This window comes from Flammeovirga sp. AWQ4_249, assembly GCF_056161045.1.
This window is the reverse complement of sequence record NZ_JBSWYJ010000034.1, coordinates 1-56,118: the sequence shown is the minus strand read 5'-3', so window position 1 is coordinate 56,118 and position 56,118 is coordinate 1. Positions and strand designations below refer to the sequence as shown.

Below are 56,118 nucleotides of genomic sequence, written 5' to 3'. Positions count from 1 at the left end.
CATCAACGTGATCGATTAGTTCTTGTAACCAGTTTTCTAAAAATTTTTGATCTGATGAAAGCCATTTACCTACTCGATAATTTGTTGTGTTATTTTGCATGATTATAATTGTTTTTTTGTGTTTGGGATCTATTTGTTTGTCTAGATTCCGCTATTGATATGTTACAAATGTACGGGAGATAGAAGAGCTTGGTTTGTAAATTATTTAGTAGAATTAGTAAATTATTCAATATTTAAATGTAAAAACTAAACTTTAGTCAAAATATAAAATGGGGTAGTCTAATATTGATAGTCAAAACTTATCCAAAGTAGATGGAATGTATAAAAAAAACCGTTTAAGAAAATTGCTTCATATTCTTAAACGGTTTATCAATCTATAGAAATTTTCAAATACTATTGCACATTGTTGTCTGCATTAGTCATGTTTTGTATTGAATCTAATTTCCCTTGTAATAACGATACAATTTCAGGATGCTGATCAGCAACATTATTTAATTCTTGAAGATCATTTTCGAGATTAAATAATTGAGGTTTCTTGGAAAGGCCACCTTTTATATTCTTTGTTCTTTCCATAAAATTAGGTACTCTCTTTTTCTTTGGAATAGGTTGAATGTACTTCCAATTACCATGACGCATTGCAATTGAGAAACTTTCTTCTACCATAAAGTCTCGCCCTTCTTGAGATTCACCTAATAATGCTGGTAACATACTTTTCGAATCAATAGCGACGTCTTTTGGTAATTCTGTTCCTAATAATTCTGCAAATGATGCATAAAAATCTATATGTGAGAATGTAGCATCATTTGTTTGCCCTGCCTTAATTTTATTTGGCCAATAAGCAATCATTGGAACTCTAGTACCACCTTCTAGAGCAGAGTATTTACCACCACTGTAAGGACCTGACGGTTTATGATCACCAAGTAATTCAATTGCTTTATCATCATAGCCATCTGTAAGGACAGCCCCGTTATCAGAAGTAAAGATGACTAAAGTATTGTCTTCAATTCCTAAATCTTTTAATGTTTTCATCACTAAACCAGTAGTGTAGTCCATCTGAAGAATTACATCACCTCTGACACCCATCTCAGATTTTCCTTTGAATTGATCAGAAGGTAGTCGAGGTACGTGAATATCATGGAAAGCAAAGTATAAGAAGAACGGATCATCTTTATGTTGCTTGATAAACTCAGAAGCTTTACCCGCTAATTTTTCAGGGAAGTCTTCATCTGTCCAAAGTGCTTTTTCACCACCTTTCATATAGCCAATTCTAGAAATACCATTAATAATCGTATTTCCATGTTGTTTGTCTGCACCTTGACGTAATAATTCAGGATGCTCATTTCCTGTTGGACGATCAGAAATATTCTTTTTGTAACTCACTGTAATTGGATCATTAGGATCCAAGTTGACTACATGATGATTTTCAAGATAAACAGAAGGAACACGGTCACCTGTTGAAGGTAATAAGAAGGAGTAATCGAATCCAATTTCCAATGGACCTGGCTTCACTGCTGTATTCCAATCCACATTTCCATTCCCTAGTCCAAGATGCCATTTACCAACTACTGCTGTAGCATACCCTTCCTCCTTCAACATATCAGGAAGTGTTTTTTTGTTAGGATTGATCAATAGGGGCGCATCGCCTGGAAGAATCTGAGCTTTCTTTCTAAAGGCATATTCTCCTGTCAACATTGAATATCGAGAAGGAGTACACGTAGCATGTGGAGAGTGTACATCTGTAAATAGAATTCCACCATTGGCTAATTTATCAATCTCAGGAGTTTGTGCTCCTTTTAAACCATTAACTCCAATATCACCATATCCTAAGTCATCCACATAAAAGATGATAATATTTGGTTTGTCTGTATTTTTAGTAACGTCTGCTTTTTGTGCGGGCTTTTGGCATGCTACCATACCAGCAAAAGCAAGACAGGTTAATAATTTTTTCATTTTATTGCTCGTTTAGTTTTTCAATTTTCCATAAAGAATAATTGTCATTTGTAGAACTGATCACAATAGAAGCATCATCAGCATTAGATGTCGCTCTTAAGTAACGACCTGTCTCTTTATTTTTGATTAAATAATAACCATCATTTTGGTCAATAAAATCCCATTGTGTCCAGCTTCCAACATTATCAAGAGGTTTCGTATATAATAATGCTCCATCGACATTTTCTACTGCTCTGATAAATTTGTCAGTACCTTCATTTTTGATATGATAATACCCATTATTCTCTACCAACTTCCAATATGTCCAATCACCTGTACGATTGTTATATGTTTGTTTTACTTCCTGATTATCTCCTTCACCTACAACTCTGAAGTAATAGTTTGATGCTTTATTTCGAATACGAACAGTATCAACAGTATTAGGAAGACCAACATTGGGATCTCTTTCCCACACTCTAACATAATCTACTTCAGCTGTTGATAAATCTCCGATAGGTTGTGAGACAAAATCACCATCTGCAAAACTAGCACCTACGGATAACCATAACCATTCTTCAACCTGTGGAACCCATGCTCCAGCATAAGATACTTTTAATTCTCCATCATAATAGATTTCCATTTTGTCTTCTTCCCATAAAAGACCATAAACATGAAATCCATCATGAATGTTAGGCGTATCATATTTCTTAGTATTTGCCTTGTGGTCGGCACCGTAGCCATCAATGTGTACTACTGCTTTTGTCGTTTCACTAAGCCAAGCTGATTCAAAAATATCAACTTCAGCACCATCATTGGCAGTTCCGTCTACATTGCCTTGATGATGACCTTGTAACCAGAAAGCAGTATGATTGCCTTTTGATGTATCAGCAATTTTTATTCTTGCTTCTAGGTATCCGTATTTAGGTTGATATTTATTTCTAGAATCTACAGAACCGCAATACATCTTATTTGAAGTTACTTTAGAACTTTTCAACATAAGTTGCCCATTGCCATTTAACCAAGCGTGATCTTCTACCCAAAACCATGAACTAATGCCTAAATCAGGTCTCGGTGCTCTACTTTTTTCACTGACCGTTTTGGTCCATTTGGCAGTATCTAAATTTGTTCCTTCAAATTCATCAGACCAAACTTCAATCCATCCTTCAGAAGTATTAATTCTTCCGTTTGAAGAAGTGAGAAAAGGTTGATGCTGTTTCGTTTCTTCTTTTGTATCTAATTCATTAAATGTTGAACAGCTAATGAATTGAACAAATAATAATATGTAGAGTAATTTATTGGTCATATTTAAATAAAGTTTGTGGTGATTTAAAAGAAAGTAAATAGAAAATTTCCTTCTATTTACAATCTTCTTTTATTAGATATTCTGATTTGTATTGACTACTGAAGATGCACTTTCAAGTCCTTTTGCAGATGCTTTTACAGTAATACTACCTTTTTCTTTTGATGTTTGAAGAATTGCCATACACTTACCATTGAAGGCTTTTCTATGCTTTTCAACAAACGATTCTAATGAGGTAGGATCACCATTCCCAACTGCTTTTAAAATACCTTGTCCTTCTACTTCAAAGTTGACTAAGTTATTGGCTCTCGGGCAAAGATTTCCTTCTTTATCTAAAATAGAGATGGTTGCGTAAACAATTTCTTCACCATTGGCATTTGCTTCAGTTCTATCGAGATCAATTTGAATATGATGTGGTTTACCTGCAGTACGTTTTATAACTTCTTCAATAGCTTCACCATTTTCATCTAAAGCAACAACCTTAATTTCTCCTGCATGATAAGTAATATCATCCCATCTTAAACGGTAAGTATCGTATAGGTTTTTAGTATCTTTTGATTTAATACCCATGCTTTCACCGTTTACAAAAAGTTCCGCTGTAGTATAGTTTGTGTAAGCATGAACACTTACTTTTTGTCCTTCTTTCCAATTCCAGTGAGGAAGAACATGTAATACTTTTTCATTAGACCATTTACTCTTGTACAAATAGAAACGGTCTTTTGGAATTCCAGCTAAATCAATAATTCCGAAATATGAACTTTTCGTAGGCCACTCTTCATTGTAAGGAGTTGGCTCACCCAAATAGTCATAACCAGTCCATACAAATTCACCCATGATGAATTTATTTTGATCTTGCGCTCTAAATTCTCTGTCTGGAGTTTGTGCCCAGTTAGGGAAGTCCATATCAAAAGAATTAGAATGCAGGCTCGGTCTGATTTTATGTTTTCCCTCTTTGGCAGGGAAGAAGTATTCACCTCTTGAACTTACCGTAGAAGCTGTTTCACTACCATACATTTTCCATTCAGGGTGTTCTTTATGGAATTTTTGGTACTTGTTAGGTTTATAATTCCAACCAGGAATATCAACTGCGTCAGCTAAACCATTTTTGATGGCACCTTTCCAGTTGTTGAAACCAGCAGTAGAAGGTCTTGTAGGATCTTCTCTATGCACAATATCCGTTAAGAATTGGGCATTTTTGTAACCGTCTTCTTTCGTTTGCTCGCGGATTTCATTACCAATAGACCACATAATCAATGAAGGGTGATTTCTATCTCTATGCATTAAAGCAACAAGATCTTTTTCAGCCCATTCATCCCAAAGTTGGTTGTAACCATTTTCTGTTTTTGGCACTTCCCACTCATCAAACGCTTCAGCTACGAATAAAAAGCCCATTTTGTCCGCTAATCTAGCTAAATCTGGATCTGATGGATTATGGGTAGAACGGATAGCATTAGCACCCATTTCTTTCAATTTCTTTAATCTATGAATTAAAGCGGATTCATTGTGTGTAGCTCCCAAAGGACCTAAATCATGATGTAGACAAACACCTTTGAATTTCAACTCTTCACCATTCAAAAAGAAACCGTCATTATTAGTGAATTCAATTGTTCTGAAACCAAACTCACTATTATAAGTATCCACAATTTCATTATTGATCGCTACTTGAGTAATTACTTGATACAAGTTAGGAGTATCAGGAGACCATAATTGAGGAGTGTCAACTTCAATCTCAGCTGTATTTTTTGTTTCCCCTTTTGTAACTTTTACCTCTTTAGAAAATGAACCAACGCGTTGATTTTTAAATAAAATTGTGTGGATCAGTTCTACATTTTGGTTTTGAGTAGAAGCATTTGTAATAGATGTTTCTACTTTCACCATTCCATTTTCTTTGGTAATTGAAGGTGTTGTAATGAACGTTCCCCAATTTTTAATATGAATAGGATTTGTCTTTACTATACGTACATTTCTGTAAATACCAGCACCAGGATACCATCTTGATGATAATGGTTTATTTTCAAGGTGAACTTCTAAAAGATTATCTTTTTCAAATTGTACGAATTCAGTTAAATCAAATTCGAATGATGAGTAACCATAAGGCCATGTACCTATAAATTGTTTATTCAAATAAACTTTTGCGTTACTCATAGCTCCATCAAATTGAATAAAAATACGCTTGTCTTTATCCTGGTTTGTGAAGTGAAGTATTTTTTTGTAGAAACCTTTACCAATATGTGGTAAGGCACCTGTTCTACCTGTTCTTAGTTTAGGTACTTTGTCACCATCTTCTAATACCACTACTTCTTGCATATCAATGGTTTTGTCAAATTCCATTGAAATTGCCCAATCGTGAGGTACAGAAACTGTGCTCCAGTTATTGTCTAAAGTATCTTGATATTGAAATTGCCAGTTATCAGTTAGTCTGATTACTTCTCTATATTCTCTATCTACTTTTTCAATCTTCTGGCAGCCATATATAGAGAGTAGGAGTAATCCTAAAATCGTTATTAAGTAATGCTTTTTCATATAGTAGTGTAAAGCAGAAGGGGAGAAGCTTAACATTCTCCCCTTTTACATTTATATTATTTTTCAATCACTGAAACATTGTCGATAAGGAAATAACCTGAGTTATTATCTTTACCTTTATAAACATTGAAAGTCAATGAAGAATGACCTTCAGGAACAGTGTATTCAAAAGTTGTCAGTGCCCAATCATCACTTCCCGCAATCACTTCTTGAGTTTTGAAGTTATTGTCATTTGATGCTTTGATTGTGAATTTTAAATCTTTTGCAGAACCATCTTCCCATTTAGTATACATAGAGAAAACGTATGTTTTACCCGCTTCAACAGTGATAGTTTGGCTAATAGATGCCTCATCTTTCTTTAATCTACCACATTGAGTTCCTTCATAAGGAGCAGTAAACTCTGAATCTACGATATCTGCAGTACCACTGTTATATCCTTTCCAAGGTTCTGTATTTGTGCCTAAAGCACCTGTAGCTAAACCTTCGAAATCACCATTAGCAACAACTTCTACTTTTTCAACTGGAGGTTCAGGTTGTTCAACATCGCCAGTCTCAACTAAGATCACATCGTCAATCATGACAGTATTGTCTTTTTCACCACCTGGCTTCACAATAGTAATTCTAATTGTAGCCGTCGTTTCTGCAGTTTCGAAAGTGAAGTTTGCATTTGTCCATTCAGTAGCTGAAGCAAAGTTTTCGTTTAATAATTCAACTTTTCCACCATCAGTTACATCAAATACTCTGATGATACCTGCTGTTGTTGGAGCCTCGCCCCATTTAGAATGCATATCTAAAGCGTAAACTTTATTAGCTGAAACAGAAATTACTTGGTTGATAAAAGCACCGTCCCCATTGTTGTCAGTGGCTAATATAGCATATTGTGAACCAGTATGTGCCATTGATACATCGTTCATAAAGCTACCGTCAAATCCATACCAAGAAGATTCAGAAGAACTTGGGAATGTACCCGCAGTTAAATCTTCAAAACCACCGTCAGTGATTAAACCAGAATCAGGAACTGGATTAGGAGTCGGGTCTGGCTCAGTTACTTCACCTGTTTTGAATAATGATACTTCGTCAATAAATAATTCTGTTAAACCAGCGTTAGTATCATCATTTGTACCTCCTTTGTAGAATACTAAAGTAATTTTTGAAGTATTTTCAAGTGTTTGGAAAGATGCTGTAACATCAGCCCAATCAGTACTTGTAGATATTTCTTCTACATAAAGTTGAGGCCATCCACCTTCTGGCTTCTTATCAGCAGATCTATCTTGAACTTGTACTTTAATAGTACCGTCAGGCGTTGAAGCCCATTTTGTAGAGTAAGAGAATTGATAAATTGCATTTGCTTCAGCTTCAATATGTTGTAACATAGAACCACCATCTCCATTTTTATCTGGTTGGATTCTACCTGAAACGATACCTGCTTTTGCTGTTGTTGCATCAGTGAAGCCATTGTCATAACCACCCCATGCACCTTCTTCATTTCTGAATTCAAATCCACCATCAACTACTAAACCGTAGTCACCAGCTTCAGGAATAGTAGAGTTACCACTACCTGTTTCTAAGTTAGCATCATGCTCAGCGTAGATGATACCAAGATCCGTTAAGATGTCAGAATCTGTTTCGTAAATCGCTGAAATATGTAAAGCCGCTTGGTTTTTCGCACGACCACCATCAAACCATGCATATCTTTGGATATAATCCGCTTGGTCCATCATAGGAAGTAATTCTTTCATTAAATCCTGAGCTTGCTCTTCAGATCTTTTGTTGTTTTCAGGAGTTGTAGCATTCCAGTCTGCTAAGCCCATCTCAGTAATCCAAACAGGTCTTCCACCAAAGCTAGTACTCGCATTTTGGAAAGCTTCCATCCATTTCAATGGATCAATAGAATCTGTGTAACGATGCATACAGATGAAGTCAACTCTTAAACCATTTGCATCCGCTTTTGACATAAACTCTTGTAACCATCCACTATTCATTGCTGCAGGAGCAGGAGAACCTAATGGTACACCAACTGATTCTAATAAAGGCCATAATGCAATCGCTTCATCAACAGTCATGTGTGATTGATCTTCTTTATCTGGCTCATTAAAACCTAATAAATATTTGATTTGTCCTTGATCAGCAAGCTCTTTTAACTTTTCAATTTTTTCCTCAACATTATTACGACCCCAAATCATTGGAACGAATTCTACATTGTCTGGAATATCTGCAGGGTAATCAGATCCCCATGAATAATGCCAGTAAGGTTGAGATAAAGAGACACAGTTACTCCAAACATAACTTTTAGTTGTTTGTCCAAATCCTTTTTTACCGTATACGATTACTTCTTCCTCAACTTCTTCACCTGGAACAGGTCTGTGGTTGATCATATCATCCATATCACAGCTAGTAAATAATGTTGCTATGAAAGGAATTAATACAGATAATTTTAAAAATCTATTTTTCATTGTAGTATTTTTTTAGCGTAGATACTAGGGGATTGTTTCCCCTAGTATAAATTTTTGAAAGAATTACCAACCTGGGTTTTGTGTCAGGTTAGGGTTTCTATCCAATTCCGTTTGAGGAATTGGCCACCAGTAATGCTTACTTTCGTTGAATGATCTGTCGTGGAAGATTACCTTATTTTCGAAGTCATCTTTCGCTGTTTCCCATCTCAATTCGTCGAAGTATCTTAAACCTTCAAATGCTAATTCTACTCTTCTTTCGTGTCTGATTTCATTTCTTAATTCATCTTGAGATAATGATGAATCAAAGTCAGGCATTCTTACTCTTCTTCTTAGTTGATTTAATGCATTAAATACATCTCCAGAAGGACCACTTAATTCATTTTTCGCTTCAGCATACATTAATAAAACATCAGCATAACGAAGGATCATAAAGTTTCTATCGCCATCTTCATATAAACCAACTTCTTCACGGATATACTTTTGGATACCGTATCTAGTTGCTTTTACATTGTTATCCCACTTGTCAGCATCTACCCAAGGCTCACCACCTCTAAGGATTGACATATCTAAACGAGGGTCTCTGTTTTCAAATTCAGCCCAATAGTCATAGATACTTAAACCTTCAGCCTCTAATTGTGCTTTTGTTTTTGGTAAACCATTTTCATCTGACCATGTAGAGAAAGGAGTTGCCTCAGGATCATCTTCAGGTCTTAAACCATTTTTAGTATAATAATCAAATACTAAGTTAGGTAGCACACCAAAGTGAGATTGAGGTTGTTTTTTGTAAGTACCAGAGAATTTCTCACCTGACTTCATGTTTGAAGCAAATTGTACAGAGAAGATTGACTCTGGGCTATTTTCACCTTCCGCAGAGAATAATAAGTCATAATCTGCAAGTAAGCTATGTTTACCAGAGTTCATTACTGCTTGACAATCTTCAACTGCAGCTTCATAAAACTTATTGTATAAGTTTACTCTTGCTCTTAAAGCCAAGGCAGCGTACTTCGTGATTCTACCTTCTGACTCACCATTATCAGGAAGTAAGTCGATAGCTGTTGTTAAATCTTCAAGGATTTGCGCTACTACTTCTTCATTTGATGATTTCTCAATCTTTGCTTCATCTGGAGAAACTACTGTTAAAATCAATGGTACATTTTTATATAACATTGATAAGTTGTTGTAGAATAAAGCTCTTAAGAATAAAGCCTCACCAATAGAAGTTTCTTTCAACGTTCTATCAATATTCATTGAAGGGGCGTTGTCTAAGATTTCGTTGGCTCTTCTGATACCTTTATAGTTATCGTTCCATACCCAGTTGATACGGTCAGTGGCAGGGTTATGCTGTCCTACACTGATATCCCAATAACGCATCCAAGTCCATTCGTTGTAACCATTGTCACTGATACAATCCAAATCTCTGTATCCTCTAGCATAAAGCTCTTCAGGAGTAAGACTCTCGTATGCCGCAGTAACTGCTAATTCCAAATGCTCTTCTGTTTGCCAGTAAGAATCTTGGTTTAATTTATTATTATCTTGTAAATCTAGGAAGTTGCTGCAAGATGTAAGAGTTGCGGCACTTAATAGAGTGATTATTGCTTTTTTCATGGTTAATACGATTAGAATGTGATGTTAGTACCAAAAGTTAATGTTGTAGTTTGAGGATATGCCTCATTTCTCGATTGGTTAGCATAACGCTCTGGATCCCAGTGGTCCAATTGTGACCAAGTGATTGGGTTCGTAGAGTTTACATAAAGTCTAAAAGTTTGAACTCTAAGTTTTCTACAGATATTCTCATTGAAAGTATAACCGATCTCAATGTTCTTTAATCTGAAGTAAGAAGCATCTTCTACCCAGAATGATGATACTTGCTCGTTGTTTGTGTTACCCAAACGTGGCTTAGAAGCATCAGGATTATCAGGAGTCCAACGATCCATCCAATCTGTTGTCCAGTTCATTAAGTTGTTACCAGAACCAGAGTGGTTACCAGTTGAACTAGAGTAGATATCTACATTTTGTACACCTTGGAAGAACATTTTCAAATCCCATCCTTTGTAAGCAACACCTAAGTTGATACCGTACATATATTCAGGGTTAGGATTACCAATGATCGTTCTATCTTGATCGTTAATTACACCATCACCGTTGATATCTTCATAAATCAAGTCACCTAGTTGAGGTGTTTGACCATCGATGTAAGGATACGTTTCTAAATCTTCTTCAGTTCTGTAAATACCTGTATTATTGTATCCATAGAATGAACCGATTGGTGCTCCTTCCATATTTACAGTTCTGTTGTTAGGATATTGTGTTTCACCTTGCATATCAATGATTTCGTTTTTAATCTTAGTGATGTTGAAACCAATGTTATATTCAATACCAGTATTACCAATTGAATTGTAATGATTTACTGCCAATTCCCAACCTGTGTTTTTCACACGACCAGCGTTTTGGTAAGCAGGGTTTGAAACACCTGTAGCACCTGGGATAGGTAATTTTAATAAGATATCATCCGTATCTTTCACGAAGTAATCACCTGTTAAAGTTAATTTATCATCCCAGAATCCTAAGTCAGCACCAATACCATAAGAAGTAGTCGTTTCCCACTTGATATCTTCATTCGCTAAATCAGTTACTGCTAAACCACCATTGTAGATATTATTGCCATCAAATGGATAGCCATCAGTAGGAGTGTATGACTGAGAGTAAGGATAGTAACCAATTTTATCGTTACCTAACTGACCCCAGTTTGCTCTAATTTTACCAAATGAAAGGAAGCTTTCAGTAGCATCTTCTAAGAAGGCCTCGTTAGAGAAGATCCAACCTGCTGACACTGCTGGGAATACTGCATAACGGTTATCAGAAGGGAATTTAGAAGAACCATCCGTTCTTAAGTTGGCCTCTAATAAATATCTATCATCGTAGTTGTATTGTACTCTACCGAATACTGATAATAATCTTGATTCGTTAAATGTACCATCAACTGTTGGGTTACTACCACCACCAATTTCTGTCAAGTCATTTGAAGGAAGGTCAGTTACTTTAACCTTTGTCCATCTGTGCTTGTAAGTGTTCATTGTAGTACCTGCTAAAACATTGATACCGTGCTTACCAAATTTCTTGTCATAATTTACAGTGTTCTCCCATTGGATAGTTTCATAAGAGTTTGAAATATCTTGTAATGAGTTTTGAACTCTTGTAATATCAGAATCGTTACCATCAGCATCTGTCATTTGGAAAGTATACTTATGCGCTTTGTTTAAAGCTTCTGTATATGAGTAACTGAAGTTTGTTCTGAAAGTAAGACCTTCGATTGGTTTGAACTCTAAATAAGGGTTGATTGTGTTCTTATTAGAAGTTGCATATTGTCTAGAAGCCTCAGTTGCGTAGAAAAGAGGGTTCTTTGTATTAATCTCGTAAGGGTTTCCTGAAGCTGAACCAAATGAACCGTCAGGGTTGTAAACTGGAACAAGTGGAGAAGAGTTTGCAATTAATCTCATTACACCTTGATCATCTGTATCTGCTGATTCTTCAGAAGATTTGATCGCACCAAAGAAGTTTGTACCGAAAGTAAATCCTTTACCTAAATCACTTTTTAAGTTTACTCTATAATTTAAACGTTCAGCAGATGTACCGTACATGATACCGTCTTGGTCTAAGTAACCTAAAGATGCTAAGTATTGTGTTTTACCTACTTTTTGAGATAATGATACTTGGTGATTTTGGAAGAATGCACCGTCTTTGAAAACTTCATCAGCCCAATCAGTATTTGCATAATGATATGGATCGATACCTGACTTTGCAATTGCAATTTCTTCGTCTGTATAAATTGGTGCTCTACCTGCATTTACACTAGCTTCATTTTTTAAAGTCATGTAATCCCATGAATCTAACATATCAGGAAGTACAGTTGCTTTTTGAAAACCAGCATAACCGTTGTATGATACTTTAAGTTTCTCTGTTGTTCCACCTTTCTTTGTAGTTACTAAGATTACACCGTTAGCGGCACGCGTACCATAGATAGAAGCAGATGCAGCATCTTTTAATACGGATACACTTTCAATATCTGAAGGTAAAATGTCTTGCATACTACCTGGAACACCATCAATTAATACTAATGGACTTGAATCATTCAAAGTACCATTACCACGAATTGTGATTTGTGCACCAGCACCTGGCTTACCACCTGATTGTGTTAACTGAACACCTGCAATTCTACCTTGTAATAAGGCTTCAGTATTGGTCACCGCTTGGTTTCCTATATCTTTTTCAGGAGTTACAACACCAACAGAACCTGTTAAGTTTTCTTTCTTTTGTGTACCATAACCAACAACGACAATTTCTGAAAGCAATTCTGTTGCTTCCTGCATCACTATTTGCATGTTTTGTTGAGTACCTACTTGAATTTCTTGTGCTTCAAAACCCATGAAGCTAAAAATTAAGTAATCTTCAGAAGAAACACCTAATATATCAAACTCACCATCAAAGTTAGAAATTGTTCCTTTAGTAGTATTTTTGATCTTAATACTAACTCCTGGAATTGGTTGACCTGCGTCGTCTTTTACAACTCCAGAAACTCTTTTGTCTTGTGCTTGTGCTGTTAATCCAGTAAGGATTAAACCAAGCATCATTAATAAGCGGAAAGAATGCTTAAACTTTTCTAGATAGAAAATTTTCATAAAAAAATGCTTTAAGATAATATCAAGTTTCTAATTCAATAAAGAATAAAAAAGCTCGATGATTCATTTCATTTAAAAGTGTTTTTGCAACGTTTATACAAATATGAACCGGGCTTGAGAATTAAGTTTGTCTGTTTTCGTCAAACTGTGATGAAAATGTTATTATTTAGTTAAGTATATGATAATGTGTAATTTATAAAATTAGCGATGGAAATTTTGATCAACCTTAATGCCGAAAATGGACGATATATTGATGAAAATATCCAGGGGCAAAGATAATTTTCCCCCTACATTTGTTGCGTATTTGTGACGTTTATTTTGTTAATCACTTTATAATGTTTGTCAATGAAATTGATATCAAAACGGTTCTTTACTGTAATCATACTATGGTCACTCTTTTCTTGTAAGAGTGGACAAAATAAGCATAGTGTGACTTCAGACAAGGCACCCAACATCCTATTTATTATAGCAGATGACTTAGGTGCACATGATTTGTCGACAACAGACTCTAAATATTATGAGACGCCCAACATCGATGGTTTAGCAGCACAAGGGTTGCAATTTGATCAAGGATATGCTTCTTGTCAGGTATGTAGTCCATCTCGTGCGAGTATTATGACGGGTAAGTCTCCAGCAAGACATGGTATCACCGATTGGATTGGTGCTCCTGAAGGAGAAAAGTGGCGTAAACAAAAAAGGCATAATAAACTTTTGCCTGCTTATTATGAGCATAAATTAGATACTGCTTATATAACAATGCCAGAAGCATTCAAGGAAAATGGGTATACAACTTTTTTTGCAGGTAAGTGGCATGTAGGTGGTGAAGGTTCACTTCCAGAAGATCATGGTTTCGATATCAATGTAGGTGGTTTCCATGCAGGAAGCCCTAAAGGAGGCTATTTTTCTCCTTATAAGAACCCTAAAATGGAAGATGGTCCAAAAGGAGAAAACTTATCTATGCGTTTAGCAAATGAAACAGTAGATTTTATACAAGAACACAAGGATGATGAAAAACCTTTCTTTGCTTGTCTATCTTTTTATGCTGTGCATGGACCTATTCAGACTACTGAAGAAAAGTGGAGAAAGTATAGAAATAAGGCTGTGGAGCAAGGTGTTGATTCTACAGGTTATAAAATGGGTAAATTTTTACCGATCAGACAACATCAGGACAATCCTGTTTATGGAGGATTAGTTGAAACTATGGACGATGCTGTTGGTGTAGTGTTAAACTCATTACAAGAAATGGGCTTAGAGAAAAACACTATTATTGTCTTTACAGGGGATAACGGTGGCGTATCTGCTGGTGATAATTTCTCTACTTCTAACCTACCATTAAAAGGTGGAAAAGGATACCAATTTGAAGGTGGATTGAGAACGCCTTATATCATAAAGGTTCCTGGAATGAAAAATAAAGGGAGTCATAGTAATGTACCAGTTACTGGCACAGATTTTTATCCAACATTATTAGAATTAGCTGGTTTACCCCAATATCCAGATCAGCATGTAGATGGAATTAGTTTAGCACCAATTTTCAAAGGCGAGCAAACAGAAGATAGAGCCATTGTGTGGCATTACCCACATTATGGCAACCAAGGCGGTGAACCTTCTTCAGTAATTCGTTCAGGAAAATGGAAACTTATCCATTATTATGAAGACAATAGAGAAGAGTTATACAACTTGGAAGTAGATAATACAGAATCTAAAAACATTGCGTCGGATTATCCTTCTATCGTTAAAAATCTTAGCGATAATTTGTTTACTTACTTGAATGAAGTAGGAGCAAAATATCCTGAAAAAGACAATACTTGGACGCAAGAAGCTGAAGCGAAACACCTTCAGAAAATTAGAACTAAGAAAATGAAATCTCTGGAAAAGCATAGATTACAAATGCTTGGAGATGAATATCAACCGAATAAAGATTGGTGGGGTTCTCAAAGAATCGTTGACTAATTTTTAAAGCATGGCTAATAGTTTCACTTGTTAATAACTATTAGCCATTTTTTTACTCTATTTCTAATCGTGTATTTTTGACGCTATTACCATTGTTGTACTTATGAACAGACTTATTCTATTTATTTCGCTAATTTTCTTTACCCAAAATTCTTTTGCACAAACGAAAGAAGATTACCTCATCGAATACTTAAATGTGTCTAATGGATTATCGAATAATTCTGTAACAAGAGTTGTGAAAGATAATCTAGGACAATTGTGGTTTGGAAGTAGTGAAGGTATTGTAAAATTGGATGCACAAGGTTTTGAGTATTTGAAGCCTTCTAAACGTTATAATCAATTTTATAGTGAGGATATAGAGACACTTACTTTAGGGCATGATAATATCCTTTGGGTTGGTACTAAAAGTGGAGGTCTTTCCAGTTATAACATTGCTAAAGATCAGTTTGTAAGCTATAATCATCTATTTGAAAGTTACATTAAAGAAAATACTTTTCTGAGAGTAACAGCTTTAGCAGAAACTCAGTCGGGGCTGCTTTGTATTGGTACTTGGGCTAATGGCTTTTTTGTAATTGATCCAAAATCAAAGAAAATCGTTTTTCATCAGAAGCAAAAACGAGTGATTCAAACGATTCAAGAAATTAAAAAGGGAAATATCTGGTATGCATCCGCTGGAAGTTTATTTGAATTCAAAGAGGAAGAAAATAAATCTATAAGACATCCAATACAAGGACTCAATTGGATATCAAAAATCATATTTGATTCAAGTAGAAATGCATTCTATTTTGGAGTACCTAAAGGGATTTATGTTTATGATATTTCTAAGAAAAAGACCGAAAAATTAATCGTTAAGAATCAAGGAAAGATACGTCTGATCAATTCAATTATCTCTGATAAACAAGGTCGTTTATGGGTAGGTACCTGGAAAAATGGACTTTTTAGAAGTAACTCTGAGAAAACGGAATTTAAGAAAATCGACCTACTTCCAGAAAATGAGATCAATAAAAATTACGAGGGCATTACAGATATCTTTATTGATGACAATGGTGTAATATGGATTACAACGACTCATGGAGGTGTAGTTAAACTAATTGAAAACAGAGGGATTTATAAAATTGCAAATACCCTAAAACAGAACATCGGTTTCTCTGATAATAATATCAATAGTCTATATGTCGACTCCAAAGGGAATCAATGGATAGGGACTAAAAATGGTGGATTAAATTATAAAAAAGCAAAAGATAAAACATATCGTAAAGTAAAATCAGCCCAGAATATTGTCATTTCTTTTTTCAAAGAAATCAAAGGAGAGATGTACGTAGCGACTTCAAAAGGACTTTTTATTTTTCCTCTAGATAACCCTAATGCAAAACATCAATTTTTTGGATCTACGAAATTTAGAAAGCTAAAATCTATTTACTTTGATGAAGAGAAACATAAAATCTGGTTTGGATTGCAACAGTCAGGTTTAGCGGTTGTAGATAGTGAAAAAGCACTGAATATAGATCAAATTCATTATTTTTCTCCAGAAGAAAAGAAGAGTAATTATTTTACAGCAGATAGAGTTGAACATATCATTAAAGGTAAAAATAATCATCTATGGATTGGTACTTTTCAAGGATTATATAATTGGGATACAGATTCTAATACAGGGGAATTTATTGATTTAAAAACACAATTTGATTTTCCTTCAAATATCATTCTTTCCATAAAAACAACCCCACAACAGGATACGCTTTTTGTAGGTTCAGCTAATGGACTTTTAGTATTAGATAATACAACGGATGAATTAAAAAAGATAGCCTTCTATGATAAAAAATCTGGGCTGGAAAACAAATGTATTAACGCTATTATTTTAGATGATCATCAAAATGTATGGTTGGGTTTATCGAAAGGTATCAGTAGCTTAAATTTGAAAACGGGGGCCATCAATAACTTTACTAAGGAAGATGGAGTAAATGTATCTTCGATCAATTTAGATGCTGTTTATTATCATAAAGACTTAATCTATTTTGGTGGACAAAAAGGAATGTTAGTTTTTTCTCCTGAATTTATCTCTGCTCAAAAAACAACACCCAATGCCTATTTTTCAAAAATGTTTGTAGATAATAAATACATTCAAGTTGGAGATTCTCTCAATCATAAAATCGTATTAGACAATATCTTACCTTTTACAAAGGAAGTACAACTTTCTTACAAGGATAAAGTTATTCGATTGGATATCAATACTACGGATTATATCGATCAAAAGAATATCAATTTCTATTACAGAGTCAGTACAATTTCTGAACAATGGATTGAAAATCAACATGCTTCAAGTATTACACTAACACAATTACCGGCAGGTGAAAATATAATTGAAATCAAAGCTTGTAAAGCTGGAGAATGTGGTATTATTAATCAATTGATTATCAATGTAAGTCCTTCTCCTTGGAAAACGACTACCGCTTATATCATCTATTTGAGTATATTCTTGTTACTTCTTTTCGGCGTTTTCTCTTTCTTTATCAGAAAAGAAAAACTTGAAAATAAAGTGAGATTAGCCAATTTAGAAAAGGAAAAAGAACATGAAATTACGGAGGCTAAAGTACGTTTCTTTACAAATATTTCTCACGAAATTAGAACTCCTCTTACCTTAATCCATTCTCCTTTAGAAGAACTTTTAGATGAAAAAGATTTGCCTCAGAAGTATAAGTCAAAACTTAAAATCATCAATAAAAATGCGAGTGGATTATTAGTACTTGTAAATCAATTATTGGATTTTAGAAAAATTGAAAACAATAAAATAACCCTGTCTTATCAATATGTCTCATTAAAGAAATTGATAGAAAATAAATGTTGGGAATTCAAAGCTTTAGTACAATCTTCTGGTCTACAATTACATTTTAATACGGAGATTTCTGATCAGCAATTATATAAATTAGATCAAGAGAAAATAGAAATAGTTATCAATAATTTAATTTCGAATGCGATCAAATTTACACCGAATGGCAAAAATATCTGGATCAAATTAGAGGTTGATAAGAAAATTAAAATCCAAGTGAAAGATGAAGGAGTAGGCATTCCGAAGAAGGATATAAAATCTATTTTCCAAAGATATTATCAAGGGGAAAAGAAAACAGCTCATGAACAAAAAGGGACGGGAATTGGATTATCACTTTCGCAAAATATTGTAGAGCTGCATAGTGGAACAATTGCAGTGGAAAGCACAGAAGGAAAAGGGAGTACATTTACAATCGAATTACCTATCATTGAATCGGTAATGGAAATGACTACTTCTGAAGTCCACTTTAATGAAGAAGAAAAAAATACATTACTATTAGTAGATGATAACTTGGACATCTTAGAATACCTAGAATCTATTTTCCAAGATCAATATCATATTTTGAAAAGTGTAAATGGCCAAGAAGCCTTAGAAGTCCTTGAAAAAGAGAAAGTAGATATCATAATTTCTGATGTGATGATGCCCGTGATGGATGGTTTGACTTTCTGTAAAGAAGTAAAACAGAAACCTGAACTTTCAAGTATTCCATTATTATTATTAACAGCAAATGCAACAACTGAAAATGAATTACAAGGTTTAGAGTTTGGAGCCAATGATTTCTTGAGAAAGCCTTTTGTAAGTAAAGTGATTAAGGAAAAAGTAAGAAATCTCTTGGCTTACAAACAACAACTTTTAGACTTTTATCAATCACAATTAATTCCAAAAGGAAAGGAACTTCCGAAAAGTGAAAAAGTAGAAGTGATTGAAAAACCATTGACTGAGGATCAATTACTGATACAAAAGGCAGTCCAATATATTGAAGAAAATATTGATAATGACGACCTAAATGTAGAGCAATTAGCCAGTCATATGTGTATGAGTCAATCTACACTCTACCGTAAAATCAAAGCATTAACCAACAAAACAATTGTCGCTTTTATTCGCTCTGTCCGATTAAAAAGAGCAGCTCAAATGATCTTGGACACCAATTATAGTCTGAAAGAGATTGCTGAAAATGTAGGTATAAATGATTCCCGCTATTTTAAACGTGAATTCAAAAAGCAATACGGTGTAGAGCCTGACGAATACAAAGAACAGGCAGTAGTTTAAGTTGAAATTTTAATGAGAAACTCCATTCTAAAAGTGGAGTTTTTTTGTTTTTACAAGACTCCTTCCTAACTTCATTGCTCATCTTACTTTTTAATCGAAATTACTTTTTACACTTATGACTGATTACCAACAAACTAATATAGAAAAGCTAACGAGTGAATTTATTGAACTGACATTACCTCGCGAGCAATGGACACATGAAGCACATTTAATAGTGGCTTTTTGGCATAATATAAAATATCCCGCAACAGATGCATTAACGCTTATCAGAGAACGAATCAAGGCCTACAATGTTAGTATTGGCAATGAAAATACAGTGACCTCTGGATACCATGAAACATTAACGGTGTATTGGATGAAGCTTACTCGTAAATATATTCATGATCACCCTGATTTAAATTTGTCTGAATTAATTACATCTTTCTTAAAAAACGAATTGTCTTATAAAAGCAGTGCTTTTGAATATTATTCACGATACATCCTCTTCTCTCAGAAAGCACGTCAAGAATTTGTGGATGGAGATATTTGTTCATTGTCAACATTAGATCTTCAACCAACTAACTAATCATGACTAAAAAAGAGAATTTATCAGTCACATTTGGTTTATTTATCGCTTTAATGTGTATGTATTTTTATTTACACCATACTCCAAAACTAAAAAGTGAAGGAAAAGTAATTGTAACATTAGATAATGAGCAAAAAATAGTGGTTTTAAATGCGGATAAAAATGCAATAAACACTACACATTTAAGATATTCAATTAAAGGTAATATTGAAGGGGAAGCAATACTTCAAAGTCATAAAAAGTATACAATTCATGATGGTTTTGAATTGAAATATGACAATGATTGGTATACTGAAGAAGTAAAATTCGAAGTGATTCCTATCCAAATGTCAAGTGGAAATTTTGAAATAGAATATTGTTTTTATTCAGAGAAATTAAGCTTGTGGAGTCAATTCAAAAAAGAAATTTTAGAAGAAAAACTTTTATCAAATCATTAGTATTATTTAATGTAGTATGAAATTTATAGTCTTATTGTGTTTCTTATTTATTAAAAGAGGTTGGAATCGTTTACTTAGGATGTGATGATGAAAGAAAGTTATTAAAATAAATGTAATCTTGAATATTTAAATTAACTTTAGTAAAATTTCAACAACTACTTTTTAATCAACTAGCAACTATTGTCATGAAATCTTTCGTCACGAACTTGGTTTCTCCTTCTAAAATTGTCTCTAATTTAGAAGACGAGGAAACATCAATTAATACTTTTTCAATACTAGTTATATTCTCAGTATTCTTATCATTGATTTATACACAAAGAAATGTTGCATTTGACCTTCAAAATGAAGTTTCATTTTTTAGTGTATTGATTTATACGGTAGTTAGTTTTCTAGGAACTGCACTATACGTTGTCATGTATTCCCAATTATTATTTTGGTCTTTTGAAGCCAAAACATCGAATGTATCAACAACTTCTATTGTAAAAGTTATTTGTAATAGCTTGATTCCTTATGTAGTGGCTTTCCCAGTTTTGTACTATTTAATAGGTACTCCAAATGGATGGCTTTTACTTTTAGTTGCAATTTTTTGGTCAAAGTATCTTCAAGTAAGAATGCTTAAAAATTTGTTGGAAACCTCATATATAAGATCATTTTCTTTGGTTCTTCTCAGTACTTTTGTTGTGAATCTACCTTCAATAATGATCATTATCTATTTATTTTAATAAAGTTTTTTTTGCTTTAATATATATATACAATAGAAATAAAGCGTCATCAAAATTCCTAAAAAATTGATGACGCTTTTTGTCATACATTTATTACGCCCTTTTTAGAAGCAAGTATTTTTATTCCATTCTTCCATATCGTCAAGTAATTGTTTCTTTAAAGACGGTAAAACGGTTGTACATTGGGATGTTATTGGTTCTGTGGAAAGTTCCTTTTCAGAATATTCATAAGGAAAACAAGAAACAAATTCAGACACAAATGTATAATGATGTTTTCTTTGAGAAGTTGGTGTCATTTCAATTGACTGATCATCTATTGAGTTATAAGTGCCAGTTGTAATAATGATGGTAGCTTCCTCCTTGGATTCATCAATTGAATAAGCCTCGTAAGTACCGTTTTGATACAAAAGTAATTCAGTTTGATTTTCGCCTTCCGATAGAATAACTGCATCAACAAAATTTGAATTTTCACCTTCTTTACAAGCTAAAAGTGAAGTAAGTGCTAAGAATAATATGATTTTTTTCATAATTAAATAGTGATTGTGGATAAAAGAGTAACATTAGATTGAAACTAAAAAATGATAATTAGCTAAGTGATTTTATCCAGTTTAAAAAAAATGTAAAAGGTTATTTGGTAAAGTACAGAAATAAAAAATGTATGACGGTGTAAATGTATGACAATTTAATTTCAATTAATATATTTTGAGTTTTAATAAATGTAAATACTCATTTAATCAAAAGCGTTAAAATGAAAAGAAAACCTTGAGAATTGAATTTCCTGCTCTATCTTTGAGAAAATTGGTGTATATACTAAATACAGATGAATCTATTTATCAAAGCAAAACATTGGCAAATTTTTATTATTACGATTTGCATTCCTTACCTATTTAAAAATTACCTATTTGATTATATGATCATTCCAAATGAACCTTTTGAAGCTTCACTTAAATTTATTGCAGTGACATTTCTTCATACTTTTGGACTTTGGTTTTGGTTTTGGGCAAGTGGTATCGAATTACAAAAATCTTTACCAAATAAGAATAGACTAAAAATATGGAAGTTTAAAACCTCTTATTTCTCACTTTTATTTCTTTTGGGAAGTACTTTTATTGCTACCACTTATATGATTGATGGAGATGTAGGGTTGACAGAGGTTGAAGGTTCTGATCACTTGTTGTTGGGAGGTGTTATAGACTTACATTTATTGGTCATTTCTTTATCTCTGACAGTGAAAATACTTCTTTTCTATTGCATCTATTTTATTGCCAAAACTATTCAAAACGGAACTGAAAAACCAAAAAAGGGAGGGACATTTCTCAACTTTTTATGGATTACATTTTATCCTTTAGGAATATGGTTTATTCAACCTAAAATAAATAGGCTAGTACAAGAGAAATTTACACCTTTAAACTCAAATAATGAAAATATAGAAACAATATCATCTGAAGTATTAAAATAAATTATGATTGAAAAATCTATAAAGTATTACCTTTTTTTTATATGCATCTTTTTTCACGCTTGTCAAATTGAAAAACAAGAGGAAACAAATGCTATCTACGAAGATGAATTAGCAGACTATTATGAAGGAGGTTGTGATGTATTGATTCAAGATGTATCGAAGAATTTTGATCAACATGCTGACAATATTTTCATTGGTAACCTTACAAAAATTCAGAATTACAAAAATTACCAGCTTAGTACTTTTCAAATTACTGAGAATTTAAAAGGAAAGCATATTGGGGAAGTACAATTACTCCAGCTGACGACAACAAAGGTTAAGCTAATTGAGGGGAATACCTATTTAGTTTATGGAACACCTATAAGTTATTTAAAAAATAATCATCCAGTTTTAGAGGGAAATCGTCAAAAAGTGATTTCGGATCAAGAAATTATCATTCCAGTCACCCATATTTTACCACCATTGTCATTTTATCAAGATACTTTAAATGTAGCAAACAGGTTAACAGCTAAAAACACAGTAGAACTTAATGCACTTACATCAAGCCCTATTTTTTATGTTTATAGCGCGAATATTTTATCTCTTGATGCACTAAATGCTCAAACAATTTTGGAGTATTACAAAAAAAAGTGACCAATCCAATTAAGGTTTGATCACTTGTAACAATTATCTATTCCAATATGAAATCAAGAAACTTAACCTTACTAAACATTTAACCACTTCTTCATCAATAAACTTGGAAATTTTTATCACATTTAATTTACAATGTGAATATTATAAAGTGTTTGTTTAATTCTTTCGAAGCAATATTTCATTGGCAATTAATTTAAAGTAAACTAAGCAAGCAATGAAAGTGATCTTTTCCTAAATGGAACTTTACGAGATGTTCCTACTTCAGTCACTAAAACAGTAAAGTATACTTATGATGAGAGTGGTGATCGTATCGCAAAAGCTGTTCTAAAAGAAGTGCCAATTTATGGATCAAGTAGACTAGGTAGTTACAATGGCGAAGGAAAACAACATCAATTGGCCTCTTTCAAGAGAATTTATGAATATGCCAATCACTTAGGGAATGTTCTTGCAACCACACATGATAATGGTGAGATCAATACTTTATCTGATTATTTCCCGTTTGGCTTGGCAATGGAAGATCGTTCATTCCAAGAACCTAAGTATAGATATGGGTTTAATGGAAAAGAAAACGATACGGATTTAAGCAGTTCTCAGCTGATTCAAGATTATGGCTTTAGGGTGTATAATCCAGTGATTGGTAGATTTTTATCAATCGATCCATTGACTTCAACTTACCCTTGGTTAACACCCTATCAGTTTGCTAGCAATAATCCGATATTTGCTATCGACTTAGATGGTTTAGAGGCAATAAAAGCTTCTGATGCAAATTATCAGAAAACTAAATCAGTTTTAGAAAAACATGGTGCTGATCAAGTTAAAAGATTTAATGAAAACTATTACCTCCAAACTGTAGAAAGATCGAAATCAGGAATTAATGGTTTATGGAGAGCATCTAAAAATATAAATAAAGGTGAATTTTCTTCTGTTCTTGGTGCTGTAGTAGAAGCAATTGCAGCAGAAGAACTTACTTCATATTTTAAAGAAGGACTTAGTATTGTCCCATTTGCAAATAAGCCTGATTCACATGACGTTGAAACTTATATAAATCCAGATGGAGCTGATCAATATGATGTATTACTAACTGTTGCACCACACTCTCATACTTATACTACTGAGTACATGTATACCGGTGCTGATTTGAATCCTACAAGTTTAGAAACTGAAAGAATGAGAGGTCTATTTTTTTTTGGTTTTGTACCCCAATCAAGAACTTATAATTTATTTTTTGAAGTAAAACTTAGAAAACCTGAAAATTTAAAATTTACCCTTGATGGTTTTAATGATGGTATCAAACAACTACAAAAATCTCATAAAAGACATGGAGAATCATCTTACACAAAAAGAGGTGGAATTGCTGCAACAAATAGATATCTATTGTTAATGGATGAAGTTGGTTTTTATAAAATGTTGAAGAAATATGGACCAAAGGTTAAAGAAGGACTTGAAAAACTTGATGCTATTGGTGGTGGTTTAATCTTATGGCGAAATCTATATAGTGGATCATTTGATAAAACAAAGAAAATTGTTGGTGATGTTTATAAAGCTACTGATAAAAAATCCAAAGATTAAGTTATATATTTCAGATATGAAAAAAGTATCCTATTTAATATTAATATTTTTTATTAATCAAACTTATTGTATGGCACAAACAAAATTGAGTGAAGATTCTAGTTATTCTATAACAATTTTTGATAAAGATAAATTTAATACTGATTATTTACATCATATAAAAGAAGTAATAAAAGGTAATGGATTATCAGAAATATCAAAAATGCAAGATGCATTAGATAGTAGTGACAATGATTATATTTCTTTTTTAAATCACTTTTATAGTATCTCACATAATAGTGAGAGAAAATCTTTTTTGGCTAGCTATAAAGCTATAAAGTATAATGCCCAACAATCAGGTTGGGTTATTTCAAAACCCAAAGATTCAGATTTATTTTGGTCTATTGTTGAATATGGTCGATACTATTATGCTTCTTATTTTCAAGAAAGTTGGTATTGTCAACCTACAATACATTTTTCAAAAGATTTTTTAGAAAAAATATTTACTGAAGATCAAGCTGAGGTGTACTTTCAAAATCCAGCATGTTGTCAAAAAGATTACACCGGTTTGTATCATGGTTATATGGATTTTGATGTAGGAGGTTTTATGACTTTTATTTATCAACTAACACCAGAAATGGTATTGGAATTAAAAGGGCAAATACAAAAGAATAAACATAAAGTAGATGAAAGATTAACTTTTGAAGTTGAAATGCTTGAAAAAATATTAGATCTAACTATTGAAGACAAAAGTATTATCTTGGTGAATCAATACTTTGATTAATGAGATTATTTAATGGTTAGTCTTGTTAAGTGAAAGTATCATTACGAACACTGCTGATCACAACTGTTTTAAGTATTAAGGCATAGGTGTTACTTAGAACAATGCGCTTGATTAAGTTTTCAACTTATCACAAAATTACAAGCCAATATATCTAGAGGTAGATTGGCTTGCAATAAAATCTTAAAACACACTTCATGAAGAAATACAATAGAGAATCAAACCTCTGACTTTAGCTAAAGAAATGAAAACTGTCATTGCTCTACATAGGAGTGAAAGGGAAACTTACATTACAGCATCGCACTTCAGTCTGATATATAAAGAAAGGCATCCTTCAGCAAAATGCATTGTATACACAAGATTATTGAGGTGTCATGCATACAAATAGAATACAGTGGTATTCATTCTTTCTTAAAAATTGAGGATGAAATTTTTTACATTAGGTTTAAAAAAAAGTGACCAATCCAATTAAGGTTTGATCACTTGTAACAATTATCTATTCCAATAGGAAATAGTTAGAAATTAATCCACTTTTTCTTTTTAAATATATAGAGCATAGATGTGGTAATAAATATCATGATGCCCCACATGTAGAAATAGCCATATTTGAGAGTTAATTCAGGTATCAATTGGAAATTGGTACCATACAAACTTGTGATAAACGTAAGAGGAATAAAGATCACAGAGAATATCGTCAAAGTCATCATCACATTATTTAGTTTAGATGAAATTGTGGTATGATAAATATTCAATTGATCAGAAAGCATTTCTTTGAATGCATCCGTCATTTCCATGGCTTGTTTCAAATCATTGACCAACTCGCCATAAAAGTATTCAGAGCGCTCTAAAACAATTTCAGAGTCAAATTTGAATAGTTTATTGGCAGCTTCTAAGGCTGGTTTTAAATATCTCTTGAGTTCGTTAACTAACTTTTTATAAGTTATAATTTGATCAAGAATTTCTATTTCTTCTTCATCTGAAAGAATTAAATCTTCCAAATCATCGATTTCATCTTCTAACGTTCTCAATAAGATCTGATAATTATTGGTAATCAAATCCAATACACGGTAGACAAGATAATCAATGTTATTACTAACGATTTTCTTTTTCTTTCTTTTTATTTCTTGGATCAATGGCTTAAATATCGCAGTACTTTTCTCATTAAAAGTATACATGCAATTGTCCACAATGATCAAACAAAAATGCTCAGGGGTAATCTCACTTTTTATTGGATTATAATTTAATATTTTCATTGAAACAAAGAAAATATCATCTTCCTCGTGAAATTTAGGTCTGAGCGTGGTATCTAAAATATCCGATAGGAAATGTGTATTGATTTTTTCATGTTGTAATTGACGTATCAAGTCAACATTGTGTAAACCATTATACATAATCCATGTCAGTGAATCTCGATCAGCAAATTGATCAACATTTTTGATGTCTTTGATCTTTTTTTCTTCATAATGATCAGGACCAAAGTCGATCACATTAATCGAAGCATGACTTTTCTTCTGATCTCCATTATAAATTAATTCTTCAGGAGATACATATACATCCTCATTATGTTTATTCTTAGCGATCATAAGACTAGATTCAGGTGACTTGAGATTTTTGAGTTAGAAATTTATTTATCGTTTTACATCCTATAATCACGCTATTTTTGTGATTTCGTTTTATAAATTTCTGTTTGAAAAATATAAAATCAAGTTTTTTATAATTGAATCTGTTCAAAACAAAGTGGGTAATTTTGTTAAAATAAAGGGGATATTTTTTGTTAAAAGGAGGATATTTCGTTCAAAAAACAATCCTATATTGTCCATTTCAAGAATTTTAGGATTAAATAAAGAAGAATATCAAAAAAAATATTCAATTTTAACCCTAAATCGAAATGAATATTAGATTGTGAAGTTGACTTTTTAAACCCTTAAAAGGTTTTGTTTTTTTAAGCTTTTACTTCCTCTTAAAACGTTTTAATAATGAAGAAATTAAACTACTTATTTCTTGCATGCCTAGCCGTAATCGGGTGGAGCTGCCAGAAAAGTACTTCCTCAGCATCTTCTGAAGAAGAATTAACGAAAAAGCCAAACATCATTTTTGTTTACCTTGATGATTTAGGATATGGAGATATTGGTGTCAATGGTGCCAAAGGTGTGAAAACACCTAATATTGATGCACTAGCCAATGGTGGTGTAAACTTCAGAAATGGTTATGCTTCATCAGCTACTTGTACTCCTTCAAGATATGCTGCTTTTACAGGGCAATATCCATGGAGAAAAAATGCTAAAATTTTACCAGGTTCAGCACCAATGTTAATTGATACAACACAAGTAACAGTAGCTGGAATGTTAAAAGAAGCAGGTTATAATACAGCTATTATTGGTAAGTGGCACTTAGGTTTAGGTACACACGATAAAGACTGGAACGAGCATATCTACCCAGGTCCAAATGATGTTGGATTTGATCATTCTTATATTATGGCGGCAACACAAGACCGTGTACCTACTGTATATATTGAAAATGGTGATGTAGTAGGTTTAGATCCTAACGACCCAATCGAAATCAATTATAACGTAAACTTCCCAGGTCAACCTACAGGTAAAGACAATCCTGAATTATTGACAATGAAATGGCACCATGGTCACAACAGTACGATTATCAACGGTATTCCAAGAATCGGATACATGAAAGGTGGTAAATCGGCACTTTGGAATGACACTGATATGGCTGATCATTTCTTAGGAAAAGTACAAAAATATATTGAAGAAAAAGCAAAAGAAGATAAGCCATTCTTCTTAACTTATACAATGCAACAGCCTCACGTTCCAAGAACTCCACACCCACGTTTTGTTGGTAAATCAGAGTTAGGACCAAGAGGTGACGTAATCGTAGAAGCGGATTGGGCAGTTGGTGAGTTGATGAAAACATTACGTAAAGCAGGTATTGAAGAAAATACACTAATTGTTTTCTCATCTGATAACGGTCCTGTTCTAAACGACGGTTACTATGATGATGCAGTTGAAAAATTAGGAGAGCATGATCCTGCAGGTGGATTAAGAGGTGGTAAATACTCTTTATACGAAGCAGGTGCACACGTTCCTTTCATTACATATTGGAAAGGAAAAATCCAACCTTCTACTTCAGATGCTTTAGTTTGTCAAATGGACTTATTTGCTTCATTTGCTTCTTTAGTAGGTAGCGAGATGAAATCTCAAGATTCAGAGAACGTTTTAGGTGCTTTGATGGGTGAAACAAAAGAAGGAAGAGAGTCATTAGTATTAGAAGCGACTACACGTACTTCTTACAGAAAAGGTGATTTCGTTTTACTTCCAGCTTATGAAGGTCCTAAGGTAAATACAATGGTGAATATTGAGTTAGGTAATGAAGACAAAATTGCTCTTTATAACTTAAAAGAAGATCCAAAACAGATCAACAATATCGCAGAACAAAATCCTGAATTAGTAGCTTCATTATTAAAAGAATTTGAGGCAATCAGAGGAACTGACTATAAAAAGACTTCTAAGTTAGAATTGAAATAGACCTAGCTTATTGGTAAATAATAAATAGTAGCAAGTTAAAAGGCTTACGATTATTGGATTTTTCCTGTACATCGTAAGCCTTTTTTTGTTTTATAGTAGTGTGCACCACGAAGATGATCTCTATTAAGAAAAAAACATTTCGATTTAATTTGATTGGTCTCTTTCAAGGTTTATTTTTGCATGTTTTAAAATTAACATCAACAAAATTTAAAAAAGAGAATGAGTGTTCAATTATCTTTTCCAAGTAACGCTTTATTTGTAGGGCATAAAAACCCTGATACAGATTGTACTTGTTCAGCAATCGCTGCTGCCAACCTATGGGGTGGTACTCCAATTGTACAAGGTGAAATCAACCCTGAAACTGAATTTGTATTAAATCATTTTAATGTTGAAACACCAGCGTTTGAAGATAATTTTGCAGGAAAAGACGTTGTGATCGTTGATCATAACCAAACAACTCAATCTGCAGCTTCAGTAGTTGAAGCAAATATCTTATCTATTATCGATCACCATGCCGTACAGGATAACTTCTTCTTCCAAAAAGGACCTATCCATATCGATATGCGTACTACAGCTTCATGCTGTACAATCATTGCTGATTACTATGCAGATATGAACGTAGCAATCTCAAAAGAGATGGCAGGTGTGATGTTAGGAGGAATTTTATCGGATACATTAGGATTAACGGTACCTCATACTACTGACATTGATAGAGAAGTAGCAGCTATGTTAGCTGAAATCGCAGACGTAGCAGATATCGCTGCTTTCGCTCAAGAAATGTTGATTGCAAAATCAGATTTATCAAAGTATACTCCAGCAGAGATTTTAAACTTAGACTATAAAGATTTCATCTTTGGTGATATCAAAATTGGTTTCGGTGTTTGTGAGAGTTTATTAATTGATAAAGTTATCGCAAAACACGATGAGATTGTAGCAGCAATGCAAGAAAATAAAAAGAATGGTGGTTACAATGCTATCTTCTTTGCATATGTTGATCTTACAACAAACAACTCTGTTGTGATTGGTGCTGATGATGCTGATTTCAAAGTATTAGAAGAAGCTTATGGCGTAACGAAAGGTGACCTTGGTGTTGCTTTAGAAGGAAAAATCTCTCGTAAAAAAGATTTCATTCCTCCAGTTTCTGCTTACTATACTAAATAATTTTTGAGGGTGAAAGGTTAAGCTTTTCACCCTTTATTATCCTCCCCATTATTAAATATGCATTCAAAAAATCTACATAAAGAAGGTTATCACTTTCCAAAATTACTGGATGCATATCCTCCATTATCTACTTTTGTGATCAAAAACAAAGTAGGGAAGGAGACCATTAATTTTTCCGATCCTAAAGCGGTAATTGCATTGAATAAGGCATTATTGAAAGCCTATTACCATCTGAAATTTTGGGATATTCCAGAAGGTTATCTATGTCCTCCAGTTCCAGGCAGGGCGGATTATATATTAGCGATTCATGATTTGATTCATGCTACAACACAATTAAATGATCATCAAATCAAAGGTTTAGATATTGGTACTGGAGCCAATTTAATTTATCCTTTAGTAGGGAGAGGACTTTTTCAATGGCAATTTATCGCCTCCGAAATTGAAGACCAATCCATCAACAATGCTGTGGATATTTTAAAGAAAAATAAAATTAAACCTAAAGAAATAGCGGTTCGAAAACAATCTAATATCCATCACTTCTTTAAAGGTATAATCAGAGAAAACGATCGATTAGCCTTTAGTATGTGCAATCCTCCTTTCCATAAAAATAAAGAAGAGGCACTTAAAGGGAGTCAACGAAAAATTAAAAACCTTACAGGGAAGACAGCAATAAAACTAAACTTCGGAGGTCATAGTAATGAACTATGGTGTGAAGGTGGTGAGTTTCAATTTATCAAATCCATGATGAAAGAAAGCATCGAATTCAAAAACAATGTGGTTTGGTTTACTTCTCTTGTATCTAAACAAGAAAATGTACGTCCTTTGACAAAATTCTTAAAATCTCTAAAACCAAAAGAGGTAAAAGTTGTTGACATGGGACAAGGTCAAAAGAAAAGCAGGTTCATTGCCTGGAAATTTATTTAATAAATGAACAAACAAGAATTACAAGAATATCTACTAACGGATCAACTAAGGAACATAAGTAATGCGTTGTTTAATATGTATACACGTACTAAAGCATTTTACTTTCAGGTAACTACAACATTTACAGTAGCCAAAGATGGAAGATATGAAGTTTCTACACCTGAAAATTTCCCTGTTTTTACCCCAAAAGGACAAGGCTTTTTAGAAGACGGTGGAGATTATTATAGAGGTGAATTGCAATTAAGAAACTTAGAAGAAGAATCTGCAGAAGAAATGGCAAGAGAATTAATACATAAAACTTTCACTGCCGAATAAAATCTTCTATATTAGTACAAATTAAAATTGAGTAAATCCTATTCCTAGAACATTCAAAATGTTCAACTAAATAATATCAGGACAAGTCAAATTGATTCTGCTAATGATTTCAACAATTAACTAGCTACAACAAAATGATAAATTTTAAATTTATTTCGAAACTATCGGAGGATGAAGTGATACATAATTTAACTCGTAAAAAAGAGTTGAAAAAGTGTTTAAAACAACTTTACAAAGAAAATTTTAAGACCATAGAAGATATGGTGTCTAACTTATACGGCTCAAAAAAAGATGCCGAAGAAGTGTTCCAATATTCCCTTTCAAAGATCATTTGGTTATTAGAATCTGAGAATTATGATTTTAATTATCCATTGTCTACATATATTTATTCTTTATCAAGACAACTTTGGATTAATTCATTTAAAGCTTTTAATAACTTTACTTACTTTTCTTCATTGGCTTGTCATGAAGATTTTTCAGAAGAGCTATTAGAAAAATTACCTTTTCAAGATGATGATTTGTTGATGCATCGTGAATTAGCTTTAAGGTATACAAAACAGAGTAATAGCTCTTTTATTTTTAGTCCTTCTTCTATCAATACTGTAACAATTGATTTAAAAAGAAGAATTTCAAGTCTTCTTTAAAAACTTTTTATTCTTGAAATGAATGAAACTACAAGAATTACAAAATAGAATTAGTATTGAGGAGAATAAAGCTATTATTGCTATTGTTCAACAGAATATTAGAAGAAAAAAACGATTCAAAACGATAGGGAAATATTTACTTTATTTTTCTCTTGTCATCCTTTGTTGTGCTTCAATTTACTTTCCCTTAAAAGCCAATAAATACGTATTTATAGATACAAGTTTAGAGAGTTGTACTGATTTAAACAAAATCAAGAGACCTGGATTTGTTTCTTATACTATTGAAAGTGCTTTTTTCGAAATAAAAGACCATGATTTTAAAGAAGCTAAAGAGATACTATTGTACTTACCTAAAAGTGAAAACCGTGATTGGTTGTTAGCACTATCTTATGTTGGATTAAATAAGTTTGATCAAGCTGAACATACTTTTAGAGAAATAAAAAGAAATCAAAACCATCAATATAATTCAAATTTAACGGATCAGTTTTGTTTGAAGTTCTATACTTTAAAATTGAAACAATTCTATGTTAGATGGTTAGAGTAATGTTGCCTTCTTTATCAATTATTAATGATTTCCGTCATTATTTTTATTCAATACTATTGGTGTTTCTAAATCTCTTAAGTAGATTTGCAGCGTAACAAACTTAAATGTGTTGAAAACAGAACGCTTACATTACGTCTTACACTTGATCTGTGCAGGAGTGATCCTATTCAATGCATTTTCTGTGTCTTTATTAAAACTCGATTTAGAGATGCAAAGAGATTTCATCGCTGAAGTCTTTTGTATTAATAAAGACAAACCTGAAATGTCTTGTCACGGACAGTGTTTTATTGACAAAGAACTCCAAAAGGAGTCCAAAAAGCAACAAGAATCTTCTGAGACAACACACAAAGAAATTGTACTTTCTTTTGCGTACAATGAATCTTATGTTATTCCAGAATTCTTTAATCTTGTAGAAGAAGCTTCGTCCTCTTTTGTTCTAAAAGAGCGATTTATCCCTTCAGATGATGCTTCAAAAGTTTTTCGTCCCCCAATAGTTTAGACTTACTTTTTTTGAAATGTATCTAGCTTATTTTTATAAGCCTGCTACTTAACACCCTTTTTTTGGTTTTATCCCTAGATTCATAGGATTAAAAACCAGCTTAAATCATTATGTCTAAATTTTTATACAATGAAAAACTTACTTTTAACAATTTCATTAATCGCTTTTTTATGCTCATGTAATTCAAATGAGGAAAGTATTACACCTAATGACACCACTTTAGAATATACTATTGCAACTGCAGTAGACGCATCAAACAATTTTACATTAGCACTTCAGTCCACAAAAGAATCTCTAAGTGAAGGAGTCAATACCGTAGCATTTGTATTAAAAGATTCTTCTATTATCGAGCCAAATGGGCAATGGAAAATAACACCAATAATGACAATGATGCATGGTGAAATGTACCATATGCATTCTACGCCAACGTTAGGTTTTGATGAGCAAACAACAGGTGGTTCGGGTATCGGTCAGATCTTATTTATGATGCCTACAGTAGAAATGGGAAATTGGAAGTTAGAAGTTTCTTATACTAAAGATGATACAGAAATTGCCACTTGGGAAATGGAGATTACCGTTAATGCAGTAGAATTCTTAACGAATGATGCAGCCTTTAAAACAGTGATCAATACTGGGTATGGAGAAGGAGATGAATCATTGATCTTAGGCTATAATTTCTTAGAAGGTCAGCCTTCAATGGGAAGTAATGCCTATGAAATATTAGCTTTCAAGAGAATGCCTAGTCATGATCATATGAGCTTGGAAACTTATATTCCATTAAATAATTTAGAAATAGTTGTAACACCATGGATGCCTTCACCTTCAATGAATCATGGGTCTTCGAATAATACTGATCCTGTATTTATTTCTGAAGGGAAATATGAAGGAATAGCCAACTTCACAATGACAGGTGGATGGCAATTAAAATTAAACATCGAAGAAGAGGGAAATACTATTCTCGATGAGGAAGGTCAAACATTCTACTTTGAATTTTAATCCATGTCAAAACAACTAATTTTCAGTATACAAGTCCTCGTGGTTTGTATGCTGAATCCTTTTATTAGTTTCAGTCAGGACGCTTTAAAAACGATTTTTCTTGAAGAAGTTGAGATTGAAATGGACACAATTCCTGCGGACAACTATTTGCTAAGTGTAGACCAATACATGCAACAAAGGAATGATATTCAGTTAATCAAAAGAGGAAATTTTGCCTATGAACCGATTGTAGAAGGTTTTACTGATGGTCAAATTACAGTTGCCATAGATGGGATGCGTGTTTTTGGAGCATGCACGGATAAAATGGATCCTGCAACTTCCTATTTAGAGCCTGTTAACCTAAAAAAATTAACGGTTTTAAAAGAAAATGAATCGCAAATGTATGGTACTTCATTGGGGGGTACAGTGACGGCTGAAATGAAATACCCTGAATTGAAAAATGGTTTTCATGCTGGTACTCAAACGGCTTACAGTTCAAATACAAATGGATTTGATGGTAACATTTTCATTGAAGAGTCAACGGAAAAATGGGGGATTCGTTATTCAGGTGCCTACAGAAATCATCAAAGTTATAAAGATGGTCATGGAGAGATCGTAGATTATACACAATATAAAAAGCAAAATCATACGTTGACATCACGTTATTCATTTACAAAAAGTGATGAATTAACTATGTTGTTTATGTATGATCATGGCCAAGATATTGGATATCCTGCATTGAATATGGATGTGAGTTCTGCAAAAGCAATCATGGGAAATATAGGTTATTCAAAGCATTTTGATAAAGAACACCTACATCATTTAGAAGCAAAAGTCTACTTCAACGATATACATCATGTGATGGATGATACCCAACGTGAGAATGTGGCTATTCATATGGATATGCCAGGACAAAGTACTACGATGGGAGCTTGGTCTGCATTGCATTGGAATTTTGAGAAGCACAAAACGACAGCAAAACTGGATTTTTATAGCAATCATCTTTTTGCTGATATGACAATGTATTCTCCTAATGGAGGTGCTGATATGTACATGTTGACTTGGGGAGATATTCAAAGAAATGCCTTAGCTTTTTCTATAAATGATCAATGGCAACTTGAATCTCGATTAAAATTAATGACCAATATTCGTATAGAAACAGCTACCAGCGAATTGCAAAATGAAGAAGCGAAAAAGCAGTTTGAAACGGTGAATTATTTTATCGATGGTCCAAGAAATGAATGGGCAGGATCACTTTCAGGGCTTTTTCAGTATGATCTAACGAGTCAATTACAAGCTAAATTTGGCGTTTCTTATACTTCTAGAATGCCTTCAGCTAGTGAATTGTATGGCTTTTATTTATTCAATGCAAGTGATCGTTATGATTATATTGGTACACCTGATTTAGAAAATGAAAAGGTGACGTCATTTGATTTTACATTACAATATCAAGAAGATCTATGGGGAGTAGGAGTCAGAACAAAATGGGCCTTTATTCATGATTATATTGTAGGTATTGTGGATGATAATTATAGTAAAATGACACCTGATGCCCTTGGTGTAAAACGCTATCAAAACATTGATAATGCAAAAACATCACATCTTGAATTCTTTGCTTATTTGCAAATTCATAAACAATTGAAATATGATCTAAGCTTGGTAAATGAACATGGTTTTATTGATGAGTTACATTCTTCTCTGCCTTACCAAAGGCCTCTAACAATCAAACAGTCCTTAAATTTCCAAGTGAAAAGGTTTACAACGACATTATTTTATGAATATAGTATCGGGATGAAAGATCCAAGTGAAATTCTAGGAGAGCAAACAACAGATCCTTATCATCTTGTAAATTTGGATTTTACCTATGCATTAAAAATGTCAAAAATGAACTGCTTCATAGATTTTGGAATTCATAATTTACTCAATGCTTATTATGTAGATCCATTTGCTTGGAATGAAATCCCAAGTATTGGAAGAAATTTGAAGGCAAGTATAAGAGTTAATATATAAGAAAAGGGGCGATGTAAATCGTCCCTTTGTAAGTTGGAAGTTTTTTATAGAGAAAATATTATCTAGGCATAGCTTTACAATGTATAACTTTACCCGTTTTTCTGTTAAAGGAAACAAAGACTTGAGCATCATCGTTTACATCAATTCTGACATTAATCACTCCTGATGTGTAAATCAAATCTTTGATTTGAGCACTTCTTATGCCGGTTTGAAATTTACAAAAAAACTCTTCAGTGTCAAGATTGTATAAGTAAGTACTCTTTTTCCTATCATGAATACCTACCCAATCCTTTAAAACGTCTCTTGCTTGAACTTCTTCTAATCGATAATTGACATAGTTTTCTAACCTTATTAATCTATCCTCTTTGGCATTGAGTTCTTCAACAACAAATAATAGAAATAATGAAAATATAGTAGAAATTAATGTTTTCATAGACTTCTTAGTTATGTTCTTGGGTGTGTTTATATAACATATTTATTCATACATAAATTCTCATTTGTAATTAATTCAACCTTTGTTGTGAAAAATTACTTAAAATCATGTCTTCTAATTGAATAATGCTATGTTAATCTTTAAATAGTACAAATATAATTATATTGTGTTGGTGTAATAAAATAAATGAGTTTTACCTATAATATTTATTATTGAATGTAATAAGCTGGGTTTAACTTTTTTCTTAAATGAAGAATTTTGGATTGATATCTATTTTATGTACAACTAACATAATTTAAGATGATTTGTGATAAGCATCAATTCTTACTCATTTTTTTTATAAAACTTCTTCCATTCCTCTTATAAACTAAGACTTTTACTATTTTTGAGCAAATTTTATAAATAGAATGCCAACAAGAACGATCCCATTAGACAAAATCGAAGAATTACTTTCAGTGTTTGAAAGTAAAATTGTTTATCACGAAATAACGAATTCATATACATTATCTGAAGAAGGAAATTTTCAATTACGTTTACCCTGGAGTAAAAATCGAGAACTGAAGAATACAGGTTTAAAATACGTAATTTGTATTATTCAAACAGAAAGTGCATCAGTAGGACTTATTGATAATGGTCAATTGGTAGATCATAAAACTTTTTCGACGTATGCTGTACGTAAAAAACAAGGAAAAAGTCAGATTAAATACTTAAAAACCAGAGGGAAATCAAAAGCAGGTTCGAGACTTCGTTTAGCCAATACAATTAACTTTTTTGAACATATCAACGAACGTTTGACCACTTATTTTGAGGGACATTCTATTGAAAAAATTGCCTTTAGTTGCTCCAAAATTTTGATTCCCTATTTGTATAGTTCAAAAGTAAAATGCCCATTTGATAAAAAAGATGAACGCATTTATAAAATTCCAAAGCATTTACAAAATGCAAATTTTGAGGATCTACAGATGCTTCATAAATACTTAGAAAAAGGAGCATTTACGTTTGAAGAAAATGATACAGAGCAAGCCGATTTAGTGCTGTCAAAAATTTTTAAAAAAGATGAATAAATTATTATTAAGCTTAATTTTACTAAGCTTCACAACAGCTTTTGGACAAATTAAAAATAACAAAATGAAGGATACTTTCACGTTTGAAGGAAGAATAAATTTTGATGAATCGACAGCAAAAATTTATTGGCCTGGATCTTCAATTTCTTTTGAACTAGAAGGGTCTTATTTAGATATTATTCTTAGTGATAATGGAGGTGAAAGTGCTTATGCAATTATTATTGATGGTGTTGAACAAGAAAACATAATTCGACCTACTTCGTCAAAGAAGAGTTATCGTATATGGGAAAGTGTAAAGGAAGAAAAACACACATTTATCATTCATAGAAGAACAGATTATACTAAAGGGACAACAACTTTTTATGGTATAGAAACAGATGGGAAATTTGCGAAAATACCAAAGAAACAGAAACATATAGAGTTTTATGGAAATTCTATTACGGTAGGATACGCCAATGTAGACACAACGGGTGAAGATAATCCATATTATACGAATAATTACAAAGCTTATTCGGCACTTACTGCTAGACATTTTGATGCAGAAATGACATGTATTGCAAGAAGTGGTATTGGTGTTACAGTAAGCTGGTTTGATTTGATTATGCCTGAATTATATGATCGTTTGAATCCTAATGTACCAAATTCTCAATGGGACTTTAAGCAAAAAACTCCTGATTTGATCGTTGTCAATTTATTACAAAATGATAGTTGGTTATATCAAAATCCTACTAATGAAAATTACATCAAAAGAATAGGTAGATCTACACCTGACGAAAAATTTATAGTTGAACATTATAAGGTATTTATCCAATCAATTCGCGAAAAATACCCTAATACCAATATTGTTTGTGTAGCGGGATGTATGGATTTAGTGAGAGATGGCTCTCCATGGTATGGATATGTTGAAAAGGCTATCGAACAATTGAAAGACAATAAAATCTATACTTATAAGATGCCTTTCTTGTCTAAAGGAAGTCACCCAAATGTTGAGATACATAAAGAAATGTCAACTTTATTGATTGAATTTATTGATAAAAAACATCTTCTTTAACATAGAAAAATACATAGATTAAGACTGTATTTTTTTGAGATTCCTCTTATTAAAAGAGGGATTTTTTTTATTCATAAAGTTTATTCTTTAGCTTCTTTACATTAAAGCATAACTCAAAAACTGAAACGCACATGTACGGTATTGTAAACAAAGCTATAGAAGGATTGGTCACTGAAAATTTTGGAGAAGACAAATGGGAAGCGATCTTAAAGGAAAGTGGTGTAGACCATGATGTTTTTTCTGGAAATGAAATTTATGATGATTCCATAACTTTTGATCTTGCGATTGCAGCTTCAAAAGTTTTAGAATTACCTTTAAGTGATGTCCTCATCGCATTTGGTAAATACTGGGTGTTGAATACTGCCAAAAAACATTATGGATCACTGATGGATACTGGTGGAAATACATTGAAAGAATTCTTTGTGAACCTTCCCAACTTCCATAGCCGAGTAATGTTACTTTACCCAAATATCCAACCTCCAGAATTTGATATTGAGGATATCTCAGAAAAAGAACTCAAATTAAAATACTTCTCAAAAAGAGAAGGATTGACGGACTTTGTACATGGACTTATTCTTGGATTAGGTGAGGCTTTTGATATTGAAGTCCAAACCCACCTCATTCAAGGAAGAAAAGACGGTTTAAAGTACGATGAGTTTTCTGTAACGTGGTAATCAATGGATATAAAAGTAGGTAAAGCCAATTTAGATGTAAATCTCATTTCACCTTTCTATTTTTTAATAGATAAGGACATGACCATATTATCAGCAGGAAAAAGTTTGACGAAGCTTTTTCCTGATTGTGCTTTACAAAAACTTGAAAATATATTGAAAATGGCTCGCCCATGGAGTATCGAAATGGAGTACGAGCAAATCATTAATCAACTAAAAAAAGTATTCGTTTTCCAGAATACTGAAAGACAATTAGTTCTTCGTGGGCAAATCATTCATTTAGAAGAGGAGGAACAATTAATTTTCCTTGGTTCACCATGGATGAAAACTACAGATGAATTAGTCAAACACAAACTTGCACTTACTGATTTTGCCCTAAATGACCCTACACCAGATGCAATTCAACTCTTAAAGATGAATGAAATCAATCTAAATGAGTTGAAGGAAATGACCACTAGATTGAAAGCTCAAAAGGCTGATATTCAGGAAAAAGAAACCTTATATAGGGGGTTGGTGGAAAATGCCTCTGAGATGATCTGTAGTTGTGATACAGAAGGGAAGCTTTTGTATGTCAATCCAGCTTCTATGAAAATTACGGGTTATTCTGAAGAAGAGTTGACGGGTTCGCTTTTCTTTAACCTTATTTCACCAGCACAACGAAAGGAAATTACAAACCAATTTAAAAACCAGCTTAAAAATAAAATTGATAAGGATATTTATGAATTTAGTATCCTAAGTAAAGAAAAAAGGGTAGTATGGCTTTACCAAACACTGATTGCTATAAAAGATGTGGAAGGTGAGATCCAAGGCTACACTTCTGTAGGTGTCGATATTTCTTTAAGAAAAGAAATGGAAGAAACACTTGAGAATGCTCGTCAAAAAGCATTAGAATCAGCAAGAATTAAAGAGAGATTTATTGCTAATACTTCACATGAATTAAGAACACCAATGAATGCTATTATTGGTTTGTCTAATTTATTAGTGAAAACACCACTTTTACCGAAACAGCTTGAGTTTATTGAAGCTATTAGAACGTCCTCGGAAAACCTTTTGGTAGTGATTAATGACGTTTTAGATATTTCAAAAATTGAATCTGAGAAACTTGAAATTGAATTTATAGAATTTGATCTTCAAGAAAAAATATCTCTGTTCGTTCGTTCATTAGAAATTAGAGCTACAGAAAAAAATATTCTGCTAAATCATGAGTGGGACACTAATCTTCATGTAAATGTTGTAGGTGATCCATTTCGTTTGAATCAAGTTTTAACCAACTTAGTGAGCAATGCGATTAAATTTACAAACGAGGGTGAAGTGCGTTTGGAAGTTAAATTAGAGAATGAAGAAGATAACAAACAGTTTGTCGTTTTTAATGTAGTCGATACAGGAGAAGGAATTCCAAAAGAAAAACATAACACTATTTTTGAAGGGTTCTCTCAAGCAGATGCCTCTATTACTAGAAAATTTGGTGGAACAGGACTTGGTCTAACTATCAGTAAAAGTCTCGTTGAACTCATGGGTGGGACTATAAAAGTGGAAAGTGAACTAGGAGTTGGATCTACCTTTAGTGTTCGAATACCTTTTGAAAAATGTGATATCAAAGAAGTCAATGAGGATGAATTACTAATGCCGGAAGAGGTAGATTGGAGTGATTTCAGTGTACTTGTAGTGGAAGATAATCAATTCAACCAACTATTAGCGGAGAATATCCTGAATCAATGGAAATTGAATATTGAAATCGTAAACAATGGCATTGAAGCAATTGATATACTCAAAACACATACTTTTGATGTCATTTTGATGGATATTCAAATGCCTGAAATGGATGGTATCGAGGCAACACAAATCATTAGGGATAAACTACAAATTGCAACTCCTATCATTGCGCTTACTGCCAATGCGATGAAGGATGACTTAGAATACTATAAGCAAATTGGAATGAATTCTTGTGTGACCAAACCTTTCCAACAAGATGATCTTCAGAATGAGTTGTATAAATTATTGATCAAGGATGATGTAGTTGATGAACATGAGATTGATCTAAGTACATGGAAAGGGAAAAAAGTCCTGGTTGTAGAAGACAATGAATATAATCAATTGTTAGTAATCTCTATCTTAAAAGATTGGGGCTTAGAAGTTTCAAATTCTAATGATGGCTATCATGCACTCCAAGTATTAGAAAAAGAAGATTTTGATCTAATACTTATGGACATTAAAATGCCTAAAATGGATGGGGTGGAAACTACAAAAATTATACGTGAACGTCTAGGAAAGAAAATACCAATAATCGCTTTTTCTGCTCACCTAACAGAGAAAATTGAAGCTTCATTTTTGGATGTAGGAATGAACGGTTGTATTCCAAAACCATTTAAAGTGGGGCAATTAAAAAAGATGGTGCATGATATTTTCAACCTAAATAATACGGAAAGTAATCAAGAACAAAGCATCAAAAAACCTACTGAAAAATGGAAGGGAAAAAGAGTCCTTGTGGTAGAAGATAATATGTTTAATTTATTATTAGTGGTGAATATCTTAGAAGGTTGGGGGATGGAAATCACAACTGCAGAGAATGGTAAAGAGGCCATAGAAAAAGCAGAAACAGATGAATTTGATATTGTGTTAATGGATATTCAAATGCCAGTAATGGATGGTATTGAAGCAACAAAATATATTAGAAATAAATTAAACAAGGAATTACCAATTATCGCCCTTACAGCAAACTCGTCAGAAGAAGAACGTAAACTTTATGAAGTGACAGGGATGAATGCATGTGTTTCTAAGCCTTTTGATTTAGAAGAATTTGAGAATACAATCAAACAATTTTTATTACCTGACGAAAAAGAGAAAACACAAAACTGGAAAAATAAAAGAATACTTATAGTAGAAGACAATCCATTTAATATTTTACTTCTAAAAGGGATTCTTGAGCAATGGAAAATGAATATTGATGAAGCAGAAAATGGGAAACTTGGCGTTGATAAAGTAAAAGAGAATACCTACGATTTAATTTTCATGGACATTCAAATGCCAGAAATGGATGGAGTAGAAGCAACCAAAATTATACGAAATGAGTTGTCTTCAGAAGTCCCTATAATTGCTATTACTGCTAATTCAGAACCTGAATTAGTAGAAAAATATCTGGATGTCGGTATGAATGCCTGTATACCCAAACCTTATGGTCAAGAAGAATTACAAAAATCCATCATGAAGCATCTCTAATGACCGTGATTTACCCTTGAAAAGTGCTATAATTCGAAATATTTGGAAGTAAATCACAAATAATTTTAAAGATTCTCCAATATTCTGAAAAAAGGTATGTCAAAAGCTTTTTTTTGTACTCGCTATTTTAGTAATTTGTGAGCTAATTGAGAATTGACTTAAATCTTTTTTCAGTTATACTTTTTTCTTCTCATTATTTAGGGATGAAAAAAGGAATTCTTAAAGAATTAGTTTGAACAGAATATAATTTCAAAGTAGAAAAATAAATATGTCAGTACTATCTTTCCAAAAGCCAGATAAAGTAGTAATGGAAAAGACCGATAATGATAATAAAGGTCTTTTTGAATTTAAACCATTAGAAAGAGGTTTCGGTGCAACAATAGGAAACTCTTTTAAGCGTGTACTACTTTCATCTCTAGAAGGATATGCGATTACGGGTGTGAAATTCCCAAATGTCGTACAAGGATCATCAAAGATCAGCGGTATTATTGAGGAGGTTTCTGAAGTGGTATTAAACTTAAAACAAGTTCGTTTTAAGCGTTTCGCTGAAGAGCCAAATACAAAGATTACAGTTGACTTTAGTGGTAAAAATCAGTTTACTGCAGGTGATATTGCACAATATACTGAGGATTTTACTATCCTAAACCCAGATTTAGTTATCTGTAACTTGGAGACTGCTAGCCTTAAGATGGAATTAACAATCCAAAATGGTAGAGGTTATGTAGCTGCAGCAAACCAAGCTTTACCAGAAGCAACTGATGCTGAAGGTGTAATTCCAGTTGATGCAGTATTTACTCCAATCAGAAATGTTGAGTACCAAGTAGAAAATACTCGTGTAGAGCAACGTACTGACTACGAAAAATTGACGATCACAATTGAAACGGATGGTTCAATCGATCCTCAAGAAGCGTTACAAGGTGGTGCTAACATCTTAATTCAACACTACGCTCAAATCACTGATAAGGATATCACTTTTGAAATCCATAAGAGAGAGAACGAAGTGGAATTGGATCCAGCAGAAATCAAGAGACGTGCTATTCTTGAAACTTCTATTGCTGACCTTGAGTTATCAGTTCGTGCTTACAACTCATTAAAAGCAGGTGAAGTGAAAACTTTAGGTGATTTAGTTTCTCTTGAGATCCGTGACCTAATGAAATTCAGAAACTTTGGTAAGAAAACTCTTACTGAATTAGAAGAATTATTATCTGAAAGAGATTTAACTTTCGGTATGGACGTTTCTAAATACCGTTTAGGTGAGAAATAATTCATACGAATAAAAAATAAAATAGAAAGCTGATAGGAGAAATCTTATCAGCTTTTTTTAATTTAAAAGCATAAGATCTTCTGATGAAAAAGAAAATTAAGATTATTGAAGTACCTGATTTTGTTGAAAAACTAATAGCCGTAGTTTGCTTTTTATTTGTAGCAATTGGAAGTTTTGCAGATGGATTTTCAATTTCTGAAATGACGGCAAATATATTTATAGGTGTTGGATTTGCTGGTCTCTTAATTTATCAAAGCAGGGTTTGGTGGTTTCCATATTACGTAGAATGGAATAAAAAACAGATATATATTAAGATAACTGGAGGACAAAAAGGTTTCAAATTGAAATTTACAGAAATACAATCTGTTGTACTTCAAAAAAAGGATTGGATATTAAAATTGAGAAATGGGGAGACAATAGAAATTCCTATTGAACATTTGGATAGAAATGACCTTCAGGTACTACAAATGATCACAATGGAAAATATCATTGATAAGTTATAATGAAAAAGTATCCAATAGTTTAAGAACTGTTGGATACTTTTTTATACTGTTTTTCTTTTCACACTTTTTTTCCCATGCATGTACCAAATAATACCTGCAAATATACCTACTAAACCTAATGTATGATAGAGTCTAAAACCATTTAGAGTATAGGTATAAATAAACCAGAATACATCACTGACTATCGGAAGAAAGAAAGAAATGAGGGCAGCAAATATACCCTTGATTCTATAAGCTTGCTGTACCATAAATAAATGGTAGGCGATAGCAAGAAACGGAAATACACCAATTATAAAATTTAAAATGTAGTCTTTGAAACTTTTCATTTCATTATCAATTTGTTATGGTGTAATTAGTACAATATTAAACAAGTTGACAACTTTAAAGATTTAATAATTTTAAAAATAGAGACATTGCTGAGTAAAATCTTCAATAGATGTTGAGTAATATCACTATTCCTTATTGGGCCAAATGAACAACACTTTGGGCTAAATTGCCAATACGATAAAATAACACATTTACGATATTTGTATTAACAAAACAACGTTAATCATCGAAATATCATAACCATGAACAAAAAAACGCTACTACTTATTCTAGCTATCGTATTATTGACAGGCTTAAGTTCTTTCTTATTTACAAGAAAGGAAACAAATAAAATTACAATCAGACAATACATCCCAGCGAGAGTAGATAAAGTATGGGAAATTGTTGGAGAAGACTTTGGAGGAATAGCAAAAACAAATCCTAGTATTCTTAAATCAGAACTAATCAATGGCTATAAAGCTTCCGGTGAAGGTGCCGAGAGAGTTTGTCATTTTGATTATGAAGGCACTCAGTATATTCATGAGAAACAAGTGGATTTTAATCCAGAGGATTATTCTTTTAAAGTGAAAGTTTTCCATGTTCATGGAACACCGTTAAAAGAAAATGAAAGCTTCGCTGAATATAAATTAGTACCGAAAGATGCAAATACATGTGAGTTGATTTTTTCGTTTCAATATGAAACAACTCCATTTTTCTTAGGAGATATAATGAGACCTTTTATGCAAGAAGATCTTGAAGATTATCTTGTTGGTATTCAGCATTATGTATTAACTGGAGAAAATGTTAATCATAAAAATATAGAAGAAGTAAAACAAAAATATGATGTAAGTAGTTTATAGGCTAACATTATCAAAGATATTAAAAATCAGTAGTAAGTAAGGATTGAATAATAATGAACAAATTTATTCATTATCAAAAAAAAGAAAAACCAAAGACATTGTCTTTGGTTTTTTTATATACAAACCTTTAATAAGGTCAAGTAATTTTTTAAATCTTATTAGTTAAAGATATATCTTAAACCAACTTGCATTCTCCATCTAGAATATAATGAAGTATTATTTACGAAAGTTGAAGATCCACCTTTGAATTGGTATGTAGGTACATTACCATCACCGCCTTGCTCGTATCCAACAAAGTCAATAAATCTATCATTAGCTACATTTTGACGAACACCCCATGAAGAATTAATCATGTTGCCTAAGTTTTGGATATCTAATGAAAGCTGTAATGTGTTTTTCTTACCCCCAGTGATGAAGCTGAAGTCTTGTAAGATCTTCATGTCGATTTGTGTATACCAAGGAGAAACAGCACCATTTCTTTCAGCATATGTTCCTCTACGGCTACTTAAATATTCATCTTGACCAATATATGCTTCTAATTCTGTCCATTGTTGAGCTGCAGACTTCACTACATTACCGTTACCGTCTGTAATGTCAACTAATTGAATTTGATCAGGAGAATTTGGAACGAAAATTAAGTCATTTCCAAAAATACCATCTCTGTTCATATCACCTGCATAAGTGTAAGAGAATCTGTTACCTTGAGCAGCTTCCATGAAGAAGGCAATTGAAGTACCTAAGTTTTTCTTCTTACCATATTTCATTGCGTAAGCAACTGAACCGATTAATCTATGTTTTAGACCAAATTTAGAGTAAGATAAACCAGGACGGTTAGGATTACCAACAACAGCGTTTCTTTGGTAAGCATCCGCAGCAATTTCACCTGGGTTTGAAGTAATATCTTTTGCTTCAGAGTATGTATATGCACCCATTAATGAAAGACCAGACTTGAAATTCTTTTTCAATTGACCAGTTAAGCTATACTGGTAACCTTTGTTAGTGTTATCCAACATGATCATACCAGCATCTAAGAATGAGCTTTCAGGACCACTGATCTCATTGTCCCAAAGTACTTTATTTCTAGGTCCAGAAGCTGGGTAGATCTCTCTATTATCTGTACCAGTAGCTCTTTCTCTAGCTGAAGTCATATTGTAGTTTACATGCTGAACAGCCTTTAAATCTTTTGTGTAAATAGCTTCAAAAGTACCAACAATACCACCTGGTAATTCATGATCAATAGCAAAGTTTGTTCTCCATACTTGAGGGAATCTGAAATCTTCAGTAGAACCGTTTAACTGGAAAGTATAGAAAGGATCAAATTGTGTATTTGAGGCTTGATTAGAAATCCACACGAAAGGAATACGACCTGTAAATAGACCAGTACCACCTCTTAATTGCGTCTTATTCTCACCGTTTACATTGTAATTAAAACCAATTCTTGGAGAGATCATTGGCTTATTTGAAGGTAATTTAGTGATATCAACTCTTGCACTTTCATCATTTTGGTCTACCCAACCATCATAATCTAAAACTTGTTGGTTTTGTTGGATATCTGTTAAATAAATTGGCATATCCATTCTTACACCAAATGTTAAAGTTAGATCATCTGTAGCATTCCACTCATCTTGAGCATACAAAGAGAACTGTGCAACATTTACATCAACAGATTTTACAGGGGCACCAGTAACAGCATCTCTGTATCCTTGGTATCCACCGTATCCGTCAAAGAAACCATCTAATGATGACTGTAAACCAGCTACATTACCTGAAGTGTATTCATAACCACCAAAGAATGGATATCCATAACGTTGTAAGTTAAATGCATTTTTGAAACCAAAGTATTCAAAACTAACACCTGCAGTAATAGTATTCTTATTTGCATAAATTGTAAAGTTATCTGTGAATTGGAATACATTCTGATCTAAAACATTTTCAACTGAGAATTGCTCTGAACCAAAAGAGACGTAAGTTGTACCACCTTTTACAATATCAACCATTGGGAATGGCATCTCATTAGGAAGTGTTCTTTCGTCTCTAAATGCTGTAAAACCAATTTGAACTTTATTCGAATATTTATTTCCAAAACGGCTATTCAATTCCGCCATGAATGAATCAAAATTGTTGTGGATTCTATACCCTGAGTTTTGGAATTGCATAGTATTCACTGAAGGAGTACGTAATGATGGTGCAATAGCAATAGGGTGAGGTAAGTTATCTTTCCAAGAGGTCATGTGATTGTAACGGAAAGAGAAGGTATGAGACTCATTGATGTTCCAATCGATTTTTGCTAAGAACTTATCATTGTAAGTATCTAAATTGTAATTTTGGAAAGGACCTGTTTCATAACCGTACTGATCCATTAACATTTGGCTGATATCCATTAAATCTTGTTCTAAAACTCTAGAAACACCATTGATATCACCATTTAATGCCGCTTGAGCTTCATTTTCATCTTTAGCTGCTCTATAAGTTGTAGCAGGATCAGAACGTCTAGTAAATTCTGCGTTAGCAAAGAAGAAAAGTTTATTTTTTAAGATTGGACCACCAATACTAAAACCACTTTGTTGATATGATAAATCAGGGTTAGTGATTGTAGTACCATCTACTTGATCACCAATCATGCTTCCATTTCTGAAATAATGGTATAGTGTACCTTTGAATTCGTTTGTACCTGATTTAGTTACAGCATTTACACCTGCACCTGTAAATCCACTTTGACGCACATCATAAGGAGCTAAAGACACTTGAACTTGTTCAATGGCATCCAAAGAAACAGGTTGTGAGTTAGTCTGTCCACCAGGAGTTGCTGCATCCAAACCAAATGAGTTATTGAAAATAGAACCATCCAACGAGAAGTTGTTGTAAAGGTTGTTTCTACCGCCAAAACTGTTTCCATCTGATTGAGGTGTCAAACGAGTGAAATCTTGAGCTGAACGACTAATTGTAGGCATTACTCTCAAAGTAGTTTCGTTGATGTTAGTCATCGCTCCAGTTGCTTCAGAGTTTGCTAAACCATTTGTAGCAGTGATTTCGATTTCATCAAGTTGTTCTGCTTGTGCTTTTAAAACAACATCAAGTTTAAAAGTTTTACCTAACGCTAACTGTACGTCATTGTAAACAGTTGGAGTGAATCCAACATATGAGATGGTAATTTTGTAAGGACCCCCAACACGCATGTCTGGGATAAAATAACGACCGTCTGTACGAGTTGTTACACCGTAACTAGTACCAGAAGGGGTATGTACTGCTTGTATAGTAGCACCAATTAGAGTTTCACCAGCATCATCAGAGATTAGACCGCCAATAGAGGAAGTTGTTGTCTGTGCTAGTAATGAAGTACTGCAAAAAAGTAGTACTAAAAGAAGTTGTAAATAACTTTTCATTAGTTGATTAGAAAAAGAAGTTAATTAATGTTGCAATATTATTAATTTAACATTGTATTTTCTATTTCTTCATATTAACATGCGATTAAACATGTTTTGAATATTTACTAATATATCGTTATCTATAGTGTCATATTATCATTAAATATGGATCTCATTGAAACATATTTAATATTAAAGTCAAATTAACAACTGAATGAAAATTCACTTAATTTATAAAATTACAATAATTTAACAAATAAATGTAAATGTCATTTTAACAATTAAAACCAAACCTTAATAAGATTTTGTTATTTCTTTATACAAATGATTAAGGTCTTTTTGTAGTGCTTTATGATTACAAAACAAAACACCCGTTTGGTTCATAAATGAATTGTTTTGATTAAGAGGGAGATCATCCAATGAACATGTTGTAGCATAAAATTCAGCACTTTTGAACAAGGCAGAGGTGGCTGCATAATCCCACAAACTTCCACCACCGTCTTTCTTTTTGGGGAATTTAAAATAAGCGGCTTTAGAATTTGCTTCCAAGACCCATATCGCATTCATTCCAGCACCACCATAAGAAATGATTTTTGGTGATGAGTAGCCAAGACTTTTTAATTCACTAATTACTTTATCAAAATGAGAGGTTTGAAGAAAGCTCCTATCAAAAACTAATGTTAATCCTTCATCTGTGATCTGAGGATTAAAAGGTTCATCGTTTTTAAAGAGTCCTTTTGTCGGATGATTATAAAATAGATCATAGGTTTTAGGATTGAATAAAATACCTAAAACTGATTTTCCTTCTTTTGTTACCAACGCAATATTTATACAATATCCATCTGTTCCTTCTGTAAATGGGAGAGTACCATCTAAAGGATCAATACACCAAAAGTAGTCTTTCTCAAACCTAGAATTATTGTCTATTGCCTCCTCTGAAAGCAATCCTAAATCATATTTCTTCAAAGTAGGGTTTAAATAGTGAAGAATGATTTCTTGACTTCTTAAATCGGCTTCGGTCAAAACTTGAGCAGCAAGGTTTACAGCATCTTCTTTCTTTTGTATAGAGAGATTTTTGAGATTAAAAGATTGAATTGCTTTACCAGCTTCTAGAGCAGCATCAATCCCAATTTTTAATAATTTTTCGAGGTGTGAATGTTCTAAGTACATATTATGAAAGTTGCTGAATCACTTTTTGAGCTAATTTTTCACTGTAAGAGTTGATTTTCCAATGTCCTGGGCTCCAACCTTTAAGGAAACGGTGAAAATCAGTCCATGCAATGGCAAATAGAGAAGACCATTCTTGAATGACCTCTTTAGGATTAATATCTTGATGATAGTGTTGAATTGCCTCTTTTAAATAGGTAAAGTATGTCGTTAGAATACGATCCTCATATTTTTCACAATCTTCTTCTGACATACAACTTCCAACAAAATAAATAAGATCTTTCATCCCAATTCCGCCACCAATATATTGGAAATCAACTGCAGCTACATTTTGACCATTTTCAGAAAAACAGAAATTCGCCAATTTAGCATCACCATGAACGATAGTTTTAAACTTCGCCTGATTTAATTGGTTATCTATTTTCTTAGTAACTTTTTTTAAGGGTAAATCATCCAAAGCTTCTAATTCATCAGGTCTTGTAGCCAAATGCCAATAAGTTCCTATCTCCCATAAACCTTTTGGATCAGTATTTAAAAAACGAGCATGGAAATAGGCCATCCAAGAAAGACATGCATTGATCTCAGTCCAACCCACTTGATGCAGGCGGGCAGGGTAACCACTTTCATCCAAGTCCTCCATGATAATTAATACATCACCATTAAATTCATCATATGCAAGACAAGTCGGTATTTTCATATTGTCATCACAAAAGCGACTATAATGATGATACCAATTGGTCTCTACTTCATAAGATTTTACCTTTCTAAGGTGAGAAAAATCTGTATTCCAACCTCGAGGATGATTTTTTTGTTCAGATAGTTGAACATGTTTCACAATGATGGAATCATATTCTTTTCCATCTACCTTATATCTTTTGATACTGCCATATCCACTCCAAAGTTGTTGAATCATCTCCACCTCTTGAATACTTACAGCATCAATTAATTCTCTTATTTTCTCATTAATATTCATAGCCAAAACGAATTCAGTTTTTCACTTTTCACTTTTCACTTTTCATTCTTCACTTTTCACTTATCCTGTGATTATTTTCTTTTCACCCCACGAACAGCTTCTTCTGTCCAAGGATCATCAGGCCAAGAATGTTTCGGGTACCTTCTTTTCAAGTCTTTTTTAACTTCAAAATAGGCATTATTCCAAAAGCTATTTAGGTCAGAAGTGATTTGAACAGGTTTGAAACCAGGAGATAAGAGATGCAAGACAACACCTTGCTTTCCACCATTGACCATTGGCGTATTTTCTAAACCAAAGCATTCTTGAAGGCGAACTGCTAGCACAGGTGGTTGCCCATTTTCAAGGTATTTTAATTTAATATTCGAACCGCTTGGTACTTTAATTTTGGAAGGAGCGAGCGTATCTAATTTTTCTTGTAATTCCCAAGGAAGACTATGTTGTAAAATATCCTTTAAATCAATTTTCTGAAGATCAGAAGGTTTTTTGATTTTATCTAAATAAGGGCTCAACCACTTTGTAGCAGTGTATAATAAGGTGTCAGTAGAAACATCTGGCCATCCTTCTTTAGGATTCCATTTTCTTAATGATAAAATTCTTGCTTGCCATTGTTCTACTTCTTTGTCATTAAAAGGCAACAATTGACGTCCCTCTTTCTTTACAGCATCCAATATTGCTTGTTGTAAATGTGAAGGATCAGGATTGTTGATAGGTGTACTTTTTAGAATAATATTACCAATACATAATTGCTTGTTGGCAATTAAACCACCTTCATCAGTATCCCATTTGACAACTTCTTTTTCTTTGACCATGGGTGCTAAATCTGTAGGATCTAGAGGAGAAGCCATAAAGATTTTTCCCATACCATCTCTAGCATCAATATGAGCAACAGCCAACCAAGATTCATCTGCAAGATCATCACGGTGACCGATAGCAGCTATTTTACCATTGGCTAATTGGAATTGCGCATTGTTTCCTGGTTTTGCACATGCAATTCTCTCTGGATAAGCATGCGCCAATAAAAGACCCGTTTCGAAATCATCAAAGCCATGGTTGTCTTCTTCAACTTTAAATAATTTTCGATAAACGTCTGCGATCTTATTAATTTGTCTGAAACGAGGATTCCCTTTCGCTGATGCTCTAGAACGTCGTAAAGCGGTAATTCTCGTATTGATATCTGTACCACTATTTTTAGGAAGTGGATCTCTTTCTTCTATAATTGCAGCAAGGTCTGACGCGAGAGGAAGTAAGTCATTTTCTTCAGCAAAAAGCAACATGTGTGCGATACGAGGATGACAAGGAAGACGATGAATAGCTTTTCCATGTTCTGTGATTTTTTCATCTTCCAAAGCCTCTAGTTGTGCGAGCGTATCTTTAGCCTGTGCAACATGGCCTGATGGGGGAGGAGTAACCCAAGCTAATTCGTTAGGGTGAATAATACCCCATTGAGCTAAATCAAGAACCAAAGAAGTCAAATCTGCTTGTTCGATCTCTGGTTCTCTCGTTTCTTCCAAACGGGAATGTGTTGTTTTACTCCACATTCTATAGCAAACACCCGGACCTAATCGACCCGCTCTACCTGCTCTTTGATCCGCAGCATCAATAGAAACCATTACAGTTTCTAAGCGAGATAATCCAGAGTTTGGATCAAATTGTTGGATACGAGTATAACCACTATCAATAACGATTTTAATTCCTTCAATCGTCAAACTTGTTTCAGCAATTGACGTTGCTAATACAACTTTTCTTTTTCCCTCTGGGTGAGGAAGAATGGCTGCTTTTTGCTTATTAAATGGGAGTTGTCCAAAGAGGGGATAAATCCCTATATCTTTTGTATGTTGTCTTAAAAGATCATTACACTTCATGATTTCTCCTTGCCCTGGAAGGAAACAAAGGATATCTCCATCATGTTCTTTTAAAGCATTTTGAATAGTTTTGGTCATCAATTCTGGCAAGAGATAACGATCTGTATCCCCCACATAATATTTCTCAACCGGATACATACGACCTTGACTTTCAACAATAGGGCAGTTATCCAAAAGCGCCGAAAGTTGAGGCATATCTAGAGTAGCTGACATTACCATGATTTTAAGATCATCTCTCAAGACTTGCTGACATTCTCTGCAAAGCGCCATAGCAAGATCGGCATGCAAACTACGTTCATGGAATTCATCAAAGATCACAATTCCTACTCCCTCCAGCGCATTGTCATCTTGTAACATTCTCGTCAGAATACCTTCAGTGATAATTTCAATACGCGTATTTTGAGAGACTTTGACATCAAAACGCACACGATAACCTACTGTTTCACCGACTTTCTCACCTAGCATATCAGCCATTCTAGTAGCAATAGATTTTGCTGCTAATCGTCGTGGTTCCAAAAGGATAATTTTTCTTCCTTCCAGCCACTTTTCTTCCAATAAAGTTAAAGGAACTAATGTACTTTTACCTGCGCCTGGAGGTGCTTTCAGAATAATAGTAGAATCGCTTCGAAGGTAATTACGAACTTCAGGAACTACCTCTGCGACAGGTAGATTGAATTGATGAAAATCTAAACTCACTTTGCCTATTTTGCTTAAGATGTATAATGAAGCTGCAAGTTAAGATATTTATTATGAAAGAGAAGGTGAATGGTATAATCCAGATTACTCATTAAGGTTTGATAGGAGGTCATCTTTTCTATAGTCAAAAGATAGGTCATCATTTTTTTGGGTAGTGCTAATTAAAATATTCAACCTAATTTTATTTGATACTACCTTTAATTCTTCTTGTGATAGCTTATTTACCTCTTTTGAGTAGTAAGCAAAAGCCACTTTTTGGTAAGCCTTTTTATAAGTAGTATAAATTGAATCTAATGCATTAGTTACCTCTTGGATTGGTGTGTTTTTAGAATATCCTAATTCGAAAAATACTTTATTATAGTACCTTGGTAAACCACTTATTTTATCAGGATTAAACATAGTATACAATAACTTATCAGTATTTAAAGAGGTTGTATCATTTATCCTGATGATATTATTTGTCCGTATTAATACACAATTACCTTCACCCCACATACACAAAACACCAGAATTTGTAGGGATCTTTTTTTCTTGATGATAGGTTAGAATTGTATACTCCGTACCAAAGTCACACCTTTTATTAATGACTTCTTTTTGAAGTTCGTAAAAAGTATGCATCGTATCCAAATTAACTTGTTTTCTGTCATCATAGAAATCATTGTATTCAAAGAGAAAATCCTTTCTTTCTATTTCAAATGAAGAGAGAAACATGAATAATGTGAACGCAACAGTTATAAAAGGTAAGAAGACTTTATGCATTGAAATATCTATTTATTTTTAGTACTCTATAAAGATAAGAAAAGTATTTGTTAATTTATTTCAATGAAAAACAATAGTAACAGGGTGTATATTTTTATATAAATAAGGTAGGAATGAATAATAATAAGTCTATATAATGATTTTTAATAAAACCTTTTTATATTTAAGTTATGTGCTGTTTAAAATTTTTATTTTGAATGACCATAATCAAAACAAAGCTTATGAAGAACATTATTACTTTTTTATTTTTAGTTACTTTTTCAACTTCAGTATTTTGTCAAACTGATCAACAAGCGTCTCAAAATACTTCAGAAGATTTTTTTCCAGAGAAACTTATATTAGCTAGTTACAATCCATTCTTAAACTATAGCACTTCCTATTCTTACATCAATAATATGAAGTATGAAAATACAATGGGAATAGATTCAAAAAACATAGCTAGTAAATGGTTCAATGCGGTTCCAATGGTCCCGTTAATGTCAAATCCTCTAATAGATGAATATGCTGTGGAATTAGAAATGCGTCAAGCAATATATTATGGGATTGATGGTTTTAAATTTAAGTATCTTTTAAAAAGTACAAATGCTTACAGAGAAAAATTTAAGAATCTACTATCTACTTTTGTCAAAGTGGCAGAAGAGAAAAATCTAGATTTTAAATTTTCAATCAATATAGTCATCAACAGAACAAAAAAGGATGATTCAAATGTAATGATGGAAAAGTTGGGTTATGAATTGAATCAAATTTTTTCTGCTACTAAGTTTTCAAAACAATGGTTGAGAACAAAAAATGATGAAGTTTTACTTTTTACAACCAAAACAACCCATGTAGAAAATACATTAATGGGAAATTATAAAGATCAATTAAATAGAAATCCGCAATTAATTGAAAAGGTAAAAGAAAAATATCAAATATTACAAAAAGAGATCATTACACCTACTGTTGTTGTTTTCCAAGTTAATAACCTAGATTTAAATAAAAATATTCCAATTGTACTAAAGCATTTTAAGGCATTTTCAAATGCTAGATATCTAACTAAAAATCATGAAAAAATAGAAGCATTTAATGCTTTATGTAAGAAAGAAAATAAGATTTTTATTCCTAAATTATATGCAACTCAACAATATTCGGATTTATCTTCAACAAAAGATCATCGTAATTTAAATCAACATGAAAATAAAGGTTTTGGTCTTGAAAATAACCTTAAGGAATTAACAACGATTAATACCAGGTTTTCAACAAAACTGATTGAATATTTAAACCGAAATGTAAAAGAAAATTCTACTATTATTGATATTGAGTCTTGGAATAACTTTCAAGAGGGAACTCATTTCTCTCCTGAATTACATCATGGTTTATTGTATGGTTTAATTCTTCGCTATTATTCAAAAATTCTAAAAGGAGAATCAATTCTTTCAGAAGATGAATTTGTTGGTATTTCATTCAAGAATATGCTAACTGATGAATTAAATACTAATAATACTATTAAATTAGCTTCAATAAATATAAGTGGTACCACAGAGACTTTGGATAGTTTGGAAGTGGTATCAGTACTGAATGAAGAAGGGAAACTTTATTTAAATGGTAAATATGTTCAAGATGTTCCTAAAGGGATAAATACAATTTACTTGCCTAAAGAGGAAGGGAAATTAGCAGTTTTAATTAAAAGAAAAACGAGTGGAAACCTAACCTTAAGTTCTCCAAAAAGAGTGACTGGGATGAATGAAATGTTAGATATTATGACCTATTGTTTCACATCAAAAGATGAAAGAAAAAAAGAAGAGTGGTTTGATTTTATTCTTGAAAAGGAAATAGCTCAAATGAATAAAAGATTTTTACTTTCAACTGAAAAGCAATTGAAATGGAAAGAAATAGCAAGAGAAAGGTATGCTAAAAGTGAAAAAGCATTCTACGAGAAAGGAAATGTTCCAAAAGATTATTATCAGTTGATAGAAAAAAGTTATGATGATTATAAAAAGGGTATAAAGTCGCTTTTAGATGATTTTCAATATCAAGTATGGCTGGAATTAGAAGAAAATGCCAGAAAGAACAAGGGAATTAAAAAATTGGTGACAGAACAAAAAGATATATTGAATGGATATAATCAATTAGATCCAACAAAATTAAGATAAAACAAAAAAGTGTGAGCAATACCGAGATTACTCACACTTTTTTTATTTAAATACCCTAAGGTAATTACTTCTTGATTAAACCTAACTCAATCAATCTTTCTGTTAAGAATTCACCTGCA

General features: G+C 32.8%; 41 protein-coding genes. 26 read left to right on the top strand and 15 right to left on the bottom strand.

Annotated features, from left to right (window positions below):
* Window positions 1-393: 393 nt before the first annotated feature.
* The 6 genes from ACXAHM_RS19945 to ACXAHM_RS19920 form a co-directional block, all read right to left on the bottom strand.
* On the bottom strand, window positions 394-1,950 hold the full coding sequence (locus ACXAHM_RS19945; RefSeq protein ID WP_474963730.1) for a sulfatase family protein: 1,557 nt from the start codon (window positions 1,948-1,950) through the stop codon (window positions 394-396).
* A 1-nt stretch (window position 1,951) separates the two neighbouring features.
* On the bottom strand, window positions 1,952-3,232 hold the full coding sequence (locus ACXAHM_RS19940; RefSeq protein WP_474963726.1) for a family 16 glycosylhydrolase: 1,281 nt from the start codon (window positions 3,230-3,232) through the stop codon (window positions 1,952-1,954).
* A 72-nt stretch (window positions 3,233-3,304) separates the two neighbouring features.
* Window positions 3,305-5,752 carry a glycoside hydrolase family 2 TIM barrel-domain containing protein gene (locus tag ACXAHM_RS19935; protein WP_474963722.1) on the bottom strand — a complete coding sequence of 816 codons (2,448 nt, stop codon included), beginning with the start codon at window positions 5,750-5,752 and terminating at the stop codon, window positions 3,305-3,307.
* 56 nt (window positions 5,753-5,808) lie between these two features.
* Window positions 5,809-8,205 (bottom strand): glycosyl hydrolase, encoded by a 2,397-nt coding sequence (locus ACXAHM_RS19930; protein ID WP_474963720.1) that lies wholly within the window; start codon window positions 8,203-8,205, stop codon window positions 5,809-5,811.
* 63 nt (window positions 8,206-8,268) lie between these two features.
* Window positions 8,269-9,810 carry a RagB/SusD family nutrient uptake outer membrane protein gene (locus ACXAHM_RS19925; RefSeq protein ID WP_474963718.1) on the bottom strand — a complete coding sequence of 514 codons (1,542 nt, stop codon included), beginning with the start codon at window positions 9,808-9,810 and terminating at the stop codon, window positions 8,269-8,271.
* 11 nt (window positions 9,811-9,821) lie between these two features.
* On the bottom strand, window positions 9,822-12,881 hold the full coding sequence (locus ACXAHM_RS19920; protein WP_474963716.1) for a SusC/RagA family TonB-linked outer membrane protein: 3,060 nt from the start codon (window positions 12,879-12,881) through the stop codon (window positions 9,822-9,824).
* A gap of 429 nt (window positions 12,882-13,310) precedes the next feature.
* Here ACXAHM_RS19920 and ACXAHM_RS19915 point away from each other — a divergent pair, with 429 nt between their 5' ends.
* The 5 genes from ACXAHM_RS19915 (at window position 13,311) to ACXAHM_RS19895 (ending at window position 20,648) form a co-directional block, all read left to right on the top strand.
* Complete coding sequence (locus tag ACXAHM_RS19915; RefSeq protein WP_474963712.1) at window positions 13,311-14,831, top strand: sulfatase; 1,521 nt, start codon at window positions 13,311-13,313, stop codon at window positions 14,829-14,831.
* 103 nt (window positions 14,832-14,934) lie between these two features.
* On the top strand, window positions 14,935-18,924 hold the full coding sequence (locus tag ACXAHM_RS19910) for a hybrid sensor histidine kinase/response regulator transcription factor (RefSeq protein WP_474963709.1): 3,990 nt from the start codon (window positions 14,935-14,937) through the stop codon (window positions 18,922-18,924).
* 115 nt (window positions 18,925-19,039) lie between these two features.
* Window positions 19,040-19,489, top strand: a complete 450-nt coding sequence (locus ACXAHM_RS19905; RefSeq protein WP_474963705.1) for a hypothetical protein — start codon at window positions 19,040-19,042, stop codon at window positions 19,487-19,489.
* A 2-nt stretch (window positions 19,490-19,491) separates the two neighbouring features.
* Window positions 19,492-19,926, top strand: coding sequence for a hypothetical protein (locus ACXAHM_RS19900; RefSeq protein ID WP_474963701.1), 435 nt, complete (start codon window positions 19,492-19,494; stop codon window positions 19,924-19,926).
* 185 nt (window positions 19,927-20,111) lie between these two features.
* On the top strand, window positions 20,112-20,648 hold the full coding sequence (locus tag ACXAHM_RS19895; protein WP_474963697.1) for a YIP1 family protein: 537 nt from the start codon (window positions 20,112-20,114) through the stop codon (window positions 20,646-20,648).
* Window positions 20,649-20,752: 104 nt separating this feature from the next.
* On the opposite strand, the gene ACXAHM_RS19890 is transcribed toward ACXAHM_RS19895, so the two are convergent.
* Window positions 20,753-21,175, bottom strand: a complete 423-nt coding sequence (locus ACXAHM_RS19890) for a hypothetical protein (RefSeq protein ID WP_474963695.1) — start codon at window positions 21,173-21,175, stop codon at window positions 20,753-20,755.
* Between the two features lie 293 nt (window positions 21,176-21,468).
* Here ACXAHM_RS19890 and ACXAHM_RS19885 point away from each other — a divergent pair, with 293 nt between their 5' ends.
* The 4 genes from ACXAHM_RS19885 (at window position 21,469) to ACXAHM_RS19870 (ending at window position 25,072) form a co-directional block, all read left to right on the top strand.
* A complete protein-coding gene (locus tag ACXAHM_RS19885; RefSeq protein ID WP_474963693.1) occupies window positions 21,469-22,107 on the top strand; it encodes a hypothetical protein in 639 nt (212 codons plus the stop codon).
* A gap of 3 nt (window positions 22,108-22,110) precedes the next feature.
* Window positions 22,111-22,740, top strand: a complete 630-nt coding sequence (locus ACXAHM_RS19880) for a hypothetical protein (RefSeq protein ID WP_474963691.1) — start codon at window positions 22,111-22,113, stop codon at window positions 22,738-22,740.
* 333 nt (window positions 22,741-23,073) lie between these two features.
* Complete coding sequence (locus ACXAHM_RS19875) at window positions 23,074-24,309, top strand: RHS repeat domain-containing protein (RefSeq protein WP_474963688.1); 1,236 nt, start codon at window positions 23,074-23,076, stop codon at window positions 24,307-24,309.
* A 70-nt stretch (window positions 24,310-24,379) separates the two neighbouring features.
* Complete coding sequence (locus ACXAHM_RS19870; protein WP_474963684.1) at window positions 24,380-25,072, top strand: hypothetical protein; 693 nt, start codon at window positions 24,380-24,382, stop codon at window positions 25,070-25,072.
* A gap of 512 nt (window positions 25,073-25,584) precedes the next feature.
* Here the strand turns inward: ACXAHM_RS19870 and ACXAHM_RS19865 are convergent.
* Window positions 25,585-26,652 carry a CorA family divalent cation transporter gene (locus ACXAHM_RS19865; protein WP_474963682.1) on the bottom strand — a complete coding sequence of 356 codons (1,068 nt, stop codon included), beginning with the start codon at window positions 26,650-26,652 and terminating at the stop codon, window positions 25,585-25,587.
* A gap of 393 nt (window positions 26,653-27,045) precedes the next feature.
* Here ACXAHM_RS19865 and ACXAHM_RS19860 point away from each other — a divergent pair, with 393 nt between their 5' ends.
* From ACXAHM_RS19860 to ACXAHM_RS19820, 9 genes are all read left to right on the top strand, one after another.
* On the top strand, window positions 27,046-28,605 hold the full coding sequence (locus tag ACXAHM_RS19860; RefSeq protein ID WP_474963680.1) for a sulfatase family protein: 1,560 nt from the start codon (window positions 27,046-27,048) through the stop codon (window positions 28,603-28,605).
* A 219-nt stretch (window positions 28,606-28,824) separates the two neighbouring features.
* The gene (locus ACXAHM_RS19855; RefSeq protein WP_474963677.1) at window positions 28,825-29,766 is read left to right on the top strand and encodes a manganese-dependent inorganic pyrophosphatase; all 942 of its coding nucleotides are present in this window, start codon (window positions 28,825-28,827) and stop codon (window positions 29,764-29,766) included.
* Between the two features lie 57 nt (window positions 29,767-29,823).
* Window positions 29,824-30,690 carry a 23S rRNA (adenine(1618)-N(6))-methyltransferase RlmF gene (gene rlmF / locus ACXAHM_RS19850; RefSeq protein WP_474963675.1) on the top strand — a complete coding sequence of 289 codons (867 nt, stop codon included), beginning with the start codon at window positions 29,824-29,826 and terminating at the stop codon, window positions 30,688-30,690.
* A 3-nt stretch (window positions 30,691-30,693) separates the two neighbouring features.
* Window positions 30,694-31,005, top strand: a complete 312-nt coding sequence (locus ACXAHM_RS19845; RefSeq protein ID WP_474963673.1) for a hypothetical protein — start codon at window positions 30,694-30,696, stop codon at window positions 31,003-31,005.
* A gap of 134 nt (window positions 31,006-31,139) precedes the next feature.
* Window positions 31,140-31,649 carry a hypothetical protein gene (locus tag ACXAHM_RS19840; RefSeq protein ID WP_474963671.1) on the top strand — a complete coding sequence of 170 codons (510 nt, stop codon included), beginning with the start codon at window positions 31,140-31,142 and terminating at the stop codon, window positions 31,647-31,649.
* A 22-nt stretch (window positions 31,650-31,671) separates the two neighbouring features.
* Window positions 31,672-32,193 (top strand): hypothetical protein, encoded by a 522-nt coding sequence (locus ACXAHM_RS19835; protein ID WP_474963668.1) that lies wholly within the window; start codon window positions 31,672-31,674, stop codon window positions 32,191-32,193.
* A 109-nt stretch (window positions 32,194-32,302) separates the two neighbouring features.
* Window positions 32,303-32,692 carry a hypothetical protein gene (locus tag ACXAHM_RS19830; RefSeq protein ID WP_474963666.1) on the top strand — a complete coding sequence of 130 codons (390 nt, stop codon included), beginning with the start codon at window positions 32,303-32,305 and terminating at the stop codon, window positions 32,690-32,692.
* Between the two features lie 129 nt (window positions 32,693-32,821).
* Window positions 32,822-33,688 (top strand): hypothetical protein, encoded by an 867-nt coding sequence (locus ACXAHM_RS19825; protein WP_474963664.1) that lies wholly within the window; start codon window positions 32,822-32,824, stop codon window positions 33,686-33,688.
* Window positions 33,689-33,691: 3 nt separating this feature from the next.
* Window positions 33,692-35,677 carry a TonB-dependent receptor plug domain-containing protein gene (locus ACXAHM_RS19820; protein ID WP_474963662.1) on the top strand — a complete coding sequence of 662 codons (1,986 nt, stop codon included), beginning with the start codon at window positions 33,692-33,694 and terminating at the stop codon, window positions 35,675-35,677.
* 58 nt (window positions 35,678-35,735) lie between these two features.
* Here the strand turns inward: ACXAHM_RS19820 and ACXAHM_RS19815 are convergent, their stop codons facing one another.
* Window positions 35,736-36,110: a hypothetical protein gene (locus tag ACXAHM_RS19815; protein ID WP_474963660.1), complete on the bottom strand. Its 375-nt coding sequence runs from the start codon at window positions 36,108-36,110 to the stop codon at window positions 35,736-35,738.
* Window positions 36,111-36,517: 407 nt separating this feature from the next.
* Here ACXAHM_RS19815 and ACXAHM_RS19810 point away from each other — a divergent pair, with 407 nt between their 5' ends.
* The 6 genes from ACXAHM_RS19810 (at window position 36,518) to ACXAHM_RS19785 (ending at window position 43,879) form a co-directional block, all read left to right on the top strand.
* Complete coding sequence (locus ACXAHM_RS19810; RefSeq protein ID WP_474963657.1) at window positions 36,518-37,174, top strand: hypothetical protein; 657 nt, start codon at window positions 36,518-36,520, stop codon at window positions 37,172-37,174.
* Window positions 37,167-38,225, top strand: coding sequence for an SGNH/GDSL hydrolase family protein (locus ACXAHM_RS19805; RefSeq protein ID WP_474963654.1), 1,059 nt, complete (start codon window positions 37,167-37,169; stop codon window positions 38,223-38,225). The genes ACXAHM_RS19810 and ACXAHM_RS19805 overlap by 8 nt, the downstream gene beginning before the upstream one ends.
* A 131-nt stretch (window positions 38,226-38,356) precedes the next feature.
* On the top strand, window positions 38,357-38,899 hold the full coding sequence (locus tag ACXAHM_RS19800) for a heme NO-binding domain-containing protein (RefSeq protein ID WP_474963652.1): 543 nt from the start codon (window positions 38,357-38,359) through the stop codon (window positions 38,897-38,899).
* 3 nt (window positions 38,900-38,902) lie between these two features.
* Window positions 38,903-42,112 (top strand): response regulator, encoded by a 3,210-nt coding sequence (locus tag ACXAHM_RS19795; RefSeq protein WP_474963650.1) that lies wholly within the window; start codon window positions 38,903-38,905, stop codon window positions 42,110-42,112.
* A 268-nt stretch (window positions 42,113-42,380) separates the two neighbouring features.
* On the top strand, window positions 42,381-43,376 hold the full coding sequence (locus tag ACXAHM_RS19790) for a DNA-directed RNA polymerase subunit alpha (protein WP_474963648.1): 996 nt from the start codon (window positions 42,381-42,383) through the stop codon (window positions 43,374-43,376).
* An 83-nt stretch (window positions 43,377-43,459) separates the two neighbouring features.
* The gene (locus ACXAHM_RS19785; protein ID WP_474963646.1) at window positions 43,460-43,879 is read left to right on the top strand and encodes a hypothetical protein; all 420 of its coding nucleotides are present in this window, start codon (window positions 43,460-43,462) and stop codon (window positions 43,877-43,879) included.
* Between the two features lie 41 nt (window positions 43,880-43,920).
* Here the strand turns inward: ACXAHM_RS19785 and ACXAHM_RS19780 are convergent, their stop codons facing one another.
* Window positions 43,921-44,205, bottom strand: coding sequence for a hypothetical protein (locus ACXAHM_RS19780; protein WP_474963644.1), 285 nt, complete (start codon window positions 44,203-44,205; stop codon window positions 43,921-43,923).
* 243 nt (window positions 44,206-44,448) lie between these two features.
* Between ACXAHM_RS19780 and ACXAHM_RS19775 the strand changes: the two genes are divergently transcribed.
* Complete coding sequence (locus ACXAHM_RS19775; protein ID WP_474963642.1) at window positions 44,449-45,045, top strand: SRPBCC family protein; 597 nt, start codon at window positions 44,449-44,451, stop codon at window positions 45,043-45,045.
* 158 nt (window positions 45,046-45,203) lie between these two features.
* On the opposite strand, the gene ACXAHM_RS19770 is transcribed toward ACXAHM_RS19775, so the two are convergent.
* From ACXAHM_RS19770 to ACXAHM_RS19750, 5 genes are all read right to left on the bottom strand, one after another.
* Complete coding sequence (locus ACXAHM_RS19770) at window positions 45,204-48,428, bottom strand: TonB-dependent receptor (RefSeq protein WP_474963639.1); 3,225 nt, start codon at window positions 48,426-48,428, stop codon at window positions 45,204-45,206.
* A 276-nt stretch (window positions 48,429-48,704) separates the two neighbouring features.
* Entirely contained in the window at window positions 48,705-49,580 is an 876-nt protein-coding gene (locus ACXAHM_RS19765; protein WP_474963636.1) for a 3'(2'),5'-bisphosphate nucleotidase CysQ family protein, read from the bottom strand.
* Between the two features lies 1 nt (window position 49,581).
* On the bottom strand, window positions 49,582-50,550 hold the full coding sequence (locus tag ACXAHM_RS19760; RefSeq protein WP_474963634.1) for an oxidoreductase family protein: 969 nt from the start codon (window positions 50,548-50,550) through the stop codon (window positions 49,582-49,584).
* Window positions 50,551-50,621: 71 nt separating this feature from the next.
* Entirely contained in the window at window positions 50,622-53,108 is a 2,487-nt protein-coding gene (gene hrpB / locus ACXAHM_RS19755; RefSeq protein WP_474963632.1) for an ATP-dependent helicase HrpB, read from the bottom strand.
* 84 nt (window positions 53,109-53,192) lie between these two features.
* Entirely contained in the window at window positions 53,193-53,867 is a 675-nt protein-coding gene (locus ACXAHM_RS19750) for a hypothetical protein (protein WP_474963630.1), read from the bottom strand.
* A 221-nt stretch (window positions 53,868-54,088) separates the two neighbouring features.
* Between ACXAHM_RS19750 and ACXAHM_RS19745 the strand changes: the two genes are divergently transcribed.
* Window positions 54,089-55,999 (top strand): hypothetical protein, encoded by a 1,911-nt coding sequence (locus ACXAHM_RS19745; RefSeq protein ID WP_474963628.1) that lies wholly within the window; start codon window positions 54,089-54,091, stop codon window positions 55,997-55,999.
* Window positions 56,000-56,118 lie beyond the last annotated feature (119 nt).

What these genes read in the sequence shown, in the direction of transcription:
- ACXAHM_RS19800 (WP_474963652.1), top strand. Translation starts at nt 38,357, where the DNA reads ATGTACGGTATTGTAAACAAAGCTATAGAAGGATTGGTCACTGAAAAT.
- ACXAHM_RS19815 (WP_474963660.1), bottom strand. Translation starts at nt 36,110, where the DNA reads ATGAAAACATTAATTTCTACTATATTTTCATTATTTCTATTATTTGTT.
- ACXAHM_RS19745 (WP_474963628.1), top strand. Translation starts at nt 54,089, where the DNA reads ATGAAGAACATTATTACTTTTTTATTTTTAGTTACTTTTTCAACTTCA.
- ACXAHM_RS19765 (WP_474963636.1), bottom strand. Translation starts at nt 49,580, where the DNA reads ATGTACTTAGAACATTCACACCTCGAAAAATTATTAAAAATTGGGATT.
- ACXAHM_RS19935 (WP_474963722.1), bottom strand. Translation starts at nt 5,752, where the DNA reads ATGAAAAAGCATTACTTAATAACGATTTTAGGATTACTCCTACTCTCT.
- ACXAHM_RS19895 (WP_474963697.1), top strand. Translation starts at nt 20,112, where the DNA reads ATGAAATCTTTCGTCACGAACTTGGTTTCTCCTTCTAAAATTGTCTCT.
- ACXAHM_RS19865 (WP_474963682.1), bottom strand. Translation starts at nt 26,652, where the DNA reads ATGATCGCTAAGAATAAACATAATGAGGATGTATATGTATCTCCTGAA.
- ACXAHM_RS19945 (WP_474963730.1), bottom strand. Translation starts at nt 1,950, where the DNA reads ATGAAAAAATTATTAACCTGTCTTGCTTTTGCTGGTATGGTAGCATGC.
- ACXAHM_RS19790 (WP_474963648.1), top strand. Translation starts at nt 42,381, where the DNA reads ATGTCAGTACTATCTTTCCAAAAGCCAGATAAAGTAGTAATGGAAAAG.
- ACXAHM_RS19840 (WP_474963671.1), top strand. Translation starts at nt 31,140, where the DNA reads ATGATAAATTTTAAATTTATTTCGAAACTATCGGAGGATGAAGTGATA.
- ACXAHM_RS19810 (WP_474963657.1), top strand. Translation starts at nt 36,518, where the DNA reads ATGCCAACAAGAACGATCCCATTAGACAAAATCGAAGAATTACTTTCA.
- ACXAHM_RS19905 (WP_474963705.1), top strand. Translation starts at nt 19,040, where the DNA reads ATGACTGATTACCAACAAACTAATATAGAAAAGCTAACGAGTGAATTT.
- ACXAHM_RS19785 (WP_474963646.1), top strand. Translation starts at nt 43,460, where the DNA reads ATGAAAAAGAAAATTAAGATTATTGAAGTACCTGATTTTGTTGAAAAA.
- ACXAHM_RS19885 (WP_474963693.1), top strand. Translation starts at nt 21,469, where the DNA reads ATGAATCTATTTATCAAAGCAAAACATTGGCAAATTTTTATTATTACG.
- ACXAHM_RS19775 (WP_474963642.1), top strand. Translation starts at nt 44,449, where the DNA reads ATGAACAAAAAAACGCTACTACTTATTCTAGCTATCGTATTATTGACA.
- ACXAHM_RS19920 (WP_474963716.1), bottom strand. Translation starts at nt 12,881, where the DNA reads ATGAAAATTTTCTATCTAGAAAAGTTTAAGCATTCTTTCCGCTTATTA.
- ACXAHM_RS19845 (WP_474963673.1), top strand. Translation starts at nt 30,694, where the DNA reads ATGAACAAACAAGAATTACAAGAATATCTACTAACGGATCAACTAAGG.
- ACXAHM_RS19795 (WP_474963650.1), top strand. Translation starts at nt 38,903, where the DNA reads ATGGATATAAAAGTAGGTAAAGCCAATTTAGATGTAAATCTCATTTCA.
- ACXAHM_RS19860 (WP_474963680.1), top strand. Translation starts at nt 27,046, where the DNA reads ATGAAGAAATTAAACTACTTATTTCTTGCATGCCTAGCCGTAATCGGG.
- ACXAHM_RS19940 (WP_474963726.1), bottom strand. Translation starts at nt 3,232, where the DNA reads ATGACCAATAAATTACTCTACATATTATTATTTGTTCAATTCATTAGC.
- ACXAHM_RS19780 (WP_474963644.1), bottom strand. Translation starts at nt 44,205, where the DNA reads ATGAAAAGTTTCAAAGACTACATTTTAAATTTTATAATTGGTGTATTT.
- ACXAHM_RS19900 (WP_474963701.1), top strand. Translation starts at nt 19,492, where the DNA reads ATGACTAAAAAAGAGAATTTATCAGTCACATTTGGTTTATTTATCGCT.
- ACXAHM_RS19880 (WP_474963691.1), top strand. Translation starts at nt 22,111, where the DNA reads ATGATTGAAAAATCTATAAAGTATTACCTTTTTTTTATATGCATCTTT.
- ACXAHM_RS19870 (WP_474963684.1), top strand. Translation starts at nt 24,380, where the DNA reads ATGGCACAAACAAAATTGAGTGAAGATTCTAGTTATTCTATAACAATT.
- ACXAHM_RS19835 (WP_474963668.1), top strand. Translation starts at nt 31,672, where the DNA reads ATGAAACTACAAGAATTACAAAATAGAATTAGTATTGAGGAGAATAAA.
- ACXAHM_RS19925 (WP_474963718.1), bottom strand. Translation starts at nt 9,810, where the DNA reads ATGAAAAAAGCAATAATCACTCTATTAAGTGCCGCAACTCTTACATCT.
- ACXAHM_RS19910 (WP_474963709.1), top strand. Translation starts at nt 14,935, where the DNA reads ATGAACAGACTTATTCTATTTATTTCGCTAATTTTCTTTACCCAAAAT.
- ACXAHM_RS19820 (WP_474963662.1), top strand. Translation starts at nt 33,692, where the DNA reads ATGTCAAAACAACTAATTTTCAGTATACAAGTCCTCGTGGTTTGTATG.
- ACXAHM_RS19855 (WP_474963677.1), top strand. Translation starts at nt 28,825, where the DNA reads ATGAGTGTTCAATTATCTTTTCCAAGTAACGCTTTATTTGTAGGGCAT.
- ACXAHM_RS19890 (WP_474963695.1), bottom strand. Translation starts at nt 21,175, where the DNA reads ATGAAAAAAATCATATTATTCTTAGCACTTACTTCACTTTTAGCTTGT.
- ACXAHM_RS19760 (WP_474963634.1), bottom strand. Translation starts at nt 50,550, where the DNA reads ATGAATATTAATGAGAAAATAAGAGAATTAATTGATGCTGTAAGTATT.
- ACXAHM_RS19825 (WP_474963664.1), top strand. Translation starts at nt 32,822, where the DNA reads ATGAAAAACTTACTTTTAACAATTTCATTAATCGCTTTTTTATGCTCA.
- ACXAHM_RS19930 (WP_474963720.1), bottom strand. Translation starts at nt 8,205, where the DNA reads ATGAAAAATAGATTTTTAAAATTATCTGTATTAATTCCTTTCATAGCA.
- ACXAHM_RS19805 (WP_474963654.1), top strand. Translation starts at nt 37,167, where the DNA reads ATGAATAAATTATTATTAAGCTTAATTTTACTAAGCTTCACAACAGCT.
- ACXAHM_RS19770 (WP_474963639.1), bottom strand. Translation starts at nt 48,428, where the DNA reads ATGAAAAGTTATTTACAACTTCTTTTAGTACTACTTTTTTGCAGTACT.
- ACXAHM_RS19750 (WP_474963630.1), bottom strand. Translation starts at nt 53,867, where the DNA reads ATGCATAAAGTCTTCTTACCTTTTATAACTGTTGCGTTCACATTATTC.
- rlmF (WP_474963675.1), top strand. Translation starts at nt 29,824, where the DNA reads ATGCATTCAAAAAATCTACATAAAGAAGGTTATCACTTTCCAAAATTA.